Source organism: Amycolatopsis sp. NPDC049253, assembly GCF_040678995.1.
GTDB lineage: Bacteria > Actinomycetota > Actinomycetes > Mycobacteriales > Pseudonocardiaceae > Amycolatopsis.
Window position 1 is genome coordinate 1,268 of record NZ_JBFAQX010000035.1, and the last position, 56,513, is coordinate 57,780.

Below are 56,513 nucleotides of genomic sequence, written 5' to 3' on the forward strand. Positions count from 1 at the left end.
GCGGCGCCCCCCCGCGTCGTGGCGGCGCGGGCGGGCGGCCCCCCCTCCGCCCCCGGCGCGTTGCGGGCGCGCCGGCCCGCCTCCCCCCCCCACCCCCACCCCCCCCCCGGGCGCGAAGGCCGTCCCGCGTCTTGTCTTCGGGACGGTGATGATCGGCAAAACTCAGGGAGCGCCGCGATGAGCCCGCACCGCAAGGTGATGCCGATCCGGCACCCGGACCGTGTCTTCGTCGGTGGCGAGTGGGTCGCCCCGCTGAGTACCGCGCAGATCGAGGTACTGGATCCGACTGACGAACAGGTGTACCTCACGGTCCCCGATGCCGGCGAGTCCGACATGGACCGCGCGGTGGCCGCGGCGCGTGAGGCCTTCGACCGTGGGCCCTGGCAGCGGATGAGCCACGAGGAGCGCGCCGGCTACCTGCGTGCGTTCCCGGCCGAGCTTCGACGGCGCTCGGACGACTTGGCGCAGCTCTGGCCGCGCGAGAGCGGCGTGCTGCACGCCATGTCGCCGGGTCGTCGGCGAACTCGGGGCGGCGGGCTTCGAGTTCTACGCCGGGCTGGCAGCCGAGTTCCCCTTCGAGGAAGAGGTTGACCCCACTGACGACGGGTACGGCCTGCTCGTTCGCGAGCCGGTCGGCGTAGTGGGCGCCATCGTCGCGTGGAACCACCCCGTCGGCTTGATCACCTACAAGCGCGCCGGCGCTCCTCGCAGGCTGCACCGGCGTCCTGAAGCCCGCGCCGGAGGCGCCCGGCGAGGCGTACGTCATGGGCGAGATCCCCGAGGCGATCGGACTGCCGCCCGGCGTCTTGAACGTCCTGGCCGCCGGTCGGGACGTCTCGGAGCTGCTGCTGCAGTGTGCATTCGACCTCCAGGTGAACTTCGCCGGCCACAACCGCCGGGCAAGTCGACGAGGCGGCTCGGCTGCGCCGTGTCGGCTTACCCGGCGTCGCGCCGAGGCGGCAATCGCACTGTTCCGCGTCATGGAAATCGTTGCCGCGCTCTGCTGAGTCAACCCCCTCCTGCATGGGTTGGGTGCGCCGAGGTGACCGGTTGCCAGGTCCTGCCGCCAGTGTCCGAAGCGGGCCCAGGATCGAGCCCGCGTAGTGAATCCGCTCACTCGACGCGGGCTCGCCGTCGAGGCGTGGCTTGCGGTCAGGTTGCGATGCGCGGCGGCGTGAACGTGCTGTGGCCAGCGCCGATGGTCGCCTGTGGGGGCTGCGCGACGGCGGCCTCGTGGTGTCCGCTGCCGGCGCGCTGCTCGCCCGAGGGGGCGCCGGGGTCGCCGGGAGGCGAATTCCCGGCGGTTCCCGGTAACGCCGGGTGCGGGCGGACCGACCATGTCATGTTGATGTCAGCGAAGGAGTATAAGTGTCCAGCTCACGCCCGTTGGTCCCGCCACATTCAGCGTCCAGACCGAGGCGGCGCTGGCCGTGGATCATCGGGGGAGCCGCGGTGCTGGTCCTCGTGATAGCCGGGGTCGGCGCCAACGATCGCCGGGCGGAGGGTCTGCAGCCATCCCGAGCGGCCCATGAGGCGGTGACGTCGTCGGATACGACGACCGACGGGGGCATCGGCGCGGCGGCCATCCTGCGTGCAGCGGGCCTGCTGCACGCGCACATCGAGAACCTCGAGCAACTGATCTGCGACCCGTACACGGCGACCGCGACGGCGACCGCCGATGGGTTCGATGTGCACGTCACCTACCCGGGTCCGGCGAACTTGACCGTTTTCGCCGAGACGTTCGACGAGCGCTCGAGCGAGCAGCACAAGACGATCGGCGGGCAAGAGGCCGGGGAGACGTTCTCGTTCACCGGGCTTCCCTTCGATCAGGTGATGGCGATCTCGGTGTCGGAGAGATCGGACCGCGGCCCCGGCACGTGCGACGTCTTTGATCGGACTCCGTAGCCGGCACCGCTTCCCGGGCACGGGTGCCGGTCTGCGCTCGGCGAGGGAGATCGCAGTTCAGGCCTGACGGTCCCGGAGCGACGGCCGGCGCGGCGGAGTCGCGCCGGTCAAACGGTCAGGGTCTGCGCCCGGTGCAGCAGTTCGGGGTCGTGCGCGTTGACCAGGAGCAGGCCGGGGGTGGCCGCGCGCGCCAGTTCGCCCAGGCGGTGGTGGTTGGCCTTGACCTGTTTCCAGTCGTGGGCGACGAGGCGTTCCAGCGCGGTGAGCGCGGTGGGTGCGCCGGTCCCGTCGAGCTGGCCGCGGCGGTAGAAGGCGTCTCCGGCGTGGAGCACCCAGTGGTCTCCGGCGTCGACGGCGATCGCGGCGTGGCCGCGGGAGTGTCCGGGCAGGGGGATGAGCACGATGCCGGGCGCGATGCCGGTGAGTTCCTCGGCGCCGGCGAAGTCGAGCCAGGTTTCGGTCTCGGCGGGGGTGTGCGCGACCAGGTTCGGGCCGTGTGCGCGCTGGGCGGCCAGGTACCGGCCGCGTTCGACGACGCCCTTCGGGTGCAGGGCGGCGAAGCGTTCGGCGGCTGTGAGGTGGACCTGGGCCCAGGGGAAGTCCGCGAGCCCGCCGGTGTGGTCGGCGTCGAAGTGGGTGAGCACGACGTGGCGGACGTCGTGCGGGTCGAAGCCGAGGCGGGTGACCTGGGTGACGGCGGCTTCGGCCTTGTCGAACGCGGGGCGTAGCGAGAACCGGGCCGGGCCGAAGCGGCGGGCGGGGTCCTCGGCGTCCTCGAGGCCGAGTCCGGAGTCGACCAGGACGAGGCAGCCGGGCGTCTCGACGAGGAGAACGTGGCAGACCACCCCGCCCGGGGTCGCCCACGGGCGCATGGTGCCGCAGTTGAGGTGGTGGACCTTCATCGCTGCCGGGTCAGTCGCCGAGGTCGGGTGCGGTGGTGTGGGTCAGGCGCGGGTCCGGTGCGCCGCCGGCCGTCGCGAACGCGCCGACGACGGCGCGGCCGAGCGTGAGCAGGTCGGCGGGCTTCGTCTTGTCCAGGCCGCCGAGAAGCTGCTTGAGGATCGTGAGCTGGTCGAAGTAGATGCGTTCGATGATCAGGTTCTCGTCCGCGTCGAACACGAAGTACGCGGTCATCCGGGTGCGGTGCGCCGAGCCCGTCGGGGGGATCTTGCCGAGCGGGCCGCGGTGGGTGCCGGTGAGCCAGAACTCGACGATCACGGCGTCGTGCGCGTGGCGCAGCGCGATGATCTCGTGGTTCTGGTCGGGAAAGGCGACTCGCGTGTCGTGGTAGTACTCGCGGACCGGTCCGTCGCCGTCGTGCACGGTCATCGGGGCGATGAGCTCGTAGTGGGGGTGCGGGAACGTCGAGAGGGTGGCGTCCCAGTCCTGGACGACCTCGTCTCGCATGTGGTCCAGCACGACCTTCTCGCGGGCGCGGAGCACAGCTTCGGGCGGCAGGGTGAAACGGGACATCCGGGCTCCCTTTATCCACGGCGTGGGTTTAGGGGTGGCACGCTATACCCACGGTGTGGATTTCGGCAAGGATCTCCGGCACGATGGACCCCATGACCACCAGCACCCCGCGCCGCGGGCGCCCGCCCAAGGGTGAGGGCCGGCTCTCCCGCGAGGCGATCGTCGAGGCGACGCTGCGGGTCATCGACGCCGAGGGTGTCAACGCGGTCAGCATGCGCGCGGTGGGGCGGGTCCTCGGGGCGGACGCGAAGAGCCTCTACAACCACGTCGACGGCAAGGAAGGCCTCCTCGACGCGGTCGCCGAGAACCTCCTGGGGGCCATCGCGCTGCCCGAGCCCACCGGCGACCCGCGGGCCGACCTGCGGGCGATCGCCTACGCCTTCCGCGAGCGCGCGCTGGCCCATCCCGAAGCCGCTTCCCTCGTCCTCACCCGGCAGCTCGGTTCCTTCGAAGGCCTCGCGCCGGTCGAGGCGGTCCTGTCCGTCCTGCGCGAGGCCGGCTGTGCTCCCGCCGAGTCCGTCCACCTCCTGCGCACGCTGGTCGCGACCCTCGTCGGCACCCTGCTGCGCGAGGTGAACGCCGGGCCGGTCTACGGGACGACGGATCTCACGGGAATCGCGCAACGCCAGGCGATCCTGGAGGAGAGTGCCCTGCCCGCCGTGGTGGACGCCGCACCACACCTCGCCCGCTTCGACGCCGCGGCCGAGTACGAGTTCACGGTCACCCTCGCCCTCGACGCGCTCGCCACCCGCCTCGGCCTGGGGTGACCGCGCGGGCGTGCGCCTGGTGATCGGCGGCACCGGGGTGCCGGGGAGCCGCGCACAGCGCAAACGCGTCGGCTGTCCGGATGACCTGGCCTCCCCAAACCTGGGAGATCTTCCTCGTGCTCGCACGGCCGCGTCTCTTGAAGCGCGTGCACAGAATGATGTGCAGAACGCAACAGATTTCCCGGATCAGTGCGTTGCGTATTTCAATCCCGGGCGCCAATGTCGATGCGTGCGGACTTTCAGCGACTCGGCGGCTGCCCTCGGCGCCGCGCGGCAGGCGGTCGAACCCGCCGACGAGTCCGGCTGACTGAACGCCGGCCCCGGCGGACCCCAGCCGGTGGCGAGTGTGCTCTGCGGATCGACGAACGCGGGTGTCACGGACACCCGCGAGGTTCCGTCGTGCCCGGAGCTGTGGATTACGGCGGTTCGCGAGCGCCGCCGGTGAAGGACGCCCAGGAGGATCAGTGACGATCGATCATCACCCGTGCGCGGTGGCGCGCCGAAACCACCGGTTCGACGGGAGCCTGTCGTGAGGCTGGCCGGACGAGCCGCGGTCGTGACGGGGGCGGCGCAGGGGATCGGGCTGGCGATCGCGACGCGGCTGATCGCCGACGGCGCCGCGGTTCTGCTCACCGATGTGAACGGCGACGCCGCGCAGCAGGCCGCCAAAACCCTGTGCGAGCAAGGCGGCACCGCGGCGGCGTTGCAGGTCGACGTGACCGACGAGGCTCAGGTGCGCGCCCTGCTTCCCCGAGCCGAGGAGCTGCTCGCGCGGCCCGTGGACATCGCGGTGGTCAACGCCGGGCGGCAGACGTTCAACGAGCTGCTCGACGTCACCAAGCAGGAGTGGGACGCGGTCTTCGACGTCAACGCCTGGGGCGCGTTCCTCACGGCCCGCGAAGCCGGCCGGCACCTGCGAGCGGCGGGCCGGGGCGGCAGCATCGTGGTCATCGCGTCGCGCTCGGCGCGGCTCGGCACGCCGCATTCGCCGCACTACGCCGCGTCGAAGGCGGCCGCGCTGAACATCATGAAGTCCTGTGCGCTCGAGTTCGCGCCGGACGTGCGGGTCAACGCGATCGCGCCGGGGATGATCGACACGCAGCTGTGGGCGCGAGCTGACGCCTTCGAGTCCGAATTGGACGGTAGTGCGGCCGGAACCGCGCGGGCCGCGCGGGTCGGGCAGATCCCCGCCGGCCGGCCGGGCAGCCCCGCCGACATCGCGTCGGTCGTGTCGTTCCTCGCCTCCGACGACGCCGGTTACCTCACCGGCGAGTGCGTCCACGTCTCCGGCGGCGACTACATGCTCTGACCGCCCACCCCGACCACTGAAGAAACGGAGCTGACGGAAAGTTGACGAACACAGCCTCACCCGGCACATTCCCGCGCCTCACCGGCAGCGAGCAGCGAGGAGCGGCCTGATGTCCCACGATTCACTGGTGTTGAGCCAGGGGTCCTTTTTGGACCTTTCCACCCCCGAGTTCCTGAAGGTCTGCGCGGACTCCGGCATGGCCGCGAGCGTGTGGGATATTCCGGTCCACCACGACGGCGTCGACGTGGTCGCGAAGGCCGCCGAAGACCTCGGGGTCGAGGTCTTCAGCCTCTGCCGGCTGGGCTACTTCACCGAAGACGATCAGGACGACGCGCGGTGGCGGTCGAACCTGGCGGTGCTCGACACGGCGGCGCGGCTCGGCGTCGAAGCGGTCGTGGTGGTGGTCGGCGGTGTGACGACCACCTTCGCCGAGGCCGAAAGCCGGATCCGGGCGGGGCTCGCGCGGATTCTCCCGGAGGCCCAGGCCCGCGGGGTGCGGCTGGCGATCGAACCGTTCCACCCGATGATGGTCGCGGAGCGGTCGTCGGTCTCCCGGCTCGCCCAGGCGACGGCGCTGGCGGAGGAGTTCGCCTCCGAGTGGCTGGGCATCACGCTCGACGTCTACCACGTGTGGTGGGACCCGGAGCTGACCGAGTCCGTTCGCGCGGCCGCTCCCCACCTCATGGCGGTCGACCTGTCCGACTGGCTGGTCCCGACGACGAACCTCCTGCGCGGGCGGGGCCGCCCCGGTGACGGGGTGATCGACCTGCCGGGTTTCGTCCGGCTGGTCGACAGCGTCGGCTACACCGGCCGCTGGCAGGTCGAGGTCCTCAGCGACGAACCCCGGCAGGGTTCCGATCTCGACTACGCCCTGGACCTGCGGGAGCGGACGGCGCGCCTGCTCACGACCGCACGGTGACCCGCGGCTCCGGCCACGACCACCCCACACCCACCACCTCCCCCGGAAGGCAGTTCGCATGGCCGACTCGATCACCCTCAAGCTCCCGCGCCCGGACGGCACGGCGGAGCAGCACACGATGGGCCCCGCCCGCGAGTTCCCCGCGCCGGCCGCCCCGTTCGCCCAGCGCGACGTCTACGCCGCGCCGCACGTCGTCGCCGCCCCGCTCGGCGAGTACACGCCCGGGGTCGAACCCCCGGTCGACTGGGAGGCCACGATCGCGTTCCGCCGCCACCTCTGGCGCTACGGCATCGGCGTGGCCGAGGCGATGGACACCTCCGAACGCGGCCCGGGTGGCCTGACGTGGGCGCAGACCAAGGATCTGATCCGCCGGTCCAGCGAGGCCGCGACCGAGGCCGGCGGCGAGATCGTCTGCGGTGCCGGCACCGACCAGCTCGACGTCACCTCGCCGACCCTCGACGACATCGCCGATGCCTACCTCGAACAGCTCGACTTCATCCAGGGCCTCGGCCGCGGCGCGGTCCTGCGGGCCAGCCACGTGCTCGCCCGGGTCGCGACGGGTCCCCAGGACTACGCCTACGTCTACGACCGGGTGCTGGAACGCGTCGAGACCCCCGCGTTGATCCACTGGATCGGCGAAGTGTTCGACCCGGCCCTGCGGGCCTACTGGGGCCACACCGACGTGGACGAGGCGCTCAAGGCGGTCGTCACGCTGGCCGAGCGCCACGCGGAGCGGCTGCGCGGGTTCAAGTTCTCCCTGCTGGACGTGGAACGCGAAGAGCGGCTGCGCCGCGAGCTGCCCGACGGTGTCGTCGTCTTCACCGGCGACGACCACGACTACCCCAAGCTGATCCGCGGCGACGGCGAGTACCACAGCCACGGCCTGCTCGGGGTGCTGGACCCGCTGGCGCCGATCGCGTCCGTCGCGTTCCAGAAGCTGGACGCCGGGGATCCCGACGGCTTCACCGCCGACATGGAGTCCACGCTCACCCTCGCGCGCCGGCTGTTCGAGCACCCGGCGGGGGAGTACAAGACCGGGGTCGTGTTCCTGGCCTACCTCTCCGGGCACCAGGACCACTTCCGGATGGTCACCGGCCGGGAAGGCATGCGGTCGGTGAACCACCTCACCGACGTCTTCCGGCAGGCCGACGCCCTGGGCCTGCTGCCCGATCCGGCCCTGGCCGCGGAGCGCATGCGAGCGGTGCTGACCGTCGCCGGGTGGGACGCGGCGCGCTGAACGCGGCGCACCGTCATCGACTACGAGCCCGACAGGGCCTCACCGGATGGCCGCGAAGGAGCGACTTTGTCCACAGAATCAGCGATCACATACGACCTCGTCGTCGTGGGTGGCGGCGGCGCGGGCCTGGCCGCCGCCACCCAGGCGGCCGAAATGGGCGCGAGCGTCGCGCTCCTGGAGAAGAACCCCGAGCTGGGCGGGACCACGAGCCGGTCGATCGGCTCGTTCTCGGCCAACGGCACCCGGCTGCAGCGCAAAGCCGGCGTGGCCGACGCGCCGAGCGAGCACTTCGAGGACATGGCGAAGTTCGCCGGTCCGCTCGTGGAGCGCGACAACCTCGCGTTGCGGCGGGTGTACGTCGACAACTCCGCGGACACGCTGCACTGGGTCCAGGACCACGGGGTCGCGCTCTTCGGCCCCATGCCGGAACCGCCGCACCGCAGCCCGCGCATGCACAACGTTCTGCCGAACTCCTCGGCCTACATCTACTGGTTCGAACGGGCCGCACGCAAAGCGGGCGTGCGCATCCTCACGAACACGGCGGCACGCCACCTCGTGGTGGAGGAGGGCCGGGTCGTCGGGGTCGAAACCGAGACCACGAGCGGTGCCCGGCGCGTCATCCGGGCCCGGCGCGGAGTCGTGCTGGCCGCGGGCGACTTCAGCTCCAGCGTGGAGATCAAGACCAGCCAGTTCGCCACGGCAAGGGCGGCGCGGGTCGAGGGCATCAACCCGACCAGCACCGGTGACGGGCTGCGGCTCGGGATGGAGGTCGGCGGCCGCATCCTCAACGGCGACCTCGCGGTCGGCCCCGAGATGCGGTTCGTGGCTCCGCCACGCAAGCTCCTGCTGCAGAAGCTGCCGCCCTGGCGGATCCTGACCACGATCATGCTGCTGGCGTTGCGGTGGCTGCCGGACGCGATCCAGCGGCCGTTCATCATGTCCTTCGCCACCTCCTACCTCGCGCCGTCGCCGAACGTCTTCAAGCAGGGCGCGATCCTGGTCAACGCCGAGGGCGAGCGGTTCACCGACGAAAGCGCGAACCCGGAGCTCGAGCTGCCCGACCAGCCCGGCGGCGAGGGCTACCTGGTGATGGACGAGGCCACGGCCACCCAGTTCAAGAAGTGGCCCAACTTCATCTCGACCGCGCCCGGTGTCGCGTACGCGTACATCGACGACTACCGCCGCAACCGGCGCGACATCTTCCACAGCGCGCGGACGGTGGCGGATCTGGCGGCCAAGATCGGCGCCGATCCACGCAAGCTCGCCCTCTCGCTCGGGCAGTCCGCCGGCGGCGAACAGAACTTCGTGGCGCTCGGCCCGCTCAAGAGCTGGATCGTGCTGACCGAGGGCGGGCTGGCGATCGACACCGACATGCGCGTCCTCGACAAGCAGGACGACCCGGTCCCGGGGTTGTTCGCGGCCGGGTCCAACGGACAGGGCGGTCTCCTGCTGGAAGGCCACGGCAACCACGTCGGCTGGGCGTTCATCTCCGGCCGCATCGCCGCCAAGCGCGCCCTGTGGTCGGCGACGAAAGGCGAGGAGTGACCCGTGAGCACCTCCACCGAGCCCTGCCGCGGCACCCCGAAGCTCACCGACCAGCTCGACGGCCACCGGATCCTGGTCACCGGCGCCGCCGGGGACATCGGGTCCGTCGTCGCGCGCACCGCCGCGGCCCGCGGGGCCGAAGTGCTGCTGATGGATCTCGACTCCCCGGCGCTGTCCGAGCTGTCCGCCGAGCTCGGCGCGGCCGCGGCCGCGGCGAACCTGCTGGACACGCCGGCGACGTGCGCGGCGATCGACACCCTGGCGGACGGCAAGCCCATCACCGGGCTGGTCAACGTCGCCGGGGCCCACAACCGCGAAGCCGCACTGGAGTTGTCCGCCGACGACTGGGACCGGGTCCTGGCCGTCAACGCGCGGAGCACCTTCGTGGTCACGCAGGCCGTGGCGCGGACGATGGCCGCCGACGGTGGTGGCGCGGTCGTGAACTTCGCTTCCATCGCGGCGTGGCAGCCGCGGGTCAACCTCGCCCACTACTCCTCGGCCAAGGCGGCGATCGTCGGTCTCACCTACTCGCTGGCGCTCGAGCTGGCCGAGCACGGGATCAGGGTCAACGCCGTGGCCCCGGGCGTGATCTCGACCCGGTTGACGGCCCCGACGCTGGAGGAGCCGGTGTCCCGGGCGGAGCGGCTCGGCAAGATCCCGCTCGGCCGGTTCGGCCGGCCCGAGGATGTGGCCGAAGCCGTGTGTTACCTGCTGTCCGACAGCGCGTCCTTCGTCAGCGGTCACGTGCTGACGGTCGACGGCGCCCAGTCGGTGGTCTGACCCCACCCGGCTGACGCCGCGGGCGAGCCGCGCACCGGAAAGGCCGGCCGGACGGGAAACCCCGTCCGGCCGGCCTTTCCCCGTGTCCGGTCGCGCTGTCGCGGCGCGGCGAGGATGACATGCTGACCGGGGACAGGTCCGGAAACGGGCAAGCCCCCGGCTCGGTTCCCGGTGCCGGACATCCGGGACGACCTTTGAGCGGAGGAGGAGATCATGGCCGTCGACGACGTCACGCTGCACCAGATTCGCGTGTTCCGTGAGGTGGCCAGGACCCGCAGCTACACCAGCGCCGCGCGCCACATGAACCTGTCGCAGTCGACGCTGAGCCGGTCGGTGTCGCAGCTCGAGCGCACGCTGGGGGTGACGTTGCTGCAGCGGGACACGCGCAACGTCGTCGTCACCGCGGAGGGGGAAGAGTTCCTCAAGGTCGCAGACCAGCTCATCGACACGCTGTCGGTGGGGCTGGAGCGCTTCGACCGCTACGCCAAAGCGCAGCTGGGCACGCTGGCACTCGCCACTCTCGCGTCGTTCGCGGCGGCGGTCCTGCCGAGGCTGCTGAGCGCGTTCTTCAGCGGCAACGAGGCGCTCGACTTCCACCTCGTCGACGGCGGGAACGACGACGTGCTGCGCCACCTGGAACAGGGCACGGTCGAGGTGGCGATCACCGCCGACGTCGAGGTGCCGCAAGGCCTGTGGGTCACGCCGGTGCTGGAGGAGAAGTTCTACGGCGTCGCCCCGGACGACCACCCGTGGGCCGACCGGGACGCGATCACCTGGAGCGATTTCGACGCCGAACGGTGCGTGGCCGCGCGCGGGGGCACCAGCATCCGGGCCATCACCGATCAAGCGCTCGCGGACGCGGGAGCGGAGGTGCGCCTGCGGTTCGAGGTCGCCAACATCGCCACGCTCGGCGGACTGGTCCGCGCCGGGTTCGGCGTGTCCGCCCTGCCGGCGCTGGAGTTCATGGGTTACCGGCTCGACGATCTGACACGCGTGCCGATCGTCGGGCCGGGCCCATATCGGGTGCTGGCCGTTATCTCACGGCCCTACACCGAGCTGTCACCGACCGCCCGCCGCTTCCGGAAGGTCGCTGCTCAGGAACTGCGGAGAATGAGCCTGCCCACCGGGATCAGCGTGCTCGCCGCCGAGCCGTGATCCTTGCGCCACGTTCAGCCGGCGCATGGTCAGCAGCGTGGCGATGCCGATCAGGCTGACCCCGAGCACGAAGAAGTACGGCGACCGCAGGTTGCCCGTGGAACTGACGAGCCAGGTGCAGATGTAGGGAGCCGTTCCACCCGCGATGACCACCGACACGTTCGTCACGAGCGCGGTGCCCGTGTAGCGGACTTCCGGGCCGAACAGCTGGGGCGTGAGGGTGTAGTTGCCCGCCTGCGCCGTCGCCATGTTGACCGCGACGACGAAGTAGCCCACGCCGGCGAGGAAAAGGTTGTTGAAGTCCATGATCACCAGGGCCGGGTACGTCACGATCGCGTAGGTGGCCAGGCCGATGATCGTCACGTTCACCGAGCCGATCCGGTCGACCAGCCGGCCCGCCAGCGGGGTCATCAGCACGCCGAAGAGAGTGCCGCCCGCGGTGATCCAGTAGACCGGTGTCTTCGCGTAGTGCAGGCTCGTGATGAGGTAGATCGACAGGAAGGTCGCGCCCACGTACGCCGTGCCCTGGACGCCGATGCCGAGCAGGATGCCCTTGATGAGCGGGCCGGGATACGACCGGAACGCGGAGATCAGGGGGAACCCGTGGCGGGGGCTCTCGTCGTTGTCGATGCGCGGCAGGAAGCGCCGGGCGAGGAAGCAGACGATGGTCAGGGGAAGCCCGGCCCAGAACGGGATGCGCCAGGCCCACTCGTTCATCGCGCTGGTCGTCACCAGACCCGACACCAGGCCGACGGCGGCGGAGGCGATGGCGAACCCGCCGTTGGTGCCCACGGGCACGAACGACGCGTACCACCCCTTCTTGCCCGGCGGTGCCGCTTCGGTGATGACCGTGGCCGCGCCGCCGACCTCACCGCCGGCGAAGAAGCCCTGCGCGATCCGGACGATCAGCAGCAGGATCGGCGCCAGCACACCGACGCTGGCATAGGTCGGGAGGAACCCGATGGCCGTGTTGGCCAGGCCGATGCCGACCACCGTGACCAGCAGCGCCGGTCGCCGCCCGAACTTGTCGCCGAAGGCGCCGAAGAAGATCCCGCCGATGGGGCGGATCACATAGGACAGCGCGAACACGGCCAAGGTGGACAGCAGCGCGGCAGTCGGGTCGCCGCCGGGGAAGAACAGCGGGGCGATGATGGCTGCGACGTACCCGTAGAGGGCCCAGTCGTAGTACTCGATCAGCGTGCCGAGGCTGCCCGCCAGCACGATCTTCCGGATGCTTCTGGCGTCTCCCTGCGACGCTGCAGGACTGTGAGCGCTCATCTTCCTACTTTCTCTGGTTCGACGGTGATGGCCAAGGACAACTCAGGACCACTGGGGCCCGTTTCCCCCGCGCTCTCGATCCGATTCGGATCCGATCACCCCCGCGTTCTTCAGCGCCGCGATGCGCTCTTCGGCCAGGCCGGCCGCAGTGAAGACTTCTTCGTTGTGCTCGCCGATCTTCGGCGGAACCGCGCGCAGCCGGGCCGGCGTGTCGGAAAGCGTGATCGGCATGCCGATCCACTTGACCCGCCCCACCCCGTCGACGTCACCCTCGATCACGAGCTCGTTGTGCACGACTTGGGGATCGGTGAACAGGTCGTCGTAGTCGTTCACCGGGGCGACGAGGACGTCTTCGGCCTCGAAACGCGCCATGATCTCCTCGCGCGGGAACTTGGCGATGGCTTCGGCCAGGAGCTGCCAGGTCTCGCGCGTGTGCTCGAGAAGTCCCTCGACGGTCTGGAAGCGCGGATCGTTGACGTCCTGTTCGGACAGTCCGCACGCACGAGCGGCGCGCTGCCAAGGGTGATCGACGAAGTACTCGCCGATCAGGGTGAACCACAGCCCGTCCGCGGCCTCGTAGTAGCCGTAGAGCGCGGTGTTGCCGGGGTGCGCCACACCGGTGGTGGGCCGGGGGAAGCGCCGTCCGGTGTTCAGGTAGGTCGCGGCTTCCTGCAGGTGGCTGGTGATCGCGGCGTTGAGCAGGTTGGAGTCGACGACCTGGCCGCGGCCGGTGCGTTCGCGCGCGGCGAGGGCGATCATCATCCCCTGGGCGAACTGCATGGACGCGAGGTAGTCGATCATGAACGTGCCGGTCGGCACCGGGCCGCTCTCCTGGGTGCCGGTGAGCGCCATCAACCCGCTGACCGCCTGCGCGGCCAGGTCCTGGCCGCGGCGGTGCGCGTAGGGCCCCGAGAGGCCGTAGCCCGTCGCGTAGGCGACGATGATCCGCGGGTTGACGGCGGACAGCCGGTCCCAGCCCAGGCCAAGGCGGTCCATGACTCCCGGCCGGAAGTTGCTGGCCACGATGTCGGCGTCCCGCGCGAGGTCGAGGATCAGCTCGCGCCCGGCGTCGCTCTTCACGTCGACGGTGATGCTCTTCTTGTTGCGGTTGGTGGCGGACCAGTGCGGGCTGAAGCCCGCGGCCAGCAGCGGCTGCTGGTTGCGGCCGATCTCGCCCACGTCGATGCGTTCGATCTTGATGACCTCGGCCCCGAAGTCCGCGAGGACCTGGGTGGCCGAGGGGCCCTGTTCGAGCTGGGTGAAGTCGAGGATCCGGATTCCCTCGAAGGCGTCTGTCACGGTTCCCCTTCGGTTTCGGTGCGGGTGGGCGGGCGAGTGGCGGAACGGGTCAGGTCATCACGTCGCCGCCGCACACCTTCAGGCATTCACCGGTGATGTAGGAGGCGTCCGGTGAGGCCAGGAAGGTGATCGCGGCCGCGACTTCCTCGGGGCGGCCGAGCCGGCCCAGGGGGTTGTCCTTGATCCGGCGTTCGAGCGCGGTGCCGGCGTCCTGTCCGGTCAGCCGGCCGATCTCGGCGTCGGCGTGGTCCGACATGCCGGTGGCGATGCGGCCGGGGGCGACGGCGTTGACGCGAATGCCCCGCGGCGCGAGCTCGGCGGCGAACGACCTGGTCAGGCTGGCGACGGCGGCCTTGGACGCCGCGTAGTGCGCCGACAGCGCGTTGGGCAGGAACCCTTGGATCGACGCCAGGGTGACGATGGCGCCGCCGTCGGCCAGGCACCGCGCGGCGAGCTGGAGCGTCAGCAGCGTCCCGCGCCCGTTGACCTCCAGGACGCGGTCCCAGTCCCGCGGGTCCAGCTGCGAAGCCGGGCCGAACAGCTGGATGCCGGCGTTGGCGACCACGACGTCGAGGTGTCCCGCGCGGTCGCTCGCGGCGGCCATGGCCTCGGCCGACGTCACGTCCAGGGGCAACGCCTCCGCTCGGCCGCCGTCGGCACGGATGCCCTGCGCGGCCGCCGAGGCCAGGTCCGCGTCGACGTCGGCGATGAGCACGTCGGCCCCGAAGCTCGCGAAGCGACGGGCGGTGGCGAGCCCGATGCCGCGGCCGGCGCCCGTGACGAGCACCCGCCGGTCGGCGAAAGAAGTCCCGGTCATTCGGCCGGCCCCCAATGCGCGACACCGGTTTCGCGGTGCCGCCGGTTCTCGGTCCCGACGACGCCGGTTTCCTGGAGCCCGGCGATCTCGGCGGAGGTGAAGCCGAGGCCGGCCAGGACTTGCTCGTTGTCCTGCCCGACGGTGGGCGGAGCGTTTCGCACCCGCGCGGGGGTGGCGCTGAGCTTAACGGCCGGGCCGACCAGCTTCACCGTGCCGGCGTGCGGGTGCTCGGCCGTGACGACCAGCTCGTTGTGGAGGACTTGCGGGTCTTCGAACAGGTGGGGGTAGTCGTTGACCGGCGCGGCGAGGATGTCCTGCTCCTCCAGCGCTTTCAGGGCCTGGTCGAGCGACAGGTCGTCGAAGGCGCGCTGGAGGAGCGCGTGGGTTTCCTCGACGTGCTCGGCCAGCCCGCGCGTCGTGGCGAAGCGGGGGTCGTCGCGGCGTGCGCTGAGTCCCAGCGCGTCGCAGACCCGTTGCCACGGCCGGTCCACGAAGTACTCGCCCACGAGCACGAGCCACCGGTCGTCCGCGGTGCGGTATCGCGCGTACAGCGCTGTCGAGTGGCTGTGCGCGATGCCCCGCGGCGGGCGCGGGTACTCCCGCCCGGTGTTCAGGTAGGTCGTCGCCTCCTGCAGGTGCAGTGCCACCGCAGAGTTGAGCAGGCACGAGTCCACGACCTGTCCTTCACCCGTGCGCTCCCGCGCGGCCAGCGCGAGCATGATGCCCTGGGCGAAATGCATCGCGGCGACGTAGTCGATGGCGTACGTGCCGGCCGCGGTGGGGGAGTCGGCGGATCCGGTCAAGGCCAGGACACCGCCCATGGCCTGCGCGGCCAGGTCCTGCCCGCGACGCTCGGCGTAGGGGCCGCTGCGCCCGTAGCCCGAGGCGTACGCGCAGATGATCCGCGGGTTGATCGCGCGGAGGTCCTCGTAACCGAGACCGAGCCGCTCCATGACCCCGGGCCGGAAGTTGCTGGCGACCACGTCCGCCGTCTTGACCAGGCGTTCGAGGACGTCGCGCGCTCCCGGGGCCTTGAGGTCGAGGCTGAGGCTGAGCTTGTTGCGGTTGTTGGCGGCCCAGTGCGGGCTCATGCCGTTGACCCGCGGGCTGTGGTCGCGGCCGATCTCGCCGATGTCGTGGCGTTCGATCTTGATGACCTCGGCTCCGAAGTCCGCGAGCACCTGCGTGCCCGACGGTCCCTGCTCGAGCTGGGTGAAATCGAGGATGCGCACGCCCTCGTAGACCGAGGACCCCGGCGACTCGCACAGCCCCGCGCCGCCGCTCATCGCGCGGGTTCCACGGCCTCGTGCTCCGCCGGACGCGCCGCGTCCTCCGGTTCGGCGTGCAGGAGGATCGCCTTGCGCCCACTTTGGACGATCTGACCGTGCTGGTTCACGAGCTCCACCGCGAAGGTGACCACACCCTGGTCGGGGCGCTTGGTCCGGCGGCGCAGCTCGTCCACCACGAAGCGGACGTGGATGGTGTCCCCGAACCGGATCGGGGCCTTGAACGACCAGTCCGAAAGTCCCAGGAACGCGATCGCGGTCCCGAACAGCAGGCCACCGCCCAGCATCAGCCCGTGCGCCATGGACAGGCCCAGCAAGCCGTGGGCGATCCGTTCGCCGAACTCGGTCTTCTCGGCGTAGGCCCGGCTGACGTGGACTTCGGAGTAGTCGCCCGTCGTGCCGGCGAAGGTGACGACGTCGCCTTCGGTGATGGTGCGGGTCGCCGATTCGAACTCCTGGCCGACGTAGAGCTGGCTCCAGGTGAGACCACGTGCTGCCACGGTGTTTCCTTTCCTCGCGCCCTGGGGGTTGCCGTGACGCTAAGGCGAGGTGACGTCGGGCATCAATTCATCTGCCGCGGTCATCTGTTGAGTCTTGTGCGGGCACTGTTGCCAACGTCGCAAGAATTCCCTCGAACCAGTGCGTTGCATGCCTGGATGTCACCGGTCAGAGTCGAGTGACCCGAAGCACTCGAGAAGGACGGCGATGGCGATTCTTCGTTCCCGGACCACCACCCACGGCCGCAATGCGGCGGGCGCGCGCTCGCTGTGGCGTGCGACCGGTATGACCGACAGCGATTTCGGCAAGCCGATCGTCGCGATCGCCAACTCCTACACGCAGTTCGTGCCGGGCCACGTGCACCTCAAGGACCTCGGGGAGATCGTCGCCGAGGCGGTGAAGGAGGCCGGGGGCATCGCGCGGGAGTTCCACACGATCGCCGTGGGCGACGGCATCGCGATGGGTCACTCGGGCATGCTCTACTCGCTGCCCTCGCGCGAGATCATCGCGGACTCCGTGGAATACATGGTCAACGCGCACCAGGCCGACGCGCTCGTCTGCATCTCCAACTGCGACAAGATCACGCCGGGCATGCTCAACGCCGCCATGCGCCTGAACATCCCCACCGTGTTCGTCTCCGGCGGGCCGATGGAAGCCGGCAAGGCCGTGGTCGTCGGCGGCGTCGCCCAGGCCCCCACCGACCTCCTGACCGCGATCGCCGCCTCGGCCTCGAAGGACGTGGACGACAACGCGCTCACCGCCGTCGAACAGGTCGCGTGCCCGACCTGCGGGTCGTGCTCGGGCATGTTCACCGCGAACTCCATGAACTGCCTCACCGAAGCGCTGGGCCTGTCGCTGCCGGGCAACGGCTCCACACTGGCGACCCACCGTGCCCGTCGAGAGCTGTTCCGGGAGGCCGGCCGCACGGTGATGTCGCTGTGCAAGCGCTGGTACGGCGAGGACGACGCCTCGGCGCTGCCGCGGTCGATCGCCACTCGCGAGGCGTTCGAGAATGCGATGGCGCTCGACATGGCCATGGGCGGGTCGACCAACACCGTGCTGCACATCCTCGCCGCCGCCCAGGAGGGCGAGGTCGACTTCACCATCAGCGACATCGACGACATCGGCCGCCGCGTGCCGTGCCTGTCCAAGGTCGCGCCGAACTCCGACTACCACATGGAAGACGTCCACCGGGCCGGCGGCATCCCCGCCATCCTCGGCGAGCTCTGGCGGGCCGGGCTGCTCCGCGAGAACGTGCACACGGTCCACGCCGCGTCGCTGTCGGACTGGCTGTCCACTTGGGACATCCGCGCCGCCGTGCCGTCCGCCGCGGCCGTCGAGCTGTACCACGCGGCGCCGGGCGGCGTCCGCACCACGCAAGCGTTCTCCACGGACAACCGCTGGTCCTCACTCGACACCGACGCCGTCGGCGGCTGCATCCGCGACCTCGAGCACGCGTACACGAAGGACGGCGGCCTCGCGGTGTTGCGCGGCAACCTCGCCGAAAACGGCGCCATCATCAAAACCGCCGGCGTCCCCGAAGGCATCTTCCACTTCGAAGGCCCCGCGCTGGTCGTCGAAAGCCAGGAAGAAGCCGTATCCGCGATCCTCACCAAGCGCATCCAGCCCGGCGACGTGCTGGTCGTCCGCTACGAAGGCCCCGCCGGCGGCCCCGGGATGCAGGAAATGCTCCACCCCACGGCGTTCCTCAAAGGCACGGGTCTCGGCGCCAAGTGCGCGCTGGTCACCGACGGCCGCTTCTCCGGTGCCTCCAGCGGGATCTCCGTGGGACACGTCGCACCCGAAGCCGCCGCGGCCGGCACCATCGGACTCGTCGAAAACGGCGACCGGATCATCATCGACGTCCGGGAACGGGTGCTCAAGCTCGACGTGCCCGCCGACGTCCTCGCCGAACGCCGCGCCGAGATGGACGCATCGGAACGACCGTGGACTCCGAAGGACCGCGATCGTCCGGTCTCGAAGGCCCTGCGCGCCTACGCCGCCATGGCGACCTCCGCCGACACCGGCGCGGTCCGCCGCATCCCCGGTTCCTGAGGGGCGAGCCATCCGAAGTCGGCTTTGCTGAGCAAGACCCAGACTCCCATCGGAAGTCGTCGCCGAGGTGGTTCCGCGAGGCGTTCTCATCCGGTGTGATCACGGCTCCTCGACGAACTCGACCGGCTGCTGCCGGCGGCACGCGGTGCCGCCGGCGGCAGTGGTGTCCGGCTACTCGCGCATGAGCATCGCCTCGGCCTCGCGCTCCATGTCGACGTAGGGGTCGCCGCTGACGTCGATGACAACCCGTTTGATGGTGCCGCCGGTGAACCGGTGGGGGCGCTGCCCTCGGTAGTCGTCGGTGACGGCGGCCCCGCTGTCGCGGCCGACGCACAGGCCCTCGCCGGCGAGTTCGAAGGAGCCGGGCTGGGTCTTGATGCGGCCCTCGCCGACCTTGTGGTCGCCGTGGTAGAGCGACAGGATTCCGGTGGCGATGCCGGGCGGGTCCTCGCCGTCCTTGTCGAACGAGGCCGCGAGGATCAGGTTCTCACCCGCCGGCAGGTCCTCGGTCCCGTCGACCTTCTGTTCCAGCATGCCGACGAAGTTGTAGACGTAGTGCAGGCGGTTGTCCTTGACGTAGAGCGCGTGTCCGCCGAACCGCGCGCCGTGGGCGAACAGCACGCCTTCCGCGCCCTTGCCGGGAATGTCCACAAGGGACCCGATCGAGTAGGACCGGTTGCGGATGTTGACCGCCTGTTGCTCGGGAACGTCCGCGACATCGGCGTAGTAGACGTACCGGTTGCGCGCCGCCGACAGCTGCGGCCGGGGCGTGTTGAGGATCTCCAGCGGCGAGCGGTCGTCGAGCGGGAACGCGCCGTTGGCGTCGGCTTCCGCGAACCAGAGCCGGATCAATTCCTCGAGCTTCTCGGGCTCTCGGGCCGCGAGATCGTGCACCTCGGAGCGGTCGACGTCCGTGTGGTAGAGCTGCCACACGTCGTCGCCGAAGTTGCTCCAGCCGCTGATCGTCGGGTGCGTGGTCACGGCCTTCCAGCCGTCGTGCCAGATCCCGCGCGAGCCGAGCATCGAGTAGAACTGCGTGGATCGCGCCGAGGGCGCCGAAGGGTCGGCGAAGCTGTAGCGCATGCTCACCCCGTCGAGCGGGCTCTGCGGGTGTCCCTTGATCGCGTCCGGCACCCGCACGTCCAGGCAGTCGAGCACCGTGGGCACGAGGTCGATCGCGTGGTGGTACTGGTGGCGGATCTCGCCGCCGTGCCCGAGCACCGACGGCCAGGAGATGATGCACGGGTCGGCTGTGCCGCCGTTGAACTCGTAGCGTTTCCACATCTTGAACGGCGTGTTGAAGGCCATCGCCCAGCCGTTCGCGTAGTGGTTGTAGGTCCTCGGGCCGCCCAGCTCGTCGAGCATCGCGAGGTTCTCGTCGAGGTCGTCGGGGATGCCGTTGAACAGTTTGTTCTCGTTCACCGAACCGTTGGGGCCGCCCTCGCCGCTGGCGCCGTTGTCGGAGACCAGGATGACGAGCGTGTTGTCCCGCTGCCCGGTCTCCTCCAGGTGGTCGAGCAGCCGGCCGATGTGGTGATCGGCGTGGGCGAGGAAACCCGCGTAGACCTCGGCCATCCGCGCGAAGAGCCGCTTCTCCCGGTCGGACAGGGAGTCCCATGGCTTCGTGTAGTCCAGCGGCGGGAAGGGCTGCCCGTCCGGGCCCTGGCGGGTCTGGGGAGTACCGATCGGGTTGATCGGCGGCAGTTCCGTGTCGGCCGGCACGATGCCGAGCTCCTTCTGCCGCGCCAGCACCGTTTCGCGCAGCACCTCGTATCCCATGTCGAAGCGGCCGGCGAATCGTTCGATCCACTCCCGCGGCGCGTGGTGCGGCGCGTGGCACGCGCCCGGCGCGTAGTAGAGGAAAAACGGCTTGTCCGGCGCGATCGCCTTGGCGTCCTTGATGAACTCGATCGCCTTGTCGGTGATGTCGTCGGTGAAGTGATACCCCTCGTCGGGAGTCTTCGGCTGGTCCACCGGGTGGTTGTCGTACACGAGGTCGGGATACCACTGGTTCGTCTCGGCGCCGAGGAACCCGTAGAACCGCTGGAACCCGCGGCCGGTGGGCCAGTTCCGCCGCGTCGCCGCGAGGTTCATCTCGTCGGTCGGGCACAGGTGCCACTTGCCGACGATGTAGGTGTTCCAGCCCTGTTCCTCGAGGATTTCCGAGATCATGCCGTTCTCCGGCGGGATCGTGCCGTTGGCGTTCGGGAAACCGATCGCCGCCTCCGTGATGCAGGCCATCGCGTTGCGGGTGTGGTTGCGGCCGGTGAGCAGGCAGGACCGGGTCGGTGAGCACAGCGCGGTGGTGTGCCACTGCGTGAACCGCACGCCGCCGGCCGCGATACGATCGATGTTCGGGGTCTCGATGACGCCGCCGTAACAGCTCATCGCCGAGTACCCGACGTCGTCGAGAACCAGGTAGACCACGTTCGGCGCGCCGTTGGCGGCCCGCGGCGGCTCGAAGGGCTCCCAGTCGGGAACCGAGTCGCGGATGTCGATGTCGATCTTGCCCCGGAACGAGTTGCTCATGTCACTCCTCATCTCCCGCGACTGAAGGCCGCCTCGCGCGCACCATCCGACACCGCGCGACGGCGCCCGGCTTCACCTGCACCAGGTGAACACCACAGGCGGCGGGCACCGGCTCGTGGTGTCGCAGATTCCGCGTGCCGGGTTTCGACCACCGAGCGGCCGCGTCAGCCTCGGCAAGCGAGAAGTCCTCGACGGGTCGCCCTGCGCAGGTCACCCGGCACGGGTGATGAGGCGCGATCCGGCCCGCTGCGACTGTGGCGACGTCGCGCACACCACCACCGGAAGGAGCTGCCTCGTGCTGACCACCTGGCGCGACGGCGCCGCGAAGAAGGCGATCACCCAGTTCGTCGAGCACGCAGCGGAGGTGCCGGCCGACGAGCGGGTGGCGACCTTCGACAACGACGGCACGCTGTGGTGCGAGAAACCGGTTCCGATCCAGCTCGACTTCATCCTCCGCCGCCTCACCGCCATGGCCGGGGAGTCACCCGAACTGCGGGCGCGCCAGCCGTGGAAAGCCGCGTACGAGAACGACCTGGCTTGGTTCGGCGCGGTGGTCGCCGCGCACTACGCCGGTGACGACACCCAGCTCCCCGCGCTGGCCGCCGGAGTGCTCGAGGCGTACGCCGGAATCGGCGTCGAGGACTTCGAAGCCCAGGCGGACGAGTTCCTGACCAACACCCGGCATCCGACGTTGCGCCGGCCGTACGCGCAGTGTGCCTACGCGCCGATGGTCGAGCTGCTGGCCCATCTGGCGGACAACGGCTTCAGCACCTACATCGCCTCGGGTGGCGGCCGCGACTTCATGCGGCCCATCAGCCACGCGGTCTACGGTGTGCCGCGAGAGCAGGTCATCGGCAGCACCGCGACACTGTCCTACGAGGACGACGAGCACGGCGGCACCATCCGGCACCAGCCCGTCCTCGACTACCTCGACGACGGCCCGGAGAAGCCCATCCGTATCTGGAGCCGCACCGGACGCCGGCCCCTCCTGGCCGCGGGCAACGCCAACGGCGACATCCCCATGCTCCGCTTCACCCACCACCCCGACAAACCCACCCTGCGCCTCCTCGTTCTCCACGACGACCCCGACCGCGAGTTTGCGTACACCACCGGCGCCGAACAGGCCCTCGACCAAGCCGACCGCGATGGCTGGACCGTCATCAGCATCCGCGACGACTGGCGGACTGTTTTCTGAGGCTGCTGCTCTTCGGCACTCTGGTGATGGGAACGACCCCGGAACAACCGGCTTTCCGTGCTGCGCGCGATCTGGCAGCCTTCGTCCTCGGGTGAGGAGGTGCGTCATGGCGGTGGTCGAGGATGTTCGTGCCCTGGGGTCGGCGCTCGAGCGGTCCTATCCGGTCTACGTGCGTGGCCGGTTGAAGTTCCGGGTCAAGCAGATCGTGTATGTCGCGTTCTCCCTCGACGAGGCGGAGATGGGGTTCGCGTTCCCGAAGGAGGAGCGCGCCGCGCTCGTCGCCGGCGAGCCGGGGAAGTTCCGGTTGCCGTCGGAGTCGGACATGCGGTTCAACTGGGTCCACTGCGATCTCGCCGCGCTGGATCCGGCCGAGGCCCGCGAGCTGGTCGTGGACGCGTGGCGGATGGTGGTGCCCCAGAAGGTCTCCCGTGCCTATGACCTCGCCCATCCCGATGGTCCGGGGTGACCGCAACGACGACGCCGTCCGACAGCACCGGCGAAGCGGCTTTCGGCAACATCGACAGCCTCCGGTACCTCGACGGTCGCTACGACATCACGGCCGCACCGGGCTCACCGGTGTTCCTTTCCCACCGACGCGAAGGCGTCGTGCAGGGTTCTGGCGAGCAGGGACGCGTCGGACGCGATGGAGAGGAACCGGAACCCGCGGGTGAGGTAGTCGGCCGCGGCGGCGGCCGAGGGTGCCATGATCCCCGCTGTCTTTCCGTGCCGTTTGGCGGCGGTGGCGACGGTGTCGAGGGCTTGGCGGAACGCCGGTGAGGTGAACCCCAGCGGCACGCCCAGCGCGTAGGAGAGGTCGACGGGGCCGATGAACAGCACGTCGACGCCGTGGGTCGCGGCGATCTCGTCGATGTCGCGAAGCGCGCCGACGGTCTCGACCTGGATGATGCCGGCGACCTCGTCGTTGCGTGAGGCGAGTACTTCGGGCCGCAGCCCGAACCGGGCCTGGCGGTTGTAGGTCGCCACCCCGCGGTCGCCGTCCGGCGGGTACCGGAGGATCCGCAGGGCGTCGCGGGCGTCGGCGATTCCGGCGATCCGGGGGATCATGATGCCGCTCGCCCCGCCGTCCAGCGCCCGCCCGGCTCGGGGCCGGTCGCCGCTTTCCGTCCGGACGAGCAGCGGGACCCCGTAGGCCGCCGCCGCGGTTACCGACGGCCCGACCAGCTCCTCGGAACCCCCGCCGTGTTCCAGATCCAGCAGCACCCAGTCGGCGCCGGCCGCGGCCGCGACCTCCACCGCAACCGGGCTGCCGAGGCCCGCGAACGTGCCCAGCAGCGGCCCGCCGGAGGCGAGTTTTTCCTTGAACCGCACCGCGAACTGGGCGGTCATCGCGCCACCCCAGCACGGATCGCGGCCGCCGCGTGCGCGAAATCGAAGGTCACGGTGGGCATTCCGCCGGAGACGCTCCGCGCGCCCGGTCCGAGCAGCAACACAGCGAGCGCACCGACCTCGGCCGCGGTCTGTGCCCGGCCGAGCGGAATGGGCCGGGCGTGCTTGATCAGGGAGATTCCCGTGCAGTTGACCAGCCCCCAGATGCCGGGTGTGGCTCGGGCGACCCCGGTGAGACGCGCGGATGAGTCCGGGGCGGTCAGGTCCGCGGTCAGTGTAATGGCTCCGCCCCGTTCCGTCGCGACGCGCGCCAGTCCGGCCTCGTCGATGTCGGCCAGCACGAGGTCGTAGCCGGCCTCGTGCACGGGGTGTGCGATGCCCGCGCCGGTCCTCGAAGCCGCTCCGCTCATGGCTTGAAGACGATCTTCAGGCCTTCGCCGGCCTGCGCCAGCGAGATTCCTTTGTGGATGTCCGACAGCGGGAGCACGTGGCTCACGACGCGTTCGAGCGGGAGCTTGCCGCTCTGGATGAGGTCGAGCGATTCGCGCATGGTGTAGCGCATCAGGAACGAGCCGAGGATGCGCAGCTCCTTGATCGTCACGGTCATCGCGGACAGGTTGGCGCGGTAGCTGTTGTCGATGCCGACGACCACGATCCGCGCCTGGTCCGCGGCGACGTCGACCGCGGTGTCCAGCTGGGAACCGACGGCCTCGAACACCAGCGTCGCGCCGCGGCCGCCGGTGGCGGCCAGCACTTCCTCGCGTACGTCGACTTCCTTCGGGTTGAGCACCAGGTCCGCACCGGCCTGTTTCGCGACTTCGGCGCGTTTGACGGCCGGTTCGACCAGGATGACCTGTGCCACCCCGAAGTGCTTGAGCGCGATGACGGCGAGCAGGCCCATCGGCCCGCCGCCGAGCACGACCGCGCGGTCGCCGACCACGACTCCGGCCTTGTTGATCCCGTTGAGGACACATCCGAGCGGCTCGGCGAGCACGAGGTGCTCGTAGGGCACGTCGGCGGTCACGCGGTAGGCGAAGTACGAAGGCACCTTGACGTAGCCGGCCATTCCGCCGTCCCAGAAGAACCCGGGGGTGTTCGGCCACGGGATGTCGAGGTGCGGGTTGTCGAACAACGGCTCGCAGAAGTTGCCGTGTCCGTCACGGCAGGGGCCGCAGCGCCCGCACGGCGGGTTCTGGTCCACCGCCACGCGGTCGCCCACCGAAAGTCCGCGCGCCTGCGGGCCGGCGGCGACGATCTTGCCGCAGAACTCGTGCCCGAAGATCACGCCCGGCAGGCCCGGGTGGGTCGGGGGCGTGTGCAGGGCGTGCAGGTCCGAGCCGCAGATCCCGACCGCGCCGACCTTGATGATGACGTCGTCGGGTTCGGTGAGAACGGGTACCGCGTGCTCCTCCAGCGCCAGCACGCCCTCGCCCCGGAAGATCACGGCGGACATCGTGTCGGGCAGGGTGTCGGTCATCGGTGGCTCCTCTGCGGGTCGGGCGGGAGTGGCGGGCTGCGTGGGGACGGCCTCAGACGCGGGTGGGGGCGAGGTCCACGACGTTCCAGCCGCGCGCGCGGTCGCCGAACGCCCGGTGCCCCTCGGCGGTCACGGTCACGGTGTCCTCGAGTTTGATGAACCCGCGCCGGGGGTGCAGCATCGTCGTTTCGATCGAGAGGACCATGCCGGCCGCCAGCGCGCGGGGACCGTCGTAGTTGGGGTAGGGAACCGGGCCGGTCGACGTGAGCCGAGGCGCCTCGTGGCTAATCAGTCCCATGCCGTGGGCGACGAAGGTGGTCACGGCGCGGTGGGGGCTCGTGGCCAGCACCTCGCCTGCCCGCTCGAAGATCGCCTGGCCGACCACGCCGTCCGCAATGGGTTCCCGCGCGGCCAGCTGCACGGCTTCGACTTCGGCCAGCAGATCCTCCAGCTCGGCGTCGGGTTCGCCGAGCACCGCCATGCGCGCCAGGTCGCCGATGTAGCCGCCGAGGTTGCCGCCGGAATCCAGGCACAGCACCTCACCGGGTGCCCAGCTGGCGTTCGACGGCGCGCGGTTGTGGCTGGCGCCCATGCTCACCAGGCAGTACTCGAAGGTCATGCCGAGGCGGGTCTGTTCCTGGCGCAGGGTCTGCACGATCTCGCGTTTCGTCGAGCCCGCCCCGTGCTCGCCGAAGGTCGCCTCCATCGAGTGCACGATGGCGTCCGACGCTTCTTCGAGCAGCTTCAGCTCGTCCGCCCGTTTGACCGCGCGCAGGCGTTCCAGCACGAACTGGCCGTCCCGCAGCGTCACCGACGGGTCCGCCGCCAGCCGCTGGTACGCCTCGACCGGCAGGAAGGATCCTTCGATGCCGACCACGGCCTGTCCCGGCAGCACGCGGAGCAGGTGCGCGAGGGCGAGTTCGATCGCGTCCTGCGCCCGCCAGGTGCTGGTGTCCACATCGGACACCCACACCGGATCGTTGTCCAGCTGCCACGATTCCATCGCGTTGCCGATGTAGCGGGTCGCGTCGAGCTCGCCGCGGACGTACACCAGCGTCGGCAGGTACCGGCTGGTCCCGATGGCGTCCATGTAGTCGAAGAAGAAGAACCTGTGCCCGCCCAGCAGGTACTGGACGTTGTGCTTCGAGGTCACGACCAGTGCGTCGAGCCCGGCTCTTTCCATGAGCTCGTCGAGGTGCCGGTGATCGAACGGGGGATTCACGAAAGCCTCCAGTGGTGGATGTGGTGGGGATCAGGCATCGGTCACCGAGAGCCTCCGCTGGTTGAACGCGTCCAGCAGCACGGCCACGAGGATCAGCGCGCCTTGGATGAACTGGACCCAGAACGGGCTCACGTTGAGCAGGGTCAGGCCGTTGTTGATGACGCCGATGAGCAGGACGCCGATGAGCGTGCCGACCATGCTGCCCTTGCCGCCGAAGAGGCTGGTGCCGCCGATCACGACGGCGGCGATCACCTGCAGCTCCAGGCCGGTGCCCGCGGTGGGGGTGGCGGCGCCGAGCCGGCCCACCAGAACCAGCGCGGCCAGCCCCGCGCACGCGCCGGCGATCAGGTAGGCCTGGAACAGCACCCGCTTGTCGGGGATTCCGCTCAGCCGGGCGGCCTGCCGGTTGCCGCCGACCGCGTAGATCTGGTGCCCGAGCGTGGTGCGGGACAGCACGAGGTGCCCGATGAGGAACATCGCGGCGAGGAGGAACACGGGGACGGGGACGGCGCCGATCGTGGCGCCGCCGAGCCAGGTGAGCCCGCTCGGCAGTCCGTACACGCTCTGGCCTTGACTCAGCTGCAAGGTCAGGCCCCGGCCCATCCCGAGCACGGCGAGGGTCACGATGAACGGCGCCAAGCGCAGCCACGCGACGGAAATCCCGTTGAACGCACCGATCGCGGCGCCGATCATCAGGCAGGCCACGACGCCGAGGAACCCGGCCAGCCCGCCGTTGACCAGCTGCGAGGCGACCATGCCGGCCAGCGCGACGCCTGCGCCGACCGACAGGTCGATGCCGCCGGTGATGATCACCAGCGTCGCGCCGACGGCGGCGATACCCACCACTGTGGACTGGGTGAGGATGTTCGTGAAATTGCGGCTCGACAGGAAGCTGTCGGACAGGAGCGCCATCGCCACACAGACCAGCACCAGCGCGACGATGATCGGGGTTCGGGGATGCCCGGCGATGCGGCGCAGCACGGACGGCGGGGGTGGATCGGGCCTGCGGGTTTCCGCCGTCTTCTCCGTGGAGGTGGTGATCACCATGGTGGCCTTCCGTTTCTCACAGGCGAGTCGGGGGAGTCAGCCGGCGGCGGCCAGCTGGAGCACGCGTTCCCGGTCGAACTCGGCCCGGCGCAGCTCGCCGACCACCCGCCCGGCGCGCAGCACGTACACGCGGTCGGCCATCGCGAGTACCTCGTCGGTGTCGGAACTGGTCAGCAGTACCGCGGCGCCGGACTCGGCCAGCGTCAGCACGTGCTCGTGGATGCCCGCCTTCGCACCCACGTCCACGCCGCGGGTGGGGTCGTCGAGGAGCAGGACCTTGGGCGTGTGCGCGGCGGCTCGCGCGAGGACGATCTTCTGCTGGTTGCCGCCGGAAAGCTTGCCCGCCGGTTGCCGGGGATCGCGGGTCTTGACACCGAATCCGGCGATGGCCGCTCGGGCGAGGCGTTCCTGCCGGCCACGGCGCAGCCAGCCGGCCCGGGTGAACGAGCGGTACACCCCGTAGGACAGGTTGTCCACCACCGACGCGTCGAGCACCAGGCCTTCCGCCTTGCGATCCTCGGGCGCGTACACCACGCCGTGGCGCACCACGTCGTGCGCTCGCGCGGGAAGGGGATGGCCGTCTACCTCGACGTTCCCGCGAGAGCGCACGGACAGACCCGCCAGCGCCTTGAGGAGCTCGGTGCGCCCGGCGCCCGCGAGGCCGACCAGACCCACGATTTCGCCGGATTTGACCTGCAGCGTCGCCCGTTTGACGCCGGGCGCGTCGAGCTCGCGGACGTCGAGCCGCTCGGCGCCCACCGGCCGATCCCGCCACGGGTAGGCGTGGGCCATGTCCTTGGCGAGCATGGCCCGCACGAGCTTGGCTTCGTCCCACTCTCCGACCGGGCCGACGCCGACGAGCTCGCCGTCACGCAGCACCGCGATCGTGTCGGCGATCTCGAACAGTTCGTCGAGGTGGTGGCTGACGTACAGGATGGCCATGCCCTGCGCGCGCAACGCCGTGATCGTGTCCAGCAGACCTTGGGCGTCGCTTTCGGACAGTGCGGAGGTCGGTTCGTCGAACACCAGCACGCTCGCGTCGCGGGCGAGGCACCGCGCGATCTCGGTGAGCTGCCGCTGGGCCAGCGAAAGCTGTCGCACAGGCCGGTCCAGCGGCAGGTCGGCCAGCCCGACGCGGTCGAGCGCGGCCCGGGCGGCGCGTTTGGCCGCGCCGCGCCGGACCACGCCCAGCCGGGAGGGCTGCCGGCCGAGCACGAGGTTGTCGAGCAGGCTCATGTCCGGGACGTCGGTCAGTTCCTGGTAGATCACGCTGACACCCGCGTCGATCACCGCCCCGGGCGTGGTGGGCAGATCGCCGCCGCGGAGCAGGATCCGGCCCGAGTCCGCCGCTTCCGCGCCGGACAGGAGCTTGATGAAGGTGGACTTGCCCGCGCCGTTCTCCCCGGCGAGCGCGGTGACGGTGCCCGGCGCGAGCGTCAAGGACACCTCGTGCAGAGCGCGGATGCCCGGGTAGGACTTCGACACCCCGCGGAACTCCACCACCGGGACGGGCACATCAGACCTCATCGGACCAGATCCCGTAGCTCTTGACCTCGGATGAGTCGATGCTTTCCCGGGTGATGGTCGCCGAGGGCCAATCGATCTGCTTCGGCACGGACTTGCGCGCCTCGAGATCGGCGACGGTGTCCACGGCCTTCTGCATCATCTTGATCGGGTTCTGGCTGATGCTGGCGTCCTGGACGCCGGCGCGCACGTCCGCGATGGCCGGCTTGGAACCGTCCACACCGATCACGATGATGTGCCCGGGGTCGCCTACCGGCTTGAACCGGCCCTGTGACTTGATCGCCGCCGACACGCCGACCGCTTCGGCGTCGTTGGCCGCGAACACCGCGTCGATCTGGGGATTCGCCTGGAGGATGTCCACCATCAGCGCGTTCGACTTGGCGGTGTCGTAGCCGCCGTCCTGAGCCGCCACCACCTGCAGGCCGGGGTACTGGTCCAGCTGCGTGCGGAATCCTTGTTCGCGCCGCGTCGCCGACGGCGTGCCCAGGATGCCCTGGATGTCGACGACCTTCCCGGTCGCGGAACCCTTGCGGGCCTTCAGTTCCGCGGCGATCCGGTCGACCGCGTCGCTGCCGGCCTTGACGTCGTCGATGGTGATCGTCGCGGTGATCGGCGGGATCACGCTGTCGGCGATGGAGATGATCGGCACGTGCGCCGCGTCGGCCGCGGACACGGCCGGTGCGATCGCCTTGCCGTCGGCGGGGGACAGGAGGAGGTAGTTCACGCCCCGGCTGATCAGGTTCTGAATGTCGGTGACCTGCTGGGCGGCGTCGCCGTTCGAGTTGGTGGTGACCAGCTTGTAGCCGTACTTCTTGGTCCCCGAGTCCAGGCCCTTCTGCATCCCCGCGAAGAAGGGGTTTGACAGCGTGTAGGTCGAATAACCGATCGTGACGCCAGACGCGTTGCTGCCGGAAGCACCGCCACACGCGACCAGGCCGGCGGAAACGGCCAGAACGCTCATCACCGTCGCCGCCAGCGAACGAAGGTTTCTCATCTGGGCTCCTTTGCCGAGATCGAGCAGGACTCGGCGCCAATCCGGTCGCCTGTCGACCGAGCACTGGGACTGTCTGGCGAGCCGTGGCGACGGGCGCCTGTCGCCTGTCGACCGATTACGCTAGAGTGGCTCCAGGAAGGTGTCAACACGCCCGGCATGAGCTACCGAGGTCGCCCCGTGAGAATCGTGGCGAGAGCCGGGGTGAACGGGAGGGTGCACGTGAGCGAGCCGACGGTGCAGTGGGAAACGATGCGGATCGACGAGAACGCGCCGAAGCGGGCGCCGTCGCTGGCGGATCAGACTTACGCCACGTTGAAACGCTGGGTCGTGTCCGGTGAACTCGAACCCGGTTCCGTGCTCAGTGAAAACGATCTCGCCCGGAGGTTTTCGATCAGCCGTTCCCCGTTGCGGGAGGCGATCCGGCGGCTGCAGGACGAGGGACTGCTGGACGTCTCCGGGCCGCGGGGGTTCACGGTTCCGGCGCTGTCGGTGGAACTGGTCCGGCAGGTCTACACCGTGCGCCGGGCCCTCGAGGTGGCCGCGGCCGAGACCGCCACCCGGATTCCGCCCGACAAGCTGGCCGCCATGCACGAACGCATGGACATGATCGGTGAGGCGATCGGTCGTGGTGACCTCGAACCGTTCAACGTCGCCGACTTCGACTTCCACGACCTGTTCGTGCTCAACTGCGGCAACCCCCTGCTCGTCAACCACATCTACCGCTTGCGCGGGCACATCCAGCGCACCATCAACTGGGCCGGTCAGTTCCACGAACACACTGAGCTGGCGTACAAGGAGCACCGGGCGATCCTCGAGGCCATGGAAGCAGGCGATACCCGGGCGATGGGCGAAGCCGTCGACACCCACATCCGCAACGTCATGGACCGCTTGGTCGACAAGCTCGACCCTCTCGGAAAGCCGTGACCGCCGACTGAAAAGAGCTTCTCCGCCATGCCGAACCCCGATGCCTTGCTGAGCACGTGCTGGACCTCCGCGGGTGATGTGATGCCGCTGCGCAACGGCGACCTGAGCCCGTTCGACATCCGGGACCGGGTCGCGGCCGCCGCCGAAGCGGGGTTCAGCGGGTTCGGGATCACGCACACCGACCTCGTCGCGGTGCGTGACGGCATGGGGTTTCCCGCGCTCGCAAGGGAATTCGAGCGGCACGGCATCACGGCCGTCGAGGTGGAGTACCTCGACGACTGGTGGTGTCCGGGGGAGCGGCGCTCACGATCGGACGTGGTGCGCGCCGATCTCCTGCGCGCCGCCGAAGCCCTGGGTGCCTCGCACATCAAGGCCGGCGCCGGGCAGGCCGGTGACACCGTCGAGCCGGACGTGCTGCGCGCGGAGTTCGCCGCGCTGGCGCGGCAAGCCGAGGCGGTGGGCGCGCGGATCGCCCTGGAGCCCGCCGCTTTCTCGATGATGCCGACGATCGAGCCCGCCGCGCGGCTGGTCCGCGACGTGGCGCATCCGGCGGGTGGACTGCTCGTCGACATCTGGCACATCCACCGCAGCGCGATGTCCTATGCGGACCTGGAGCGCATCCTCCCGCCGGAGTACGTCTTCGCCGTCGAGATCGACGACGGGCACCGGGAGGTGACCGGAACCCTGTTCGAGGACACCTTCGACAACCGCCTCTACTGCGGCGAGGGGGATTTCGAGGTCGCTTCCTTCGTGAAGTCGTTGCGGCGCCTCGGCTTCAGGGGTCCGTGGGGGGTGGAGATGATGTCGCGCGAGCACCGGACGCTCGACGTGCGCACCGCGACCAAGCAGGCCGCGACGGCGGCGGCCGATCTTCTGGCGTCGGCTCGATGAAGGTCCACTCGCCGAAGGATCTGCAGCCGACCTCGGACTTCCTCACCGGCCCCGGTTCCGGCTGCGTCACCGGCGCGACGATCGACCTGCGCACGCCGCGGTGACATACCTCGTGACCGGCGCGACGGGCACCATCGGCTCCGCGATCGTCGCCGAGCTGCGTTCCCGATCCGAAACCGTCATCGCACACGGACGCCGCATTCGCACCTCTCCGGCGACGGGGCCGTGCACAGGATCGGCGGCGATCTCCTTGCCGCCGAGGGGCAGGACCTCATCCGCGACGATCCGCGCCGAGAGCGGAGGCGAAGTCGTCTGTTAGTGGCGCGGGCACTTCTGGGCCGCCACGACGCAGGTTGCCTTCACGGCGTGACTCCGCCGGCCGGGATGGGCTGGCGCACGCCGGTGGAGGCCGCGCGGTTCACGGCGTCGATGAAGCGGTGGCGGTGGAGTGCGTGCCGGAAGTCGGGGACGAGTGAGGTGTTCTCCGCGAGGTCGCGGGCGTGCTGCGCGTACAGCTGCGCGACGTTGTGCGCCGGTCCGGAGAGGTCGCGCGGGACGTCGGTGTAGTAGGCGTTGGGGATCGTCAGGGGGTGCACCGTGGTGTCGGCGCCGCGGCCACCGGAGAGGGTGAGGTCGGCGACCTGGAAGTTGCCGTTCGAGGAGGTCAGGACGAGGTCGCCGGCGGCGCCGTTGATTTCCCAGCGCAGGTTGTCGCCGCGGGAGACACCGCCGCGGTAGTAGATCGAAGCCGCCGCGCCGCTGGTGAGCACGCCGCTGATCGCGACGTGGTCGGGGGCGGTGACGGTGAGGAGGCTGCCGTCGTCGGCGACCGTGACTTGGTCGCGGCGGCGCACGAGGTCTGCGGTGACGCCGGCGAAGTCGCCGACGACGTGATGGACCGCATCGAGCGCGTGCATGGTCGGGACGGTGAACGTGGTGACGCCCTTCGTGTCGTCGTACCAGTAGGAGTTCGCCCGGGTGGCCGTCGGCCCCCACGCGGCGCCGGAGCCGACGAGTGTGGTGCCGAGGATGTCGCCGACATACCCGTCCGCGATCAGATCGCGGGCGTAGCGCACCTCGGGCGCGAAACGGCCCTGCAGCCCGGCGATCGTCTTGACGCCCTTCGCGGCGGCGAGGCGGGTGAGCTCCTCGGCGCTTTCGAGATCGGCCGCGAGCGGCCACTCGGTGAAAACGGTCTTGCCCGCGGCCACCGCGGCGGTCGTCAGCTCACGATGGTGCGCGACCTTGACCGCGACGACGACGATGTCGACGTCCGGATCGGCGATGAGGTCCTCAGGGTTGTCGTAGCCCTTCACGCCGAACGCCTCGGCCGCCGCGTCCGCGGACTCGCGCCGAGAGGTGCTCACGGCCCGCAGTGCGAAACCCCGGAGGGCGGTGAGTGCGGGAACGTGGCTGATGGCGGCCCAGCCGGTGGTGCCGCCGCCGATGATGCCGACGCCGATCTGATTCATGGTGGTGCTTCTCCTCTGACGTTGCTGGGGTTGGTGGGTTTCCGGGCCGGCTCCTGCCCATGTCGACGGATAGGGGATGCCCTTTCAGGCGAGTCGCCGGCGGCTTCGAGTTCCCTCGGAGTGAGCACACTCCTTCTTTACTGACCGATCGTTCCTGAATGAGCACACGATCGTGCTGCAGCTGCCTTTCGGGAACTTCCGGCTCAGCAGAGGCAGGTCAGGGCGAGGTCCACCGTCGCCATGAGCGTGGCGCGGTCGGGCCGGATGGCGCCGACGACCCGGAGACCCTGGATGGTGGTGACGAGCAGCCGTGCCGTGGTCGCGGCGCTGCGGTCGGCGGAAAACTCGCCGGCGGCCTGGCCGCGAACGATCAGCTCGAACAAGGCATCCTCGAGCGACTGGATGGTGCCCTGCAGGCGATCGCGCACGACGAGATCGCGGTGCGCGAGCTCGGTCGCCGCGCCCACCACGAGGCAAGCCTCACGGTTACCGTCCTCTACGGTCGCGTCGACCACGCCCACCAGCACCTCGCGGATGACGGCCCGGGCGTTCGCGCCTTCCTTGAGCAGCCCGACGATCGGCTCCGCGTACCGCTCTCGGTACCGGTCGAGCACGGCCAGGTAGAGGCCTTCCTTGCTGCCGAACGCCGCGTACAGCGACCCCCGGCCGACGCCGGTGGCGTCCACGAGGTCCTGGATCGACGTCCCCGCGTAGCCTGCCTGCCGGAACGCCGACATGGCGGCCTCGATCGCCGCGTCGGTGTCGAATTCTCTCGTCCGTGCCACGAGGCGACCGTACCCCGTTGTGGAATGAGCGGTCAAGTAAGGCGTGAGAAGGGCGGGCACCCGCGCCGCTGATGATCGCGGTGGCCCGGTTGATTCGCGCGAGTTCGCTCAGCACTTCTGAGGCGAGCAGGTGGTGAGGAACTCAGCCCCTTGCTGCGGGCACCCCGGGGCCAAGACGGGTGGCCGGAAGATCAGCTCGGCAACGACAGTCCTCTTCGGACGGTCACCAAAGGTCGGACGTCAGAAGCCGACCCGGAGTGATTCGGTGGCCTGCGTGATCAGTTCCTGGAGCCGGACGCCGCGCCACACGTCGAGGTCGTGCGAGCGGCCGGTGCGCACGGCGGCGGCGAACTCGGCGCGGATGACGGGCCAGGCTTCGGTGTGGTCGATCGCGGCGGTGTCGTAGGCCACGGTGCCGGTGGTGCCGAACAGGTCGACGGTCGTCCGTGCGCGGTCGAGGCCGATCGCGCCGGAGAGCGAGGCCTGGCTGACGGCGCCGTTCTCGTGCTCGCAGGTCAGTTCGATCCACCGGGTCGAGTCGCCGGCCGCGCGGATCGCCGCGATGGGGCCGAGCGTGGTTTCGAGCAGGTCGAGCAGGTGCGGGCCGAGGTCGGGTAGCGCGCCGTGCGCCAGGCGCCAGCCCGTGGCCAGGTCGCCGCCCAGGAACGCGCCGTGCAGGTAGCACGAGCGGGCCCCCACGGCGCCGAACGCCTTCGCCCGCTCGACGAACCGGCGGGTCTCCGGGTGGTACCGCTTGGTGAGGACCAGCTGGCTCACCACGCCCGCCTCGTCGATGGTTTCGGCGAGTTCCCTCGCGGCCGGCAGCGTCAGTGCCACCGGCTTTTCCAGCAGCACAGCCTTGCCGGCGCGAGCCGCGCGACGCGCGAGGTCGGCCTGGACGTCGGGCCGGACCGCGAAGGCGACGGCCTCGCACGCGTCGAGCAATTCGTCGAAGTCGGTGGTTCCCTTCGCCCCGTGGGCATCCGCGAGTTCGGCGGCGGCCTCGGCTCGGCGCGCGTACACGGCGGTGAGCGTGGTTTCCGGGCCGGCGGCGAAGGTCGGGGCATGCATCGTGTGCGCCCACGGCCCGGCTCCGACCAGTCCCACGCGGACGGGTGCTGCGGTCACGACATTCCTTCCCGGGCCAGCCGCTCGTCGACGACGGCGGGGGAGTAGGCCGCGTCGAGCACCATCGCCTGTGCGCCGTAGAGGCCGGCGAAGTCCCCGAGTTCGCTGCTGGTCACCTGCAGGTGCCTGGTCGCCCGGGGGAGGGCCTTCTGGTAGATGACCTCGCGGACGCCGGTGACGAAGTGTGTGTCGGCGAGGTCGCCGGCGATCACGAGTACCTCGGGGTTCACCATGCACACGACCGTCGTCAGGACCTCGCCGACGAGCCGGCCCGCCTCGCGGGCGAGCTCCACCGCCTCCGGTCGCCCGGCCGCGAGGTGGGTGGCCAGCTCGCGGCTCGACCGCGTCGGCACGCCGCGATCGGTGAGCCGGCGCGCCAGCGCACCGCCGCTCGCCACGGCGGCGAGGCAGCCGCGGGAGCCGCACATGCACACCGCGTCGTCGTGCCCGGGCAGGCGGATGTGCCCGATGTCGCCGGCCCCGCCGTCGACACCGCGCAGCAAGCCGCCGTTGAACACCAGTCCCGAGCCGATCCCGGCCGATACCTTGACGAGCACCAGCGGCGAGGACTCCGGGTACCGCTGCGTGTGTTCGCCCAGCGCCATGATGTTCGCGTCGTTGTCGACCAGGACCGGCACCCCCCAGCGCCCGGCGAAGTGGTCGGCGATCGAGTAACCATCCCAGCCGGGCATGATCGGCGGCTGGCGCACGGTTCCGGTCTCGAACTCGACCGGCCCCGGCACGCCGACGCCGATGCCCCGCACCTGTCCCGGCGGCCGGCCCGTCTGGTCGAGCAGCACGTGGAAGCGGGCGTCGAGCGCGTCGAGGACCGGAACCGGCCCGGCGGCCACGTCGAGGGCGATCCGCTCCTCGGCCAGCCGTCGGCCGTCGAGGTCGACGACGGCCAGCCGGGCGTCCGCGGTGTCGAGGTCGGCGACGAGCACCACGCCGGCGTCGGTGAACTCGAGCAGGACCGACGGGCGGCCCCCGGTCGAGTCCTCGGTGCCGTGGGATCGCAGGTAGCCGCGGTCGAACAACGGCTTCAGCCGCTGCTGCACGGTCGAGCGGGACAGGCCCGTCTGCTGCTGCAGATCGGCGCGCGTGCGCGCTTTCCCCGTGCGGACCAGCCAGAGCAGGTACCCGGAAGACATCGTCACCGGTGCAACTGTAGTGATCTTCTACCCCTTTTCCGCGCCACTGGTGAGACCTTCGGCGAGCAGCCGCTCCGCCGCGAAGAACAGGATCACGATCGGGATCGTGAGCACGACCGACCCGGCCATCAGCACCGTCTTCGGCACCTCGAGTCCTCCGGCCAGCTGCGACAGACCCAGCGACACCGTCCACTTCGAGCGGTCCTCGACGAGGAACAGCAGGGCGAAGAGGAACTCGTTCCACGCGATCATGAAAACGTACAGACCAGTGGCCACGATCGACGGGGCCGCCAGCGGCAGCGTCACGCGCCACAGGGTGCCCAGCCGGCCGTTGCCGTCGATCGCCGCCGCTTCCTCGATGCTCTCGGGGATGGTGGAGAGGTAGTTGCGCAGCATGTAGATCGACACCGGCAGCGCCTGAGCGACGTACACCACCAGCAGCCCCACCAGAGAGTCGCGAAGGCCCGCCTTGCTGAAGATCACGAACAGCGGGATCGCGAGCAGGATAGACGGAAACAGGTAGACGGCCAAGAACAGGAAGTGCACCTGCCGGCGGCCGGCGAAGCGCAGCCGGCTGGCCGCGTACGCCCCCGGCAGGGACAGCGCCAGGGTGACGATGACCGTGCCCACCGCCACCAGTGCCGAGTTGCCGAGCAGCTCCAGCAGCCCGTCCCCGCCGGCGGCCACCGACTTGAGCACCGTCGTGTAGGTGGTGACGGTGAAGTCCGACAGCTTGGGCAGGATGTCGCCCGGGTGCTGCAGCAGCGAGTCCTGCGACCGCACCGAAAGCAGCACCATGTAGTAGAAGGGGAACAGCGTCGCGATCGCGAGGAACACGATCGTGACCCAGCGCAGCACGCCGAACAGCCGGGTTTCGAACGTCATCCGGTTCACGCGCGATCCTCCGGTGCGAAGAACTTGAGGTAGACGACCAGGAACACGACCAGCACCACCGCGAGCACCAGTGCCTGGGCGGCCGCACCGCCGACGTCGAACTGCGCGGTGAGGAAGTCGTAGACCCGCACGCTCAGCACGTCGGTGCCGGCACCACCGCCGGTGAGCAGGTAGACGTCGTCGAACTTGTTGAAGGTGAGGATGAACCGCAGCACCGACAGCAGGGCCAGCACCGGGTACAGCTGCGGCAGCAGGATGTGCCGGAAGCGCTGTGTGGGGGTGGCGCCGTCGACGAGGGCGGCCTCCTCCAGCTCCTTCGGCACGGCCTGCAGGCGGGCGATGAGGAACAGGAACGTGAAGGGGAAGTAGCGCCAGCCCTCGAACGCGATGACCACCAGCAGGGCCAGGGGCAGGTGCACGTGCCAGCCGAAGAGCGACAACGTCGAGGTCTCCTGGCTGAGGAACGCCACCGGTTTGTCCCAGCCGAAGATGCTCTTGCCCCACGCGTTCACCACACCGAACTGGGGGCTGAGCATGATCTCCCAGACGAAGGTGGCCGCCACCACCGGCGAGACGTAGGGCAGCAGCATCGCGCTGCGCAGGAACGCCCGGCCGCGGAACGGTTTGCGCAGCGCCAGTGCCGCGACCAGGCCGAGCGCCAGCGACAGCACCGTGCCGCCGATGGTGTAGACCAGCGTGGTGCCGAGTGAGCTCCACATGTCCGCGGAGCCGAGCACCTTGGCGAAGTTCTGCAGCGTAAAGCGGCCGAAGATGCCTTCGCGTTGCAACGTCGCCAGGCGCAGTCGCTGGAACGCCAGGACGATCGTCCACACCACGGGCAGGACCACGACCACCAGCACGATGATCAGGGTCGGGGAGAGCAGGGCCAGCCCGGCCCTGCTCTCCTGCTGCCGCAGGGTGAGCGCTCGCCGCCGCCGTGGGGGCCGGCCGGTCGGCTTCGCGGGGGCGGGCCGGTTCCGGACGGTGTGCGCCGAGGTCATCCGCGTTTCCCTACTTCAGTGTTTTCTGGATGTCCTGGACCGCGGCGCTCGCCTGCTTGGCGGCTCCGGCCGGGTCCACGGTGCCGCCGGTCATGGCGCTGACGGCCTTGGGCACAGGCAGCTCGGCGAGCGAGGCGCCGGCCAGACCGCCTTGGCCCTGCGGGATGCCCCACTGCTGGAAGCTGTCCAGGCTGCTCTGCAGTGACTGGATCACATCGGCCGGGTACACCGCGGACAGCGGCTTCTTGGTGTCGGTGCCGACCTGCAGGCCCGCCCACGCCTTGGTGAACTTGCCGGCTTCGGCGGTCGTGCCGGTGCGCGCGGGGATCTTGCCCTGCGGCGCGAGCCCGAGCCAGCCGGCGTAACCCTGGTCCAGCATGTAGCTCACGAACTTCTGAGCGTTGGCGGACCGGTCGCCCTGCGTGATCACCCACGAGCCGAGCTCGCCGAAGTTCTGCGCCGCCGAGCCGTCGGGGCCCTTGATGGCGGTGACGAACCCGGTGTTCTTCGCGAGGAACTCCGGATCGGCCTGGCACTGCGGGCAGCTCGGCGCCGCGTCCTTCTGCAGCCCAGCGAGCTGGGGCAGCAGGTACGAAGACCAGACGGTCATCGCGGCCTTGCCGGCGAAGTACGTCGCGCGGGTGGAGTCGACGTTCTGGGCACCGGGCACGGAGTAGTTGTGCACGAGGTCGTTGTAGAAGGAGAAGGTGTTGACGCACGCGGGGCTCTCGAGTGTCACCTTCCCCGACTGGTCGACCAGCTGGCAGCCGTTGCCCAGCGCGAAGTCCTCGAAGGTCTGCTGGGTGAACGCGTCGCCGGGGTCGGTCGCGATCGAGATGCCGGCGACGTTCGGCGAGTTGAGCTTCTGCGCCGCCTGGCGGATCTTGTCGAACGTGTCGGGCGCCGGCAAGCCCGCCTTGGCGAAGAGGTCCTTGCGGTAGGCCAGCATCTGCGGCCAGCCGTCGGAGGGGACCGCGAGCTGCTTCCCGCCGCTGACGTCCATCTGCAACGCGCGGGCCGAGAAGGTGCCGGCGCCCAGCGTCTTGACCACCGCCGCCGCGGCGTCGGTGTCGACGAGGTCGTTCACGGCCATCTCGTTGACGCCGGTGAGCGAGAGCCCGCCGACGACGTCGGGCAGGTTGCCCGCGGCCGCGGCGGACGTGACCAGCTGGCTGAACTGGTCCTCGTCCAAACCGACGATCTTCACCTTCACGCCGCTCTGGGCGGTGAACTGGTCGGCGATCCGCTGCGCGGCCGCGACCCGGTCTGACTGGTTCTCCATGCTCCAGACGGTGAGCGTGCCATCGCCACTGTCGTCGGAGCCGGAACCGCAGGCGGTCAGCGCGCCACCGGCCACCACCACGGCCGCCAGTGCGGCGGCCGATCGGACCGGGACTCTCGTCCGCCCTCGTGCTGAAGACATCGGTGCTCCTTTGCGTCGTGCCTGGCGACGATCACAGCACCAGTTAGGCGTTAAAGCAAGACAAGTTATGTAGATTTTTTGGCATAAGTGGGGTAGCTTCTGCCCGGCGGATAGCCATAAATGATCGACAAGGTGGTCGGAGGAGGCCCTGGTGGGCACGGTGGTTCAGTTCGTAGGCCCTCGCCGGGTCGAGGTGGTCGAAACACAACCGGAGGCGCTGGGAGCGGGGTCGGTGCGCGTGCGCACCCTGTACTCGGGCATCTCGGCGGGCACGGAGCTGACGGCCTACCGCGGCACCAACCCGTACCTCACCCGGGTCTGGGACGAGGAGCGCCGGCTGTTCGTCGACGGCGACGCGAGCCAGACCTACCCGGTGGTGGGCTGGGGCTACTCCGAGGTGGGCGAGGTCCTCGAGGTCTCGGCTGACGTCGCCGGGCAGTCGGGGGTGCCGGCCGTGGGTGATGTGGTGTGGGGGATCTGGGGCCACCGCAGCGAAGCGGTCGTGCCGGCGGCGAAGCTCGCCGACCACGTCGTGCCGACCGGGCTCGACCCGCTCGCCGCGTCGTTCGCGCGCGTCGGCGCGGTGGCGCTCAACGGGGTCCTCGGCGCCGACGTCCACCTCGGCGAGACGGTCGCCGTCTTCGGCCAAGGCGTGATCGGCCTGCTCGCCACGCGCCTGGCGACGCTCAACGGCGGGCGCGTCGTGGCGTGCGACGCCATTCCCGCGCGGCTGGCGATCGCGGAGGAGTTCGGTGCCGTGGAGACGGTGGACGTCACCGCCGCCAGTGCCGCGGAACGAGTCCGCGCGGCGACCGGCGGCCACGGCGCCGACGTCGCGATCGAGCTCAGCGGCACCTACCGCGCGCTGCACGAAGCCGTCCGCACGGTCGGCGTCGGCGGGCGCGTGGTCGCCGCCGGCTTCTACCAGGGCGACGGCACCGGCCTGCGCCTCGGCGAGGAGTTCCACCACAACCGCGTCGAGATCATCGCCTCGCAGATCGGCGGCGTGCCGTGGCGGCTGGCCGGCCGCTGGGACCAGGACCGGATGAACCGCACCTTCCTGCGGCTGGCCGCCGACGGCGTGCTCGACCCCGTCCGGCTCGTCACCCACCGCGTGGGTGTCGGCGAAGTCGAGCGGGCCTACGAACTGCTCGACGAACGCCCGGCCGAAGCCCTGCAGGTCGTCCTCGACTACACGGAGAACCGATGCTGAAACTCGCCTGCCAGGAACAGCTGTTGCCCGGCGACACCCTCGAACAGAAGTGGGAGTTCGCCACCGCGGCCGGCTACGACGCCATCGAGCTGCGGGGCAAGAAGGACTTCGCGCTGCAGCAGCGCCTGCCGGAGCTGCACCGCGCGGCCCGCAACGGAGTCGTCATGCGCACCGTGTGCGTCGACATGCTCCATTTCTTCGGCGCCTTCGACCCCGACCTGCGCGCCGACGCGGTCAAGCAGATGCGCTCGCAGCTCTCGGTGATCGCCGAGCTGGGCGGGGTCGGGGCGATGACCCCGGCGTCCTACGGCATGTTCTCGCGCCGGCTGCCGCCGTTCGAGCCGCCGCGCACGGAGGAGCAGGACCGCGAGGTGCTGCTCGCGGGTCTGACCGAGCTCGGCGAGCACGCGCGGGCCGAGGGCGTGCTGCTCCTGCTCGAACCGCTCAACCGCTACGAGGACCACATGGTCAACCGCCTCGAGCAGGCGGCTTCGCTGATCGACGAGGTGGGCCTGGACTCCGTCCGCATCGGCGCGGACACCTACCACATGAACATCGAGGAGGACGACCCCGCGGACTCGCTCGTGCGGTTCGCCGCCTACCTCGGCCACGTGCAGGTCAGCGACTCGAACCGGCTCCAGCCCGGCGCCGGGCACCTCGACTGGCCCGCGGTGCTCGGCGCGCTCGCCGCCCTCGGCTACGAGGGTGACCTGGCGCTGGAAAGCCGGCTGCGCGGGGAACCCGCGGACGCGGTGGCCTCCGTGCCACCGTTCCTGCGACGGCTCGCATGACCGACGACCTCGCCCGGCGGGCGCGGCGGATCCTGCTCGCCAACTGGCGCCGGGGGTTCACCGTGCCCGCTCAGGGGTTGTACCCGCACCAGTGGAGCTGGGACTCGGCGTTCATCGCGCTGGGGCTGCGGCACCTGTCGGCCGTGCGCGCGCAACGGGAGCTCGAGTCGCTCTTCGGCGCGCAGTGGCCGGACGGGCGCGTCCCGCAGATCGTCTTCAACCCGGCGGTGCCCGCGAACGCGTATTTCCCCGGGCCTGATTTCTGGGGTCCGGGCGCGCGGCTCGCGTCGACGGGGCTGGTGACCTCGGGGCTCGTGCAGCCGCCGGTCCACGCGCTCGCCGCGTGGGAGGTGCACCGGACCGACCCGGTCACGTCGCGGCGCCGCGGGTTCCTGCGGCGCCTGTACCCGCGGCTGCGGCGCTGGCACGACTACCTGTTCGACCGCCGGGACCTCGCGGGCGACGGGCTCGTGTGCGTGATCCACCCGTGGGAGTCCGGTTTGGACAACAGCCCGGCGTGGGACGAACCGCTCGGCCGGGTCGCTCCTGTCGCCCCGGCGACGTTCGTCCGGCGCGACCTGGGCCACGCGGGTGCGGGCGAGCGCCCGACCGACGTCGACTACGGCCGGTACGTGCGGCTGGCGGCCGACTACCGCGACGCGGGTTTCGCCGACACGCTCGGCGGATCGGCGTTCGCTGTCGAGGACCCGTTGACGAACGCGTTGCTCGCCGTGGGGGAGACCGCGCTCGCCGCGATGGCCGCCGAGCTCGGCGCCGACGCGTCGCCGCACCGCGAACGGGCGGCTGCGCTCACGAACTCGCTGGTGGCCCGGCTCTACGACCCGGCCGAAGGCCTCTTCTTCGCCCGCGACGCGCACACGAAGTCGTTGCTGCGGCAGCGCACGGTCGGCGGCCTCGTGCCGCTGGTCGTGCCCGGTCTCCCCGTCGTGGAGGAGCTGCTGAAAACCGCGCGCGGCGAGCACTTCCGCCTCGGTGAGCTCAGCCCGGTGCCCAGCTACGACCTCACCGCCGTCGACTTCGAACCGGCGCGCTACTGGCGCGGCCCGGCGTGGTTCAACACCGGCTGGCTGATCTGGCACGGCCTGCGCACGCACGGGCACGACCAGCTCGCCGGGCGGCTGGGCGAGGGCATGCTGGACGCGATCCGGCTCGCCGGGTTCCGCGAGTACGTCGATCCGCTCACCGGCACCGGGCACGGCAGCGACGACTTCAGCTGGACGGCCGCGGTGGCGATCGACCTGCTCGAGGTGCCGGCCGCGGACGGGCGGGCGGCATGACCGGGCACACGCTCGTGCGGGGCACGACGTTCCTGATCACCGGCCCCGCGGCCGATGTCGCGGCGGGCACCGAAGGCTTCTACGTCGACGACACCCGGCACCTGTCGCGGTGGGAGCTCTCGACCGACGCTTCGCTGCGGGTGCTGACCGAAGAGCACGACCGGCAGTCGGCGAGCGTGATCCTCACGCCGGCCACGCCGCGCAACGAGGACCCCGCGTACTCCGTGTTCCGCGACCACACGCTGGGCACCGGCACGCTGGTCGAGGACATCCGCGTCCGCAGCCATCTCGTGGTGCCGGGCGAGGTGACCGTGTCGTTCCGGTTCGCGGCCGACTTCGCCGACCAGTTCGAGCTGCGCGGCACCAGGGAGTACGAGCGGCCGGGGGAGTACTCGGCGTCGACGGGGGCGAACGGGGAGGTGCTGCTCGCCTACGAACGAGCCGACTATCGCAAGTGGACGGTCGTGCGCGCCTCCTCGCCGGCCGTGTGCGCCGACGACCGGATCAGCTGGACGCTCACGCTGCCGCCGCACGGGGAAACGTCGTTGCGGGTCGAGGTGGTCGCGGGAGAAGGGGACCGGGTCCCGGATCCGGGCGCGCGGCCCGCGGTTTTCGCCGACGTGGTGCGGGAAGCGCAAGCGGACAGCCAGGAATTCCTGGCTACGGCGGGTGTTACCGAGATCGCGTGGCCCGAGCTGCGAACCGCCGTCGCGGCCGGGCTCGCCGATCTCGCGGACCTGCGGGTGCCGGCGCCGGGCCGGCCGGACCTGCGCGTCCCCGGCGCCGGCGTGCCGTGGTTCCTGACGTTGTTCGGGCGCGACAGCCTGATCACGTCCCTCTCGACACTGGCGTACCGGCCGGAGCTGGCGGCCGCCACATTGCGCGCGCTCGCCGCGGTTCAAGGCACCACGGTCGCCCCGGACCGGGTCGAAGAACCGGGCAAGATCGTGCACGAGGTGCGGCGCGGCGAGCTGAGCCGCTTCGGGCAGACCCCGTATGGGCGGTACTACGGCACCGTCGACGCCACACCGCTGTTCCTGGTCCTGCTCGGCCGCCACCGGCGCGTGGCCGGCGACGGCGTGGCCATCGAGCTGGAGGACGCGGCGCGCGCCGCCGTCGGCTGGATGTTCCGCCACGGCGGTCTCGACGAACACGGTTACCTCGTGTACCGCACGGACGGCCCGGGGCTGGTGCACCAGTGCTGGAAGGACTCCGCCCGGTCCATCTGCTTCGCCGACGGCGAGCTCGCCGAGGGGCCGATCGCGGTGTGCGAGGCCCAGGGCTACGCCTACGAAGCACTCCTGTCGACCGCCGAGATCGCTCGTGAGGTCTGGCAGGACGCACCGTTCGCGGACCGGCTGTTCACCCGCGCCGCCCAGCTGCGCGCCGACTTCGCCGACGACTTCTGGCTGCCGGGCGAGGACTTCGTCGCACTGGCCCTCGACGGCCGCCGCCGCAGGGTCGACGCCCTCGCGTCCAACGCCGGGCACGTGCTCTGGTCCGGCATCCTGCCGACCGGGCTCGCCCACCAAGTCGGGCACCGCCTCTGTGCACCGGAGTTCTTCTCGGGCTGGGGCGTCCGCACGCTCGCCGCGGGCCAGGCGCCGTACCACCCGGTGTCCTACCACAACGGCAGCGTCTGGCCCCACGACACCGCGATCGCCGTGGCGGGGCTGGCCCGGGCCGGCCTGACGGCCGAAGCCACCCGCATCGCCGAAGGCCTGCTGGCCGCCGCGACGCACCAGCCGGGCAACCGCCTGCCCGAGGTGATGACCGGCTACGCGCGCGGCGAAACCCCGCACCCCGTCCCGTACCCGCACTCGGCGTCCCCGCAGGCCTGGGCGGCCGCCGCTCCGCTGCTGATCGCCACGGCGCTGGGTTCGGGGTGAACCGCCCGGCGCGCGAAAGGATCGCACCCTTCGCGCGCCGGGCACGGGGCGCCTCAGCGCACCTGGACGCCCTGTGGAGACACGGCCGCGTCTTTGATGCCGGCGCGGATGCACACGGCGGTGCTCACGTTGCCACCGCGGGCCCAGGGACCGTAGTCGGTGTAGTCGAACGCCAAGCTGGCTTTGCATTTGGTGTAGGCCCGGTATTCACCGGTGCCGTTCGTGCACTTGGCGCTGAGGGACCAGTTGTTGGGCTTGGAGCTGCTGCAGTCATAGGGATCGGCGTTCGCCGACGCACCGCCCAAGGTCAGGAACGCGAGTCCCAGTGTGGCCACACCGGCAATCGAGGCCAATCGCTTCACGACGTTTCTCCTCGCATTTTGGTCAGGCGACAAACGGAGATTCCACGCGAGAGCTTCGTGATCCGCACAGAACCCGCGCACCTGTCGCCCGCGCGGAGTTCGTGCGTGCGGCCTGCCAGTGTGCGAGCTACCCCCTCGTCGAACCGTGTCTTGACTGCACCACAGGTGTGACGTTTGGGCAACCAATGTCACTCTGTCGTGCTCGCCCGGATCTGTCTTCCGCTGGTGAAGGCGAAAACGACGTCAGGAGACAGCTGGCGCGCGTCCGTCACGCCGTGGCGCCGAGGATCCGGGTCAGGCTCTTCTCGGTGTCGGAGCCGACCTTTTCGAACACGACCTTGGCGAGCGGCGCCGCGAGTTTGGCCGCGCCCTGGAACTCGATCGTGGCGTGGTAGGTGATCGTGGTTCCTGGACCGGCGGCGGGGGTGAGCCTGATGTCGTCGGTGGAGGTCGCGGTGTCGTTGCGGCCGACGAATACCACCCGGCCGGGTTCCAGCCGGGTCAGCTCGTACGTCAGCTCTGTCTCGACGCCCGCGATCTTCGAGACGTTGCGCCAGCGGGACCCGACCCCGATCGGCCCGGTGCCGAGCGGATCGCAGGACACGGTCCCGGGATCCCACTCCCGGGCGTTGGCGAAGTCCGCCAGGTACTCCTGGACGTCGTGCGGCGGGGTGGCGACGGCGAACGTGCGCGTCACTTCGACCATGGTCGGTTCCTTCCTCGTCTGCGGGAGACCTCGGACGGGAGTCCGGGCCTCCGCGGGCTTCCCGGCCTGGGTACCCGGTGCGGGTGCGCTCAACCGACGAGGCGTTCCGGCGGGTCGTGCTCGACTACGCCGAGCCGGAGTGACGGTCCACAGTGGTGTCCGTGGTCAGGCCAGGCTGCCGAGGACTTCGAAGGTCCGGGCCTGGTCTTCGAGACCGCCGAGATCGGTCTGGGTGAAGACCACCTCGGTGGCCCCGGCGTCGAAGTAGCTGCGCACCGCGGCGGCGACCGCGGCCTCGTCCCCGATGACGGCGAGCTCACCCGCGCGCCGTGCGCCGGCCAGGGACACCACCCGCTGGTAGGAGGGCACTTGGTCGTAGAACGCCATGTCCCGCAAAGCTTTCTCCTGAACCTCCTCGGCGTGCGCCGTGACCGTGCCCGCCACGAAGGCGACGATCCGCGGGGCGGGGCGCCCGGCCTCGGCGGCCGCTTTGGTGAGGGTGGGCACGATGTGCTCGCCGAGCACGCGTGGCGCGGCCAGATAGGGGAGCGCGCCGTCGGCCAACTCGCCGGTGACCTGCAAGGCTTTCGGTCCCATTGCGGCGACGAGCACGGGTATGCGTGGCTGCGCGCCGGGCACGGTGACGGGCAGGGCCGGCGCGACGGTGAGCCGGTCGCCGTGGAAGTCTGCGGTGCCGGTGTCCAGCAACGCCCTCAGCGAGGTCAGGAACTCCCGCAGCAGCGCGACGGGCCGGTCGAACGGCAGCCCGAAGGTCTTTTCGATGATGAACCGGGCACCGAGCGCCAGCCCGAGGTGGAAGCGCCCGTGGGTCGCGGCCTGAGCGGTCTGTGCCTGGGAGGACACGAGCACGGGGTGGCGGCCGAACACGGGGATCGCGGACGTCCCGACATGCAGCCCCGGCACCTCGCGTCCGAGCACGGTGGCCAGCGTCGCGGCGTCGTAGTCGAGGCGCTGGCCCACCCACGCGGAGCGGATTCCGGCGGCCGCCGCCGCGCGGGCCTGCTCGACGACGGCGTCGACGTAGTTGCCGACCGGGGCAGTGGCGTTCAGCGCGACTCCGATGGTCATGCGGGGAACAACCCGTGAACCGGCCGAAGCATTTCTTTTGTCCGGCCTGATCTCGTCCGCTGGGATCGCGTCGAAAACCGGATCTCCGCCGGATCGCCCCTGCCACCGATCCCGGCGTGCACCGCCCGGCGCCCGGGACGACGCACGCGGCTCAGAAGTTCAGCGGTACCGGGTCCCCTCCTCGGGCGGTCGCGGTCACGGTGTGGGCCGCGGTCGTGAAGTCGGCGCGCAGTGTCGCTTCGTGGGCGCCGTGGCGCCACGACAGTTCCACCTTCGTGCCGTCGATGTGGTGGTGGAAGGTGCCGCCGAACGCCGGGTGGTCGGCGCGGAAGCGCACCGCGGCCACCAGGGAACGCACCACCGGCCGGCGCAGGTCCGCCGCGACCTCGTCGGGCGTGTAGTGGTGGCGGTTGACGTCCCGGCCGACGCCTGTCCGCCTCAGCAGGGCCAGGTCGTTGCGCCCGGCGAGCAGCCCGACGTAGTAGATCTGCGGTGTGCCGGGAACGAACAGCTGGATCAGGCGCGCGAGCAGGTACCGGTCGTCGTCGGCGCCGACCGCGTCGTAGAAGGTGCAGTTGACCTGGTACAGGTCGAGGTTCGAGGCCGCGGCCCCGGTGGCGAGCCTGCTGGTGCCGCCGCTGGCCGAGTGCACCGACTCCACGAGTTCGTCGATCTGGTCGCCGGTGAGCAGTCCGTCCGCGCCGGGCACCAGGGCGTTCGGCCCGACGTCGATGATGCCGATCCCGTCGTGGGTGTCGAGCACGGTGAACGCGTTGTGCGGCCGCACGGACAGCCAGTTGTCCAGGGGGAGCGGGTCCTGCGCGTGCAGAGCGTGCAGCACGAGCGGCGGCAAGGCGAAGTCGTAGACGTGGTCGGCGATCCCGGCGATCTCGATCTGCTGGCGGAAGTGCCCGTGCACCTCCACGAGGATCTCGGCGCCCCGCTCGTGCGCATAGGCGCCGACGCGTTTGATGAACTCCAGGCACGCGGCCGTCAGGAAGCAGTCTGTGCCGGCTTCCTTCGCCGCGTAGCCGACCGCGTCCAGGCGCAGCAGCCGGACACCGGCGCCGGTGAGCCGGTCGACGACCCCGGCGAGGTACTCCCACGCAACCGGATCGCTGATGTCCAGGTCGATCTGCCGTTCGGTGAACGTGGTCCACACCAGTCGCCGCTGCCCGCCCAGGCGCACGGACGTGAACGGCAACCCCGGACGCGGCCGGTAGATCCGCAGGAGATCGTCCTCGCCGGCGCCTTCGGGGAACACCGCGCCCATCGTGAGGAACATCCCGGCGTAGGGCGATTCCGCCCCGCGGGCCACGACGTCCCGGAACTGCGGAGACCGGCTCGACACGTGGTTGACGATCACGTCGGCCATGACCGCGTGCCCGCGGGACAGCTCCCGTAGGTCGTCCCAGGTGCCCAGCCGGGCGTCGATCTCGGTGTGGTCCTCCGGGTCGAAACCCGCGTCCGCGCCGTCGAACGGCCGGAAGAACGGCAGGATGTGCACGCCGCCGAACGTCCCGGCGAGCGGGCCGTCGAGCAGCGCCCGCAGTCCGGGAAGGGTCCCGCCGAGACGGTCGGCGTAGGCGATGAGCTGGGGGGAGTTCGTGTTCGTCATCAGTCCAAGGAGTCCAGGAGAGCGCCCAGCAGGGGTGTCCAGCGGGGGTCGGGTCCGGTCAGGCCGTCCCAGAGAAAGGTGTCGCACGTGAAGCCGAACGCGATGCCGCTTTCGGGATGGGCGAAGCTCAGCCGCCCGCCCGCGCCGGTGTGGCCGAACGAGCCGGGCCCGAGCATGGCGTCGATGCCCGTCCGCGGCAGCTGGAACCCGAGACCGAATCGGGGCGGCTCGGTGGTCAGCACGGCCAGTTCCGGCGGGGTCGTCACGGCGTCGGTCCGCGGTGTGCGCGCGGACTCGACCGTGCGCGCCGACAGCAGCCGCACTCCGTCGACCTCGCCGATGCACGCGGCGTAGATCCGGGCCAGCGCCCGGGCGTTGCCGACGCCGTTGGCCGCGGGGATCTCGGCGGCGTGGAACGCGCGGGTGCGCCACACCGGATCGCCGGGACCCGGATCGTACTGCGGCGAGCGGAGCATCGCGCGGGCGAGCGGCGTCGTCGGATCCACGCCGTGGGCGCGGTACACGCTCGCCAGGTCGAGACCGCCGGCAGGAGCGACGTCCGGGCGCAGCCGGTGCTCGTGCTGCTCCGGCAGCCCGATCCAGAAGTCCGCGGCCAGCGGCCCGGTCACGTGCTCGGCCAGGAACCGCCCCACCGTCAGCCCGCTGACCCGGCGGATCACCTCGCCCACGAGGAACCCGAACGTCAGCGCGTGGTACCCGCACCGCGTCCCCGGCGTCCACAAAGGACTCTGAGCCGCCAGGAGGGAGACGATCGCGTGCCAGTCGAGCAGGTCGGCGGCGTGGACGTCGGCTGAGGGGCCGAACAGGGCGAGGCCGGCCTGGTGCGTGAGCAGCCAGCGCACCGGGATCCCGGCCTTGCCGCCCGCCGCGAACTCGGGCCAGTAGTCGGCGACGGGGGCGTCCAGATCGAGCAGTCCGCGTTCGGCCAGCACCAGCGCGCAAACCGCGGTGACGCCCTTGGTGCACGATGCCGTGCGGACGAGGGACTCCGCGGTGAAGTGCCCGCCGCCCCACAGGTCGACCACCTCACGGCCGTGTTCGTAGATGCTCAGCTGCATCCCGCCCGGATGGGCGGCGAGCACGCGGGCGAAGGCGGCGCGGACCGGCTCGAACTTCTCGTCGGCCCGCCCGCAGGTCTCCCCGCGGTCAGTCAAGGGATCGGCTTCGCTGCTCCAGGCCGGCCGGGCCGTACGGGTACTGCGCGGCACCCGGATTGCTGGCCTCGGACAAGATCGCCAGCTCGTCCTCGCTCAGCTCCAGCCCGGCCGCACCGAGGTTGTCCTCGAGTTGCTCCACCGTGCGGGCACCGAGCACGATCGACGTGACTCCCGGCTGGGCGCCCAGCCACGCGAGGGACACCTGGGACATCGTCGCCCCGCGCGCGTTCGCGACGGCCGCCACCGCGTCCAGCGTGCGCCAGGTCCGCTCCTGGGTGCTGCGCAGGTCGTAGGCCTCCACCCCGCGGTTCGGGTCCTCGCCCAGCCGGGTGGCGCCGGACGGGCGCTCGTCACGCCGGTACTTGCCGGTCAGCCAGCCCCCGCCCAGCGGCGACCACGGCAGGACGCCGAGACCCGTGGCCAGGCAGGCGGGGACGATCTCCCATTCCACCTCGCGCACCAGCAGGCTGTACTGCGGCTGCATCGAGATCAGCGGGAAGCGGCCCCGGGCGTGAGCGGCCGCCAGCGCGATCTGCCAACCGGTGAAGTTCGACAGCCCGCCGTAGGAGATCTTGCCCGACCGGACCGCGTCCTCGAGGAAGCCGAGGCTTTCCTCCAGCGGGGTCAGCGGGTCCCACGCGTGCAGCTGGTACAGATCGATGTGCTCGCAGCCCAGCCGTCGCAGCGAAGCGTCGAGCGCGCGGGACAAGTGCCGCCGGGAAAGGCCGGCGTCGCGGGGTTCGACACCCACCGGGAAGCGGCCCTTGCCGGCGAGGAACGCGTTGTCCCGCACCGCCGGGGATCGCTTGGCCAGCCAGTCGCCGATGATCCGCTCCGCCTCGCCGCCGCTGTAGACGTCCGCGGTTTCGACGAACGTCCCGCCCGCCTCGAAGTAGGTGTCCAGCTGCTGGTGCGCCACCTCCGCCGGGGTCTCGGCACCGAAGGTCATGGTGCCGAGCGAGCAGGTGGAGACGACGGCACCGGAACGGCCGAGCGTGGTGTACTTCATTTCTTCGTTGACTCCGCAGTTCAGAGTGGCCGGGGACGATAGGCGTCGACGAGCCTGTCCATGAGCGCGTCCATGCGCTCGTCGACGACCTGGTGCTCGGGATTGCTGTCGTACCAGTCGATGATTTCCCGCGCGCCGTGGTCGAACGGGATGAAGCCGGCGAAATCGGGGACGAGGCTGCGGATCTTCGAGTTGTCGAAGACCATGGAGTTGGCCTTGTCGCCGAGCAGTGCCGAGCCCCACTCCTCGTCCAGGGCCATGACCGCGTCGGACGGCACGTGCACGAGGTCCGGCGTCACGCCCGCCGCTCGGGCCATCGCCGAGTAGATGTGGTTCCAGGTCGGCGACTCGTCCGAGGTGATGTGGAAGGCCTCGCCGATCGCCTCGTGCCGGCCCAGCAGCCCCACGAACCCGCGCGCGAAATCCGTGTGGTGGGTGATGGTCCACAAGGACGTCCCGTCGCCGGGGACGACGACCCCCTTGCCGCGGCGCATCCGGTCGATGACGGTCCAGCCGCCGTCGAACGGCACCATGGTCGGGTCGTAGGTGTGCGAGGGACGGACCACGGTCACCGGGAAGCCGGTCTCCCGGTACTCCGCGGTCAGCAGTTCCTCGCACTCGATCTTCTGCCGGGAGTAGGCCCAGTACGGGTTGCGCAGCGGGGTGGATTCGGTGACGGGCAGCCGGGCCGGCGGGGTCTGGTAGGCCGACGCGGAACTGATGAAGACGTATTGCTTCGTGTGGCCCGAGAACAGCTTCACGTCGGCGGCCACGTGTTCGCGGGTGAACGCCACCCAGTTCACGACCACGTCGAACTCGTGCGCTCGCAGCACCTCGCGCACCGTGTCGGGCCGGCGGATGTCGCCGAAGTGCACCACGGCACCCTGCGGAACTGGCCGGACCGACGGGCCGCCGCGCTTGAGCAGGTGCAGGTCGACACCGCGCTCCAGCGCGAGCCGGGCACAGGCGGAACTGATGATCCCGGTGCCACCGATGAACAGCACTTTCAACGCCGTCATTTGACTCCTCCTGCGGTCAGCCCGCTCACGATCCGGCGCTGGAAGATCAGCACCAGGACGATCAAGGGGACGGTGACGATCACGCCGGCCGCCATCTGCGTGCCGTAAGGCTGGTCGTACTGCGAGATCCCCGAGAACTGCGCGATGGCGACGGTCACCGGCTGGGCGGCCGGGGTCTGGGACATCGAGTTCGCGATCATGAACTCGTTCCAGGCCGAGATGAACACGAGGATCGCGGTGGTGAACACGCCGGGCACCGCGAGCGGCAGGATGACCAGCCGGAACGCCGCCGCCTTCGTACAGCCGTCGACCCGCGCGGCCTCCTCGAGCTCCCACGGCATCGCGCGGAAGAAGCTGGCCAGGATCCAGATGCCCAGCGGCAGCGAGAAACTGATGTCGGGGATGATCATCGCCTGGTAGGTGTCGATCCACCCGAGGTCCGCGAACAGCTGGAACAGGGGCGTGAGGATGGCGACACCGGGAAACATGGAGGTGGCGAGGAAGAGCCCGAGGACCAGGTTCTTCCCGCGGAAGTGCAGGCGCGCCAACGCGTAAGCCGCGAGAATGCCGAACACGAGTGCCAGCGCCGTGACGGAGCCGGCGATGACCAGGCTGTTGCGCAAGGCCAGCAGGAACGTGTTCTGGCTGCCGAACACCGCCGCGTAGTTCAGGAACGTGGGGTGCGTCGGCACCAGCGAATTGTCGAAGACCGCCTTCGGATCCTTCAGGCTGGTCACGATCATCCAGTAGAACGGCAGGAGGCAGAACAGCACGATGGTCACCAGCGCGGCGTAGAGCCACCCGCTCGCTCGTCCGCGCCGCGCCCTCCTGCGGCGCCCGGCCGCGGCCGGTGGCGCCGGCCTGGTCGCGACGCTCATCGGTTTCCTCCTCGTCCGCCGCCGATCTGGGCTTCCACCGCGTTGACACCCAGCAGCCGCACGAAGGCGTACGCCGTCACGAAGATCAGCAGGAAGGTCAGCGTCGACAGCGCCCCGCCGAACCCGGGCTTCAGCTCGCTCAGGGTCGCTTGCACGACGAGGATCGACAGGGTCGTGGTGTCGTTCGCGCCGTGCGTGAGGATCGCCGGCAGGTCGTACATGCGCAGGGCGTCCAGGAGCCGGAACAGGATTGCCACCAGCAGAGCCGGCCGCACGAGCGGCAGCGTGATCAGCCGGAAGCGCTGGAACGCCCCGGCCCCGTCGATCTTCGCGGCCTCGTGGACCTCACCCGGGATGATCTGCAGGCCCGCGAGGATGAGCAGCGCGATGAACGGCGAGGTCTTCCACGTGTCGGCGATGACGATCGCGGCCTTCGACGGCCAGTCCGAGCCGGTCCACACCACGTGCGAACCCGTGAGGGCGTTGATGATGCCGACGGGATCGAAACTCCACTTCCACAGCACCGCGGCCACCGCCGTGGGCACGGCCCAGGGCACGAGGACCACTCCGCGAAGCAGCCCTCGGCCCCGGAACGCCTGGTTCATCACCAGCGCCATGCCCAGCCCGATCGCCGTCTCCAGCACGATCGTGACGGCGGCGAAGAAGTACGTGACTCCGACCGAGTCCCAGAACTTGCCGCTGTTCACGCCCCACAACGCGCTGAAGTAGTTGTCCAGTCCGACGAACCGGGGTGCGCTCGCGATCGAGTCGCTGAACAGCGAGCGCACCAGGGCGGCGATCACGGGGTAGCCGATCACCACGGTCAGGACCAGGATCGCGGGCACGACGAGCCAGAAGGCGAACCGGCCGTCGTGGTCCTTCCTCCCGCTCGCCCGTTCCCGCCGCGTGGACGCGCGCGGGACGAGCGCCCGGGAATCACCGGTTCTGACGGACACGGTTCACCTTCCTGGATTGCTGGGTCATCACGATCAGGCGGCGCTGATGGCCTGCTGCAGATCCGCGGCGAGCTGTTTGACGGCCGCGTCGACGGAGACCTTGCCCTGCAACGCCGCGTAGACGTTCTTCTGGATCGCCAGGCTGACCGCGTTGTAGTTCGGTGTCTTGGGCCTGGGCACCGCGGTGAGCTCGGCCTTCTGCAACGTCGGCAGGTACGGCGAGGCCTTGGTCAGGTCGGGGTCGGTGTACAGCTTGGTCAGCACCGAGGCCTGGTTCATCACCTTCACCAGAACCCGCTGGCTGGACTCGGACTGCATCCAGGCCACGAAGTCCTTGGCCGTCTGCTTGTGCTGGGAGAAGGCTGAGACGCCCAGGTCGATGCCGCCCAGCGACGCGACCCCGGGACCGCTCGGACCGGGCAGCTGCGCCACGCCGAACTTGCCTTGGACGGCGGAGCCGGCCGCGCTCGCCGCGGTGTAGACGTACGGCCAGTTCGCAAGGAACATCGCTTTGCCGCTCACGAACGCGTTGGCGCTTTCCTGCTCCTGGTAGGTGAGCGCGGCCGCCGGGATGTTCCCGCTGCGGAACATGTCGACCAGGTGCTGCAGACCCGCGCGCGCCTGTGGCGAGTCGACGGTCACTTTCGAGCCGTCGGGGCTCAGGAAGGAGCCGCCCGCCGAGGTGATCGCCTCGGCCGCGTTCACGGTGAGGCCTTCGTACTGGGCGAACTGCCCCACGTAGCACGCCATGTCGTGCGCCTTGGCGATGGCGCAATCCGACTGGAGCTCGGCCCACGTCGTCGGGGGCTTCGGCACGAGGTCGGAGCGGTAGTACAGCAGGGCGCTGTTGGTCATGAACGGGGCGCCGTACATCTTGCCCTGGTACGTGGCGGTGTCCACCGCGGCCGGCAGGACGCCGGGGCCACCCACCTGCGCCTTGTCGAGCGGTTCGAGCCAGCCGTGGGCGGCGAACTCGGATGTCCACACGACGTCGTCCCACATCACGTCGTACTTGCCGCTGCGGGCCTGCAGGTCCTGCACGAACGAGTTGCGCTGGTCGTCAGGGGACGCCGACAGCTCGATGAACGTGACCTTCTGGTCGGGGTGCAGCTTGTTCCACTCCGCGAGCAGCTGGGGCATCGCGCCGGTGAGGTCCTTGCCCGAGGCGAAGGTGATGGGGCCCGTGCCGTTGCCGGTGGTGCCGCCTCCCGTGCCGCAGGCGGTGAGCGTCGTGGCCGCGGCCGCGACGGCGGCCAGGCCCATGCCCAACCGGGTCAGTCGTCTCCGCACTGTGTCTCTCCAATGAGTCAGTCGCGCTCGGAAACGGCGTGCCGGCGTCAGCGGGGACTGGGCCGGGCTGCGCCGTTTCCGATGTCGGCGGACAGCATGAAGGGAGGCGGAGCCGTCTGTCAAGGAAGCGCTTGCACAGACTTCACGGTCCGATTCCGGGACAAAGTCGCACTTCAAGGCGTTGTGTGTCGATTCAGATGGAAAAATTCTTCCGGTCTGTGCCTAGCGCTTGCACAGGTTGGCCGGGCCGCTCATACTCGGGGAAGCCGTGGGTCGGTAAGTTCCCACGGGAAGATCCGGAGGGGGACAGCGGTGGCGAGGATCGAGGACGTGGCGAAGCGCGCCGGCGTTTCGATCTCGACGGCTTCCCGCGCGCTCAACGGTCACCCGCGGATCTCGCCGAACACCGCCCGTCGCGTCACCGAGGCGGCGCAGTCGCTCGGCTACGTCGCGTCCTCGAGTGCGTATACCTTGGCCACGGGCCGGAACCGCAACGTCGGCGTCGTCCTGCCCTACATCGAACGCTGGTACTTCGGCACGGTGCTCGCAGGCATCGAATCCCGCCTCATGCGCGCCGGCTACGACCTGTCGCTCTACGACTTCAACGGCTCGGCCGAGCAGCGGGCCTCGGTGTTCACGGATTTCCTGCTCCGCAAGCACGTCGACGCCCTCATCACGGTGGCGGTCAGGCTGGAGCCGCACGAGCTCGAAGTACTGCACCGCCTGGACAAGCCGGTGCTGGCGGTCGGGGGACCCGTCCCGGGCGCGGCGACCTTGCGCATCGACGACTTCGGGGCGGCCAAGCTCGCGACGCTGCACCTGATTTCGCTGGGACACCGGCGCATCGGGCTCATCGGCGGCGACACGGCGAGCGAAATGGACTTCCGCCAGCCCGAGACCCGCCACGGTGGGTACCTGGAAGCGATGGCGGAAAGCGGGCTCCCGGTGTCGGACACCTGGTTCTTCCCCGCCGACTTCACCATCGCCGGCGGCTACGCGGCGGCGAAAACCGCGCTCAGCGACCCCCGGCTGAGCGTCAGCGCCCTGTTCGCCGCGTCCGACGAGATGGCGATCGGCGCCGTCCTGGCCGCCAAGGACCTCGGCATGAAGGTGCCGGAAGACGTGTCCATCGTGGGCATCGACGGCCACGATCTTTCGGAGTTCTTCGGCCTGACCACCGTCGCGCAGTCCCCTCGCGACCAAGGTGCCCGCGCCGCCGAGCTGATCCTCGGAGTGCTGTCCGGCGACCAGCCGGCCAGTCCCACCGACACCCTCTGGCCGATCGAGCTGATCGTGCGGTCCAGCACGACCCGGTACCACGCGCCCTGACCCGGCGTAGGCGGGCCGCGCTTCCGGGTCCGGCTTCACCACTCGAATCGCCGGGTACAGCGGGTCAGATGCTGCTTTCGCGAACCTGAAGGGTGGGGGTGAGCCGGGCGGACTCGGCGGGTTCGCCGCGCATGACGGCGCGCAGGAGGCGCACCGCGGCCTGGCCGATCTCGAACATCGGAGAGCGCACGGAGGACAGGGGAATCGGCAGTTCGGCGGCCAGCGAGGTGTCGTTGAACCCGACGACCGCGCAGTCCCGGCCCACCGTGAGACCGTGGGAGCGCAGGGCGCCCATGGCGCCGATCGCGGCGAAGTCGTTGACCGCGAACAGCGCCGACGGCCGGCGGCCGGACACGAGGATCTTCTCGGCCGCTTCCCGGCCACCCTGGGTGTCGAAGCGGGACAACACGATGTCGCCGTCGCCGATCTCGCCGCCCAGTTCGCGCCAGCGCTGCACGAAGCCGGCGGTGCGATCCACCCCGGTGGTCGCGTAGGGCTCGCCGGCGATGACGCAGACGTCGCGGTGTCCCTTGTCCCACAGGTGTTCGGCGACCAGCTCGC

General features: G+C 70.3%; 53 protein-coding genes and 1 pseudogene (1 of these 54 cut by a window edge). 21 read left to right on the forward strand and 33 right to left on the reverse strand.

Annotation, left to right across the window (positions count from 1 at the left end):
• Positions 1-177: 177 nt before the first annotated feature.
• From AB0K15_RS41625 to AB0K15_RS41635, 3 genes and pseudogenes are all read left to right on the forward strand, one after another.
• Positions 178-591, forward strand: coding sequence for an aldehyde dehydrogenase family protein (locus tag AB0K15_RS41625; protein WP_364064359.1), 414 nt, complete (start codon positions 178-180; stop codon positions 589-591).
• Positions 557-1,007, forward strand: a pseudogene (locus AB0K15_RS41630) (aldehyde dehydrogenase family protein). The gene AB0K15_RS41625 and the pseudogene AB0K15_RS41630 overlap by 35 nt, the downstream one beginning before the upstream one ends.
• 445 nt (positions 1,008-1,452) lie before the next feature.
• Positions 1,453-1,905 carry a hypothetical protein gene (locus AB0K15_RS41635; protein ID WP_364064362.1) on the forward strand — a complete coding sequence of 151 codons (453 nt, stop codon included), beginning with the start codon at positions 1,453-1,455 and terminating at the stop codon, positions 1,903-1,905.
• A 107-nt stretch (positions 1,906-2,012) separates the two neighbouring features.
• Here the strand turns inward: AB0K15_RS41635 and AB0K15_RS41640 are convergent, their stop codons facing one another.
• Both AB0K15_RS41640 and AB0K15_RS41645 read right to left on the reverse strand, forming a co-directional pair.
• Positions 2,013-2,807 carry an MBL fold metallo-hydrolase gene (locus AB0K15_RS41640; RefSeq protein ID WP_364064365.1) on the reverse strand — a complete coding sequence of 265 codons (795 nt, stop codon included), beginning with the start codon at positions 2,805-2,807 and terminating at the stop codon, positions 2,013-2,015.
• Between the two features lie 10 nt (positions 2,808-2,817).
• Positions 2,818-3,378, reverse strand: a complete 561-nt coding sequence (locus AB0K15_RS41645; protein ID WP_364064368.1) for an ester cyclase — start codon at positions 3,376-3,378, stop codon at positions 2,818-2,820.
• A 92-nt stretch (positions 3,379-3,470) separates the two neighbouring features.
• Between AB0K15_RS41645 and AB0K15_RS41650 the strand changes: the two genes are divergently transcribed.
• The 7 genes from AB0K15_RS41650 (at position 3,471) to AB0K15_RS41680 (ending at position 11,090) form a co-directional block, all read left to right on the forward strand.
• Positions 3,471-4,145, forward strand: coding sequence for a TetR family transcriptional regulator (locus tag AB0K15_RS41650; protein WP_364064371.1), 675 nt, complete (start codon positions 3,471-3,473; stop codon positions 4,143-4,145).
• A 529-nt stretch (positions 4,146-4,674) separates the two neighbouring features.
• Positions 4,675-5,454 (forward strand): SDR family NAD(P)-dependent oxidoreductase, encoded by a 780-nt coding sequence (locus tag AB0K15_RS41655; RefSeq protein WP_364064374.1) that lies wholly within the window; start codon positions 4,675-4,677, stop codon positions 5,452-5,454.
• A gap of 109 nt (positions 5,455-5,563) precedes the next feature.
• Positions 5,564-6,373: a sugar phosphate isomerase/epimerase family protein gene (locus tag AB0K15_RS41660; protein WP_364064378.1), complete on the forward strand. Its 810-nt coding sequence runs from the start codon at positions 5,564-5,566 to the stop codon at positions 6,371-6,373.
• A 58-nt stretch (positions 6,374-6,431) separates the two neighbouring features.
• A complete protein-coding gene (locus AB0K15_RS41665; protein ID WP_364064383.1) occupies positions 6,432-7,610 on the forward strand; it encodes a DUF993 family protein in 1,179 nt (392 codons plus the stop codon).
• 66 nt (positions 7,611-7,676) lie between these two features.
• Complete coding sequence (locus AB0K15_RS41670; protein WP_364064389.1) at positions 7,677-9,155, forward strand: FAD-dependent oxidoreductase; 1,479 nt, start codon at positions 7,677-7,679, stop codon at positions 9,153-9,155.
• A 3-nt stretch (positions 9,156-9,158) separates the two neighbouring features.
• Positions 9,159-9,935 (forward strand): SDR family NAD(P)-dependent oxidoreductase, encoded by a 777-nt coding sequence (locus tag AB0K15_RS41675; protein ID WP_364064393.1) that lies wholly within the window; start codon positions 9,159-9,161, stop codon positions 9,933-9,935.
• A gap of 213 nt (positions 9,936-10,148) precedes the next feature.
• Entirely contained in the window at positions 10,149-11,090 is a 942-nt protein-coding gene (locus AB0K15_RS41680) for a LysR family transcriptional regulator (RefSeq protein ID WP_364064400.1), read from the forward strand.
• Here the strand turns inward: AB0K15_RS41680 and AB0K15_RS41685 are convergent.
• Genes AB0K15_RS41685 through AB0K15_RS41705 form a run of 5 tightly spaced genes read right to left on the reverse strand, consistent with a single transcriptional unit; the run spans position 10,995 to position 16,270 of the window.
• Positions 10,995-12,368 (reverse strand): MFS transporter, encoded by a 1,374-nt coding sequence (locus AB0K15_RS41685; RefSeq protein WP_364064406.1) that lies wholly within the window; start codon positions 12,366-12,368, stop codon positions 10,995-10,997. The two genes, AB0K15_RS41680 and AB0K15_RS41685, sit on opposite strands and share 96 nt — an antisense overlap.
• A gap of 42 nt (positions 12,369-12,410) precedes the next feature.
• On the reverse strand, positions 12,411-13,667 hold the full coding sequence (locus tag AB0K15_RS41690) for a CoA transferase (protein WP_364064410.1): 1,257 nt from the start codon (positions 13,665-13,667) through the stop codon (positions 12,411-12,413).
• Between the two features lie 49 nt (positions 13,668-13,716).
• Positions 13,717-14,484, reverse strand: a complete 768-nt coding sequence (locus tag AB0K15_RS41695; protein WP_364064413.1) for an SDR family NAD(P)-dependent oxidoreductase — start codon at positions 14,482-14,484, stop codon at positions 13,717-13,719.
• Positions 14,481-15,770, reverse strand: coding sequence for a CoA transferase (locus AB0K15_RS41700; protein WP_364064417.1), 1,290 nt, complete (start codon positions 15,768-15,770; stop codon positions 14,481-14,483). The genes AB0K15_RS41695 and AB0K15_RS41700 overlap by 4 nt, the downstream gene beginning before the upstream one ends.
• Complete coding sequence (locus AB0K15_RS41705) at positions 15,767-16,270, reverse strand: MaoC/PaaZ C-terminal domain-containing protein (RefSeq protein WP_364064424.1); 504 nt, start codon at positions 16,268-16,270, stop codon at positions 15,767-15,769. Before AB0K15_RS41705 ends, AB0K15_RS41700 begins: the two co-directional genes overlap by 4 nt.
• 205 nt (positions 16,271-16,475) lie before the next feature.
• Between AB0K15_RS41705 and ilvD the strand changes: the two genes are divergently transcribed.
• A complete protein-coding gene (gene ilvD, locus AB0K15_RS41710; RefSeq protein WP_364064427.1) occupies positions 16,476-18,323 on the forward strand; it encodes a dihydroxy-acid dehydratase in 1,848 nt (615 codons plus the stop codon).
• Between the two features lie 171 nt (positions 18,324-18,494).
• On the opposite strand, the gene AB0K15_RS41715 is transcribed toward ilvD, so the two are convergent.
• Positions 18,495-20,852: an arylsulfatase gene (locus AB0K15_RS41715; RefSeq protein ID WP_364064430.1), complete on the reverse strand. Its 2,358-nt coding sequence runs from the start codon at positions 20,850-20,852 to the stop codon at positions 18,495-18,497.
• Positions 20,853-21,147: 295 nt separating this feature from the next.
• Here AB0K15_RS41715 and AB0K15_RS41720 point away from each other — a divergent pair, with 295 nt between their 5' ends.
• Together AB0K15_RS41720 and AB0K15_RS41725 are read left to right on the forward strand one after the other, a co-directional pair.
• Positions 21,148-22,047, forward strand: coding sequence for an HAD family hydrolase (locus tag AB0K15_RS41720; protein ID WP_364064433.1), 900 nt, complete (start codon positions 21,148-21,150; stop codon positions 22,045-22,047).
• Positions 22,048-22,153: 106 nt separating this feature from the next.
• On the forward strand, positions 22,154-22,513 hold the full coding sequence (locus tag AB0K15_RS41725) for an MmcQ/YjbR family DNA-binding protein (RefSeq protein WP_364064436.1): 360 nt from the start codon (positions 22,154-22,156) through the stop codon (positions 22,511-22,513).
• A gap of 104 nt (positions 22,514-22,617) precedes the next feature.
• Here the strand turns inward: AB0K15_RS41725 and AB0K15_RS41730 are convergent, their stop codons facing one another.
• The 7 genes from AB0K15_RS41730 to AB0K15_RS41760 are packed head-to-tail and all read right to left on the reverse strand — an operon-like array spanning position 22,618 to position 29,658.
• Positions 22,618-23,394, reverse strand: a complete 777-nt coding sequence (locus tag AB0K15_RS41730) for an aldolase/citrate lyase family protein (protein WP_364064439.1) — start codon at positions 23,392-23,394, stop codon at positions 22,618-22,620.
• Positions 23,391-23,759, reverse strand: a complete 369-nt coding sequence (locus AB0K15_RS41735) for a hypothetical protein (protein ID WP_364064442.1) — start codon at positions 23,757-23,759, stop codon at positions 23,391-23,393. The genes AB0K15_RS41730 and AB0K15_RS41735 overlap by 4 nt, the downstream gene beginning before the upstream one ends.
• A gap of 41 nt (positions 23,760-23,800) precedes the next feature.
• Entirely contained in the window at positions 23,801-24,871 is a 1,071-nt protein-coding gene (locus AB0K15_RS41740; protein WP_364064445.1) for an alcohol dehydrogenase catalytic domain-containing protein, read from the reverse strand.
• A gap of 52 nt (positions 24,872-24,923) precedes the next feature.
• Complete coding sequence (locus AB0K15_RS41745; RefSeq protein ID WP_364064448.1) at positions 24,924-26,093, reverse strand: Xaa-Pro peptidase family protein; 1,170 nt, start codon at positions 26,091-26,093, stop codon at positions 24,924-24,926.
• Positions 26,094-26,123: 30 nt separating this feature from the next.
• Complete coding sequence (locus tag AB0K15_RS41750) at positions 26,124-27,140, reverse strand: ABC transporter permease (protein ID WP_364064451.1); 1,017 nt, start codon at positions 27,138-27,140, stop codon at positions 26,124-26,126.
• A gap of 36 nt (positions 27,141-27,176) precedes the next feature.
• The gene (locus AB0K15_RS41755) at positions 27,177-28,667 is read right to left on the reverse strand and encodes a sugar ABC transporter ATP-binding protein (RefSeq protein WP_364064454.1); all 1,491 of its coding nucleotides are present in this window, start codon (positions 28,665-28,667) and stop codon (positions 27,177-27,179) included.
• Positions 28,657-29,658 carry a sugar ABC transporter substrate-binding protein gene (locus AB0K15_RS41760; protein ID WP_364064457.1) on the reverse strand — a complete coding sequence of 334 codons (1,002 nt, stop codon included), beginning with the start codon at positions 29,656-29,658 and terminating at the stop codon, positions 28,657-28,659. The genes AB0K15_RS41755 and AB0K15_RS41760 overlap by 11 nt, the downstream gene beginning before the upstream one ends.
• A 219-nt stretch (positions 29,659-29,877) precedes the next feature.
• On the opposite strand from AB0K15_RS41760, the gene AB0K15_RS41765 reads away from it, so the two are divergent.
• The 3 genes from AB0K15_RS41765 (at position 29,878) to AB0K15_RS41775 (ending at position 31,792) form a co-directional block, all read left to right on the forward strand.
• Positions 29,878-30,582: a GntR family transcriptional regulator gene (locus AB0K15_RS41765; protein ID WP_364064460.1), complete on the forward strand. Its 705-nt coding sequence runs from the start codon at positions 29,878-29,880 to the stop codon at positions 30,580-30,582.
• Positions 30,583-30,609: 27 nt separating this feature from the next.
• Complete coding sequence (locus AB0K15_RS41770; RefSeq protein ID WP_364064463.1) at positions 30,610-31,473, forward strand: sugar phosphate isomerase/epimerase; 864 nt, start codon at positions 30,610-30,612, stop codon at positions 31,471-31,473.
• A gap of 112 nt (positions 31,474-31,585) precedes the next feature.
• Positions 31,586-31,792 (forward strand): hypothetical protein, encoded by a 207-nt coding sequence (locus AB0K15_RS41775; RefSeq protein ID WP_364064470.1) that lies wholly within the window; start codon positions 31,586-31,588, stop codon positions 31,790-31,792.
• Between the two features lie 40 nt (positions 31,793-31,832).
• On the opposite strand, the gene AB0K15_RS41780 is transcribed toward AB0K15_RS41775, so the two are convergent.
• From AB0K15_RS41780 to AB0K15_RS41810, 7 genes are all read right to left on the reverse strand, one after another.
• Entirely contained in the window at positions 31,833-32,945 is a 1,113-nt protein-coding gene (locus AB0K15_RS41780; RefSeq protein ID WP_364064473.1) for a Gfo/Idh/MocA family oxidoreductase, read from the reverse strand.
• A 203-nt stretch (positions 32,946-33,148) separates the two neighbouring features.
• Positions 33,149-33,730 (reverse strand): TetR/AcrR family transcriptional regulator, encoded by a 582-nt coding sequence (locus tag AB0K15_RS41785; protein ID WP_364064477.1) that lies wholly within the window; start codon positions 33,728-33,730, stop codon positions 33,149-33,151.
• 240 nt (positions 33,731-33,970) lie between these two features.
• Positions 33,971-34,858: a Gfo/Idh/MocA family oxidoreductase gene (locus AB0K15_RS41790; protein ID WP_364064481.1), complete on the reverse strand. Its 888-nt coding sequence runs from the start codon at positions 34,856-34,858 to the stop codon at positions 33,971-33,973.
• Positions 34,855-36,009 (reverse strand): ROK family transcriptional regulator, encoded by a 1,155-nt coding sequence (locus tag AB0K15_RS41795; RefSeq protein ID WP_364064698.1) that lies wholly within the window; start codon positions 36,007-36,009, stop codon positions 34,855-34,857. The genes AB0K15_RS41790 and AB0K15_RS41795 overlap by 4 nt, the downstream gene beginning before the upstream one ends.
• A gap of 27 nt (positions 36,010-36,036) precedes the next feature.
• Complete coding sequence (locus tag AB0K15_RS41800; RefSeq protein ID WP_364064484.1) at positions 36,037-36,894, reverse strand: carbohydrate ABC transporter permease; 858 nt, start codon at positions 36,892-36,894, stop codon at positions 36,037-36,039.
• Between the two features lie 5 nt (positions 36,895-36,899).
• Positions 36,900-37,904 carry a sugar ABC transporter permease gene (locus AB0K15_RS41805; RefSeq protein ID WP_364064489.1) on the reverse strand — a complete coding sequence of 335 codons (1,005 nt, stop codon included), beginning with the start codon at positions 37,902-37,904 and terminating at the stop codon, positions 36,900-36,902.
• Between the two features lie 10 nt (positions 37,905-37,914).
• Positions 37,915-39,327: an extracellular solute-binding protein gene (locus AB0K15_RS41810; RefSeq protein WP_364064494.1), complete on the reverse strand. Its 1,413-nt coding sequence runs from the start codon at positions 39,325-39,327 to the stop codon at positions 37,915-37,917.
• 151 nt (positions 39,328-39,478) lie between these two features.
• Here AB0K15_RS41810 and AB0K15_RS41815 point away from each other — a divergent pair, with 151 nt between their 5' ends.
• The 4 genes from AB0K15_RS41815 to AB0K15_RS41830 are packed head-to-tail and all read left to right on the forward strand — an operon-like array spanning position 39,479 to position 44,518.
• A complete protein-coding gene (locus AB0K15_RS41815) occupies positions 39,479-40,540 on the forward strand; it encodes a zinc-binding alcohol dehydrogenase (protein ID WP_364064498.1) in 1,062 nt (353 codons plus the stop codon).
• The gene (locus tag AB0K15_RS41820) at positions 40,534-41,331 is read left to right on the forward strand and encodes a sugar phosphate isomerase/epimerase family protein (RefSeq protein WP_364064504.1); all 798 of its coding nucleotides are present in this window, start codon (positions 40,534-40,536) and stop codon (positions 41,329-41,331) included. Before AB0K15_RS41815 ends, AB0K15_RS41820 begins: the two co-directional genes overlap by 7 nt.
• Entirely contained in the window at positions 41,328-42,629 is a 1,302-nt protein-coding gene (locus tag AB0K15_RS41825) for a trehalase family glycosidase (protein WP_364064507.1), read from the forward strand. Before AB0K15_RS41820 ends, AB0K15_RS41825 begins: the two co-directional genes overlap by 4 nt.
• On the forward strand, positions 42,626-44,518 hold the full coding sequence (locus tag AB0K15_RS41830) for a glycogen debranching N-terminal domain-containing protein (RefSeq protein WP_364064510.1): 1,893 nt from the start codon (positions 42,626-42,628) through the stop codon (positions 44,516-44,518). The genes AB0K15_RS41825 and AB0K15_RS41830 overlap by 4 nt, the downstream gene beginning before the upstream one ends.
• A 53-nt stretch (positions 44,519-44,571) precedes the next feature.
• On the opposite strand, the gene AB0K15_RS41835 is transcribed toward AB0K15_RS41830, so the two are convergent.
• From AB0K15_RS41835 to AB0K15_RS41880, 10 genes are all read right to left on the reverse strand, one after another.
• A complete protein-coding gene (locus tag AB0K15_RS41835) occupies positions 44,572-44,880 on the reverse strand; it encodes a hypothetical protein (RefSeq protein WP_364064513.1) in 309 nt (102 codons plus the stop codon).
• 268 nt (positions 44,881-45,148) lie between these two features.
• On the reverse strand, positions 45,149-45,586 hold the full coding sequence (locus AB0K15_RS41840) for an SRPBCC family protein (RefSeq protein ID WP_364064516.1): 438 nt from the start codon (positions 45,584-45,586) through the stop codon (positions 45,149-45,151).
• A 165-nt stretch (positions 45,587-45,751) separates the two neighbouring features.
• Positions 45,752-46,675: a TIGR03564 family F420-dependent LLM class oxidoreductase gene (locus AB0K15_RS41845; RefSeq protein WP_364064521.1), complete on the reverse strand. Its 924-nt coding sequence runs from the start codon at positions 46,673-46,675 to the stop codon at positions 45,752-45,754.
• 151 nt (positions 46,676-46,826) lie between these two features.
• Positions 46,827-48,293 (reverse strand): sucrose phosphorylase, encoded by a 1,467-nt coding sequence (gtfA, locus tag AB0K15_RS41850; RefSeq protein ID WP_364064525.1) that lies wholly within the window; start codon positions 48,291-48,293, stop codon positions 46,827-46,829.
• Positions 48,293-49,468, reverse strand: a complete 1,176-nt coding sequence (locus tag AB0K15_RS41855) for a serine hydrolase domain-containing protein (RefSeq protein ID WP_364064528.1) — start codon at positions 49,466-49,468, stop codon at positions 48,293-48,295. The genes gtfA and AB0K15_RS41855 overlap by 1 nt, the downstream gene beginning before the upstream one ends.
• Entirely contained in the window at positions 49,461-50,480 is a 1,020-nt protein-coding gene (locus AB0K15_RS41860; protein WP_364064531.1) for an aldo/keto reductase, read from the reverse strand. The genes AB0K15_RS41855 and AB0K15_RS41860 overlap by 8 nt, the downstream gene beginning before the upstream one ends.
• Positions 50,481-50,500: 20 nt before the next feature.
• Complete coding sequence (locus AB0K15_RS41865) at positions 50,501-51,499, reverse strand: NAD-dependent epimerase/dehydratase family protein (protein ID WP_364064534.1); 999 nt, start codon at positions 51,497-51,499, stop codon at positions 50,501-50,503.
• Positions 51,496-52,377, reverse strand: coding sequence for a carbohydrate ABC transporter permease (locus AB0K15_RS41870; protein WP_364064537.1), 882 nt, complete (start codon positions 52,375-52,377; stop codon positions 51,496-51,498). The genes AB0K15_RS41865 and AB0K15_RS41870 overlap by 4 nt, the downstream gene beginning before the upstream one ends.
• Positions 52,374-53,333: a sugar ABC transporter permease gene (locus AB0K15_RS41875; RefSeq protein WP_364064540.1), complete on the reverse strand. Its 960-nt coding sequence runs from the start codon at positions 53,331-53,333 to the stop codon at positions 52,374-52,376. The genes AB0K15_RS41870 and AB0K15_RS41875 overlap by 4 nt, the downstream gene beginning before the upstream one ends.
• Positions 53,334-53,366: 33 nt before the next feature.
• Positions 53,367-54,623 (reverse strand): ABC transporter substrate-binding protein, encoded by a 1,257-nt coding sequence (locus AB0K15_RS41880; protein WP_364064543.1) that lies wholly within the window; start codon positions 54,621-54,623, stop codon positions 53,367-53,369.
• A gap of 312 nt (positions 54,624-54,935) precedes the next feature.
• Here AB0K15_RS41880 and AB0K15_RS41885 point away from each other — a divergent pair, with 312 nt between their 5' ends.
• A complete protein-coding gene (locus AB0K15_RS41885) occupies positions 54,936-55,952 on the forward strand; it encodes a LacI family DNA-binding transcriptional regulator (protein WP_364064546.1) in 1,017 nt (338 codons plus the stop codon).
• 64 nt (positions 55,953-56,016) lie between these two features.
• On the opposite strand, the gene AB0K15_RS41890 is transcribed toward AB0K15_RS41885, so the two are convergent.
• Positions 56,017-56,513, reverse strand: the 3' end of a protein-coding gene (locus tag AB0K15_RS41890) for a LacI family DNA-binding transcriptional regulator (RefSeq protein ID WP_364064551.1). 577 nt of this gene lie beyond the right edge of the window; only the last 497 of its 1,074 coding nucleotides appear in the window; the start codon falls outside the window, past its right edge; its stop codon occupies positions 56,017-56,019.

What these genes read in the sequence shown, in the direction of transcription:
- AB0K15_RS41625 (WP_364064359.1), top strand. Translation starts at nt 178, where the DNA reads ATGAGCCCGCACCGCAAGGTGATGCCGATCCGGCACCCGGACCGTGTC.
- AB0K15_RS41640 (WP_364064365.1), bottom strand. Translation starts at nt 2,807, where the DNA reads ATGAAGGTCCACCACCTCAACTGCGGCACCATGCGCCCGTGGGCGACC.
- AB0K15_RS41645 (WP_364064368.1), bottom strand. Translation starts at nt 3,378, where the DNA reads ATGTCCCGTTTCACCCTGCCGCCCGAAGCTGTGCTCCGCGCCCGCGAG.
- AB0K15_RS41650 (WP_364064371.1), top strand. Translation starts at nt 3,471, where the DNA reads ATGACCACCAGCACCCCGCGCCGCGGGCGCCCGCCCAAGGGTGAGGGC.
- AB0K15_RS41660 (WP_364064378.1), top strand. Translation starts at nt 5,564, where the DNA reads ATGTCCCACGATTCACTGGTGTTGAGCCAGGGGTCCTTTTTGGACCTT.
- AB0K15_RS41665 (WP_364064383.1), top strand. Translation starts at nt 6,432, where the DNA reads ATGGCCGACTCGATCACCCTCAAGCTCCCGCGCCCGGACGGCACGGCG.
- AB0K15_RS41680 (WP_364064400.1), top strand. Translation starts at nt 10,149, where the DNA reads ATGGCCGTCGACGACGTCACGCTGCACCAGATTCGCGTGTTCCGTGAG.
- AB0K15_RS41685 (WP_364064406.1), bottom strand. Translation starts at nt 12,368, where the DNA reads ATGAGCGCTCACAGTCCTGCAGCGTCGCAGGGAGACGCCAGAAGCATC.
- AB0K15_RS41695 (WP_364064413.1), bottom strand. Translation starts at nt 14,484, where the DNA reads ATGACCGGGACTTCTTTCGCCGACCGGCGGGTGCTCGTCACGGGCGCC.
- AB0K15_RS41700 (WP_364064417.1), bottom strand. Translation starts at nt 15,770, where the DNA reads ATGAGCGGCGGCGCGGGGCTGTGCGAGTCGCCGGGGTCCTCGGTCTAC.
- ilvD (WP_364064427.1), top strand. Translation starts at nt 16,476, where the DNA reads ATGGCGATTCTTCGTTCCCGGACCACCACCCACGGCCGCAATGCGGCG.
- AB0K15_RS41715 (WP_364064430.1), bottom strand. Translation starts at nt 20,852, where the DNA reads ATGAGCAACTCGTTCCGGGGCAAGATCGACATCGACATCCGCGACTCG.
- AB0K15_RS41725 (WP_364064436.1), top strand. Translation starts at nt 22,154, where the DNA reads ATGGCGGTGGTCGAGGATGTTCGTGCCCTGGGGTCGGCGCTCGAGCGG.
- AB0K15_RS41730 (WP_364064439.1), bottom strand. Translation starts at nt 23,394, where the DNA reads ATGACCGCCCAGTTCGCGGTGCGGTTCAAGGAAAAACTCGCCTCCGGC.
- AB0K15_RS41740 (WP_364064445.1), bottom strand. Translation starts at nt 24,871, where the DNA reads ATGACCGACACCCTGCCCGACACGATGTCCGCCGTGATCTTCCGGGGC.
- AB0K15_RS41750 (WP_364064451.1), bottom strand. Translation starts at nt 27,140, where the DNA reads ATGGTGATCACCACCTCCACGGAGAAGACGGCGGAAACCCGCAGGCCC.
- AB0K15_RS41755 (WP_364064454.1), bottom strand. Translation starts at nt 28,667, where the DNA reads ATGAGGTCTGATGTGCCCGTCCCGGTGGTGGAGTTCCGCGGGGTGTCG.
- AB0K15_RS41760 (WP_364064457.1), bottom strand. Translation starts at nt 29,658, where the DNA reads ATGAGAAACCTTCGTTCGCTGGCGGCGACGGTGATGAGCGTTCTGGCC.
- AB0K15_RS41770 (WP_364064463.1), top strand. Translation starts at nt 30,610, where the DNA reads ATGCCGAACCCCGATGCCTTGCTGAGCACGTGCTGGACCTCCGCGGGT.
- AB0K15_RS41780 (WP_364064473.1), bottom strand. Translation starts at nt 32,945, where the DNA reads ATGAATCAGATCGGCGTCGGCATCATCGGCGGCGGCACCACCGGCTGG.
- AB0K15_RS41795 (WP_364064698.1), bottom strand. Translation starts at nt 36,009, where the DNA reads ATGTCTTCCGGGTACCTGCTCTGGCTGGTCCGCACGGGGAAAGCGCGC.
- AB0K15_RS41800 (WP_364064484.1), bottom strand. Translation starts at nt 36,894, where the DNA reads ATGACGTTCGAAACCCGGCTGTTCGGCGTGCTGCGCTGGGTCACGATC.
- AB0K15_RS41805 (WP_364064489.1), bottom strand. Translation starts at nt 37,904, where the DNA reads ATGACCTCGGCGCACACCGTCCGGAACCGGCCCGCCCCCGCGAAGCCG.
- AB0K15_RS41810 (WP_364064494.1), bottom strand. Translation starts at nt 39,327, where the DNA reads ATGTCTTCAGCACGAGGGCGGACGAGAGTCCCGGTCCGATCGGCCGCC.
- AB0K15_RS41820 (WP_364064504.1), top strand. Translation starts at nt 40,534, where the DNA reads ATGCTGAAACTCGCCTGCCAGGAACAGCTGTTGCCCGGCGACACCCTC.
- AB0K15_RS41825 (WP_364064507.1), top strand. Translation starts at nt 41,328, where the DNA reads ATGACCGACGACCTCGCCCGGCGGGCGCGGCGGATCCTGCTCGCCAAC.
- AB0K15_RS41830 (WP_364064510.1), top strand. Translation starts at nt 42,626, where the DNA reads ATGACCGGGCACACGCTCGTGCGGGGCACGACGTTCCTGATCACCGGC.
- AB0K15_RS41840 (WP_364064516.1), bottom strand. Translation starts at nt 45,586, where the DNA reads ATGGTCGAAGTGACGCGCACGTTCGCCGTCGCCACCCCGCCGCACGAC.
- AB0K15_RS41845 (WP_364064521.1), bottom strand. Translation starts at nt 46,675, where the DNA reads ATGACCATCGGAGTCGCGCTGAACGCCACTGCCCCGGTCGGCAACTAC.
- gtfA (WP_364064525.1), bottom strand. Translation starts at nt 48,293, where the DNA reads ATGACGAACACGAACTCCCCCCAGCTCATCGCCTACGCCGACCGTCTC.
- AB0K15_RS41860 (WP_364064531.1), bottom strand. Translation starts at nt 50,480, where the DNA reads ATGAAGTACACCACGCTCGGCCGTTCCGGTGCCGTCGTCTCCACCTGC.
- AB0K15_RS41865 (WP_364064534.1), bottom strand. Translation starts at nt 51,499, where the DNA reads ATGACGGCGTTGAAAGTGCTGTTCATCGGTGGCACCGGGATCATCAGT.
- AB0K15_RS41870 (WP_364064537.1), bottom strand. Translation starts at nt 52,377, where the DNA reads ATGAGCGTCGCGACCAGGCCGGCGCCACCGGCCGCGGCCGGGCGCCGC.